This window comes from Micromonospora sp. NPDC049529 (genome assembly GCF_055586685.1).
In genome coordinates, this window is sequence record NZ_JBVJHT010000001.1 from 73,821 (window position 1) to 121,969 (window position 48,149).

The following is a 48,149-nucleotide window of genomic DNA, read 5'->3' on the forward strand; positions in this document are numbered from 1 at the left end:
GCCACCACCCCGTTTTTCTCCCCCCCCCCCCCCCCCCACCCCCCCCCCCCCCCCCCCCCCCCACCCCCCCCCCCCCCGGCGGCGCTCGGTCGACTCGCGACGTTGGGCGCGGCGGAGGCGGGCGGGTTTGGTGCCGCACTTGTAGAGAAAGCGTGCTTATTCGGGCTTGGGTGGGTGCTTTTTCTCTACAAGTGGGCGGAACTTTGGGCGGGCGGCGGGCAGTAGGTTGTGCGGGTGGGGGCGAATCTTTCGGCTGTGCTCGCTGTGGTGGCGTTGGTGAGCGGGCTCGGGGCCGCCTTGTTCGCGGTGGTACGACTGCGCGCCCGCCGGGGGATCGCCACAGCCAGTCAGCTGGCGACGTACGACGTGTTGCACACCGCCGGGCTCGCGGCCGAGCCGCTGCGGGCGGGGCTGAGCCCGGCGAGCGCGGCGAAAGCGGTACGGCACCTGCGGGCACTGGTCGGGGCGGCCGGATTGGCGCTGGTGGACGACACCGAAGTGCTGGCGATCGACGGGCGGGGCGGGCACCACGGCGCCCAGTTCGTCGCGGCGGCAGAACGGGCGATCGGGGTGAACCGGTCGACGGTGCTCGGTGAGTCGGAGTTGCGCTGCGACCGGGTCGACTGTCCGGTACGAGGTGCGGTCATCGCGCCGCTGACCGGGTCGGACGGGCACGCGGTCGGGGTGCTGGTGGCGATCGCCGACGACCAGCCGGCGCCCGGTCTGGTCCAGGCGACGCTGGAGACGGCACACTGGGCCAGCGCCCAACTCGCGCTCGCCGAGCTCGACTCGTCACGGGAGCGGCTGGCGCGGGCCGAGGTACGGGCGCTGCGGGCACAGATCAGCCCGCACTTCATCTACAACGCGCTGACCGCGATCGGCTCGTTCGTGCGGACGGACCCGGAGCGGGCCCGCGAGCTGATCCTGGAGTTCGCCGAGTTCACCCGGTACTCGTTCCGGGCGCACGGTGAATTCACCACGCTCGCCGAGGAGTTGCGTTCGATCGACCGTTACCTCACGATCGAACGGGCCCGGTTCGGCGACCGGCTCCAGGTACGGCTGGAGATCGCGCCCGAGGTGCTGCCGGTGACCGTGCCGTTCCTCTGCCTGCAACCGCTGGTCGAGAACGCCGTACGGCACGGACTGTCCCGCAAGCCGGGACTCGGCATGGTGAGCATCGAGGCGCGCGACGCCGGCGCGGAGTGCCACATCACGGTGGAGGACGACGGGGTGGGGATGGATCCGGCGGTGCTGGCCGCGGGCATCGCCGAGGCGGCTCGGGACAGCGTCGACGACGCCGGGCAGCACGTGGGACTCTCCAACGTGGACGAACGGCTCCGGTCGGCGTTCGGGGACGCGTTCGGCCTGGTCGTGGAGACCGGGCTCGGATCGGGTACGAAGGTGAGCATGCGGGTGCCGAAGTTCCACCGACATGTCCGGGCGCGTACGTGACCGAGCGGAGCGAGGTGGGGGTGTGAACGGTTTCCTGCGGGTGCTGGCGGTCGACGACGAGCCACCGGCGCTGGACGAACTCGCGTACCACCTGCGGGCCGACCCCCGGGTGGCCCGGCTGCACACCGCGTGCGACGCGACCGAGGCGCTGCGGGTGCTCCGGGACGCCGACGTGGACGTGGTCTTCCTCGACATCCGGATGCCCGGACTCGACGGGATGGAACTGGCCCGGGTGCTGCGCCGGTTCGCCCGACCACCGGCGATCGTCTTCGTCACCGCGTACGACGACGGTGCGGTGGACGCGTTCGACCTGGGCGTCACCGACTACGTCCGCAAGCCCGTACGCGCCGAGCGGCTGGCCGAGTCGCTGCGCCGGGTGATCGGCGCGCGGGTGGTGCCGACCCATCCGGCGGCGCTGGCCCGGGCCGAGGAGGATCCGACGATCCCGGTGGAGTTGGCCGGGACGACCCGGATGCTGCCCCGGTCGGCGGTGCGGTGGGTGGAGGCCCAGGGTGACTACGCGCGGCTCTACACGGCGGACGCGTCGCACCTGGTCCGGGTGCCGCTGGCGACCCTGGCGGAGCGCTGGGCAGACGCCGGGTTCGTCCGGATCCACCGCTCGTACCTGGTGCAACTGCGACTCATCGCCGAACTCCGGCTCGCGAACTCCGGGTACGTGGTGGTGGTCGACGGCACCGAACTGCCGGTCAGTCGCCGGCACACCCGCGAGCTGAAGGACAAACTCGTCCGCGCGGCGAAGCAGGACTGGAACCGGTAGCCGCGTCGGCTCCGGTCGCCTGGCCGGGCTGACCCCTGCAGCGTGGGTTCCAGCCCGGCGGAACGCTGACCATGACACCTCATCGCCCGGTGGGCTGGTAGTCGCCGGACGGATAGGTCATAGGCGTAGATAAGTGTCAGATCACGGTCAGGGTCGACTGATGCCGGCCAATACGGACTAAATTCCCCGAAGGGACCATTTTTATTCAGAAACATCCACACAGCCGCAGAAGGGCCAGATCATGTGGAGTAAACGCATCGCGATGGTCGCCGTGTTGGCGGCCATCGCATGGGTGGGTGTCACACCGGTGCCCGTCCAGGCCGGTGGACCGAACGACCCGCTCTACGGCGACATCAACGGCGACGGCATCGAGGACCAGATGACCCTCGGCATCGTCAACCCGAACAACTGCTCGGTCGTGGTCGAGTACGGCCTCGTGGGGGGCGGCTACTCACTTCCGGTGGCCTTCATCTTCCTGCGACCCGGTGGCCCGGCGGCCCCAGCGTGCCCGGACATCGGAGTTGCCTTCAACTGGGACACGGACAGTGCGGACGAACTCTGGCTCGGCTGGTCCCGGGGTGCACCACCGAGCCTGGACTACAACCGGGTCATCCTCGACCACGGGACCCTACGGATCGTAGGTACCTTCACCTCGCCGGTCACGCCGGTCTTCTTCGACAAGGCGGACTTCAGCGGTATAGGAACCCCGACGCCCTACTCGTACGGCCGGGGCGGCTTCGCCAGCTATGTCATCAACGGATCCATCGGAGATCTCGGGCCCGAGCAGTGGTGCTCCGACGACGTGTCCGGCGTGGAGATCAAGGACCTGAACAACAACAGGGCCGTGGACGCGGTGGTCGCCTACACGGTCGGCTGTACCGACTCGGCCAACGGTGTGGTGGTCGTGCTCGACGACGGCACGCCCCGGCAACTGGAACTGGACCCCACCCGCCAGCAGACCTGGAAGGCCACGATCGTCTACGCGAACGGGGACCGGTACCCGGACGTCCGCACCCAGGCGACGACCACCGGTCAGATCGACCACTTCATCAACCGCGGCGACGGCACCTTCGCAGCCTCCCCCGAAGCGGTCGCCGACACCGTCACCGTCAGCGGCACCAAGAAGACCACCATCAACGTACTCGCCAACGACTACGCCACCAACCAGGCAACCATCACCATCGTCACCCCACCCCGCTACGGCACCGTCCAGGTCACCGCCAACCGCACCATCGTCTTCACCCCCTCCGCCACCCACGGCCGCACCGACCGCTTCGTCTACCAACTCACCCAGGACGGCAAGACGAGCAACACCTCCGTCAACATCCGATTCCAGAACTGATCGCTCACGGACCGCTCCGGCTCTCCGTACTGCGGCACCGGGAGCCGGAGTCGCCTCGCCGTCGGCGGACGGCGGCGAACAGGTCCGACGTACGCGTATGGAGGCAAAGTGTCATGTGCAGCAAACGCATCGCGATCGCGGCCGTGCTGGCGATCCTGTTCGGGATCGGCCTCGTGCCGCCCACCGCCCAGGCCGGTGGGCGGGGCGAGCCGATCTATGGCGACGTGAACGGGGATGACCTGACCGACCAGGTGTTCCTCGGCATCGTCCAGCCCGACCTGTGCTCGGTCATCGTGAGGTACGGCCGAGCTACCGGTGGTGTCGGCCCTCCGGTCGCCTACACCTACCTCAGGCCCGGCGGATCCGGTCTCGGCACCGTCTGCCCCGATCTCGGGGTGGCCGTCGAACTCACCGACGATGGCATCGACGAACTGGTGGTCGCCTGGTTCGCCGGCCCGCCCGCGTCGATCGACTACAGCCTGCTGGTGCTCGGCCACGATTTCCGGCCGAACTTCGGACTCGACCAACTCGTCTCCCAGCCCAGCTACCTGGGAACGGCGGACTTCAACGGCGACCGACGGCAGGATGTGTACGCCGTCACCGATCAGGGCGCGGGATTCGAGTCCTACCTCAACCTCGGTGACGGCACTCTCACCGTCGGCCCGGTGAGATGGTGCGCCGGCCCCATGCAATACGAACTCGACGACTTCAACGTCAACGGCGCCATGGACGTGCTCATCTCCTACATCGAAGGCTGCGACGACCTGGACAGCGGCGTGGTGGTGGTTCGCGACGACGGCGCAGTGGCGCAGCTTGAGCTGGACGAGTTCGGTGTGGAGTTCTGGACGGCCCGCGCTGTCCACGCGAACGGGGACCGGTACCCGGACGTCCGCACCCAGGCGCCATCCACCGGTCAGATCGACCACTTCATCAACCGCGGCGACGGCACCTTCGCAGCCTCCCCCGAGGCAGTTGGCGACACCGTCACCGTCAGCGGCACCAAGAAGACCACCATCAACGTACTCGCCAACGACTACGCCACCAACCAGGCAACCATCACCATCGTCACCCCACCCCGCTACGGCACCGTCCAGGTCACCGCCAACCGCACCATCGTCTTCACCCCCTCCGCCACCCACGGCCGCACCGACCGCTTCGTCTACCAACTCACCCAGGACGGCAAGACGAGCAACACCTCCGTCAACATCCGATTCCAGAACTGATCCCGACGTCCGAGGGCGCGGCGACGTCAGTTATCCACAGGGGCAGCTCGTTCTCCACAGGTTATTCACAACCTGCCCCATGCGTCTCCATCCCGCATGCCTACAGTCCAGAACATGAACGAGCGTCGGGTCCTGGTCGTCGAGGACGAGCAGACCATCGCGGAATCGGTCGCCGCGCGGCTACGGGCCGAGGGTTTCACCGTGGAGATCGCCGGTGACGGCCCGACCGCGGTCGCGTCCGCCCGGAAACGCCCACCGGATCTGGTGGTGCTCGACGTGATGTTGCCGGGCTTCGACGGGCTGGAGGTGTGCCGGCGGATCCAGGCCGACCGACCGGTGCCGGTGCTGATGCTCACCGCCCGGGACGACGAAACCGACCTGCTGGTCGGGCTCGCCGTCGGTGCGGACGACTATCTGACCAAGCCGTTCTCGCTGCGCGAACTGGCGGCGCGGGTGCACGCGCTGCTGCGCCGGGTGGACCGGGCGGCGAGCAGCGCCCAGCAGCTCCTCCGACTCGGCGACCTGGAGATCAACCAGGCCGAGCGGCGGGTACGCCGGGCCGGGGTCGAGGCACACCTGACGCCCACCGAGTTCGACCTGCTGGTCCACCTGGCCGGCCGGCCACGGACCGTACTGCCCCGGGAGCGGCTCCTCTCCGACGTGTGGGGGTGGGCCGACGCGTCCGGGACCCGAACCGTGGACAGCCACATCAAGGCGCTGCGTCGTAAGCTCGGCGCGGACCTGATCCGCACCGTGCACGGCGTCGGCTACGCACTGGAGGTACAGCCGTGAGAGAAGCGCTCTGGGCCTGGGCCAACCGGATGCTCGACCTCCTGCCCCGCCCGCTGGACCCGGTCCGCTCGATCAAGGTGAAGCTCGGTGTCCTGCTGGTGTCGTCGGGCGCCGCCGGACTGGCCGTCTTCTGGATCGGGATCGGCTGGATCCCGCCGTGGACCTCGGTGACCGCCATCGTCATCGCCCTGGCCACCTCGCAGGTCCTCGCCCACGGCATGACCTCGCCGCTGCGGGAGATGACCGCCGCCGCGCGGGCGATGGCCCGGGGCGACTACACCCGCCGGGTCCGGGCCACCTCGCGGGACGAGGTCGGCGAGCTGGCGGTCGCGTTCAACCAGATGTCGGCGGAGCTGGCCGAGGCCGACCGGCGGCGCCGGGAGCTGATCGCCAACGTGTCGCACGAGCTGCGTACGCCGATCACCGCGTTGCAGGGGGTGCTGGAGAACATCGTGGACGGGGTCGCCGAGCCGGAGCCGGCCACCCTGCGGACCGCCCTCGCACAGACCGAACGCCTCGGCCACCTGGTCGCCGACCTGCTCGACCTGTCCCGGCTGGACGCCGGTGTGGTGCCGTTGCGCCGGGTCAACCTCGACGTCGCGGACTTCCTGGACGAAGCGGTCCGGCAGGCCGCGGTCAGCGCGACCGGCGCCGGGCGGATGGTCGACTTCCGGGTACGCCAACCGGCCGTACCGCTGAGCATCAAGGCCGACCCGTGGCGGCTGCACCAGGTCTTCGCGAACCTGCTCGACAACGCGGCCCGGCACAGTCCGGCCGGCGGCAACGTACTCGTCACGGCGGAGCAGCGGGCGGACCGGCTCGACGTCGAGGTGACCGACGAGGGCGAGGGAATCCCGGTGGGGGAACGCTCGCGGGTCTTCGAACGCTTCACCCGGGGCGAACGGGCCGGCGACGGCGGGACCGGGCTCGGCCTGGCGATCGCCCGCTGGGTGGTCGAGATGCACGGCGGCACCATCGCGGTGGCCGATCCCGCACCGGGTGCCGGCGGCCGCCGAAGCTCGGGTTGCCGGATCCGGGTGAGCCTGCCCCTCGGTGTCCCCCAGGCAACGGTCGCCACCGTCTCCTGAACCCGTCCACACCACGCAACGTCCACCAACCGCCCGGCCACCAACAGCCGGCCACGGCTGCGGACCACTTCGCTGGCCGGATCAAGGCCGGTCGGATCCGTGCGCCCTTCGGAGGAAGCATGACAGCACGTCCAGTTCCCGGCCCGACACCCGACCCCGGACCGCAGTCCGGCGTCGCCCAGCCGGGAGACACCATCACGCCGGTACCGACCACACCACCCGTCCAGCAACCACCGACGGCGCACCCGCCGGCACAGCAAACACCGGCGCCCCAACCAACGCCTCAGCAAACACCGGCGCAGCACTCGCAGCCACAGCAACCACCGGTTCAGCAAGCACCGGCGCGGCACGAGCAGGCTCAGCACGAGCAGGCTCAGCAAACACCGGCGCGGCACGAGCAGGCTCGGCACCCGCAGGTGGCCGGCGAGGGGGCGAAGCCGGCGGTGCAGGGTCCGCACGGGACCGGGCAGTGGCCGCCCACCGGGCCGCAGTGGCCGGCGCGGCCGCCGCTCGTACCCGCGCCGCCGTCGATGTGGCAGCGGCGGTGGCCGGGGCCGGTGGCCGGCGCACCCCAGGCGGTGCTGGCCGCGACGGCTGCGGCGACGGTCATCGGCGCGGTGAGCATCCCGCTGGACCGGGGCGGTGCCGGTTGGCTCGTCGCCGTTGTCGCCGGCACCGTGGCACTGGCCGTAGCGGCGCTCGGCCGGTCGAGGACGAACACGGATGGGGTGCCGGAACCCGCCGGGACGAGCAGGACTGCACCGGTGACGGCAGCCGTCAGCGGCCCGGTCCCGGACACGACGGCCCCCGGCGGCGCCGGGACCGAGCCAGCGGCGAGCAGCGGATCTGCGACGAGCAGCGCGCCAGCGGCGAGCACCGAACCAGCGGGAGGCACCGAACCAGCGGCGGGCACCGGGCCGGCGGCGGGCACCGGGCCGGCGGGAGCGAAACCGACGGGAGCGGAACCGGCCGGCGTACGCGGCGATGACGCCGCCGTCGGCATCACGGACCCGGTACGGTCCGGCACCACGGGGGTGTCGGACCGTACCGCATCGGTGGCTACGAGCGGGGGTGTTCGCGCCCCGCTGGGCACCGTACGACTGATCTGGCTGGTGGCGACGGTGGCCCTGGTCGGGGTCGGCACCGTACGGGCGGCCGGGTGGCTGTTCGTACTCTGTCTGCTCACGGCCGGGGTGACCGCGTGCCTCGCGGTGGCCGACGGCCGGACCCTGCCCGGAATGTTCATGTCCGTCGGCATCACCCCGGCGGCCGTGCTCCGGTCCCTGCCCTGGGCCCGACGCGGGCTGCGTCAGGCCGACCGGGCGGGCCGGTCGAGCCTCAGCCGGGGCTTTGCCACCGCCGCCGTCTCGGTCGGCCTGCTGATCGTCTTCGGTGCCCTGTTCGCCTCGGCGGACGCGGACTTCGCGGACCTGCTCGACGGGCTCCTGCCGGCACTGTCGGCCGGGACCGTGTTCCGGTGGATCTTCCTGTCGCTGGTGATCGGTAGCGGGTTGCTGGGAGCGGCGTACGTGCTGACCGCGCCGCCGGACCTGACCGGGTTGGAGCGGCCTGCCCGGAAGCGGCTGCGGGTCACCGAGTGGGCGGTGCCGGTCGCCCTGCTCGACGTGCTGTTCGCGGCCTTCGTCCTGGTGCAGCTCGCCAACCTGTTCGGTGGGGACACGCACGTGCAGGACACCGCCGGGCTGACCTACGCCGACCACGCCCGGGGCGGCTTCTGGCAACTGCTGGCGGTCACCGTGCTCACCCTGCTGGTGATCGCCGGGGCGACCCGCTGGGCGCCCCGGGAAACACCGGCGCAGCGGTGGCTGATCCGGATGCTGCTCGGTGTCCTCGCCCTGTTCAGCCTGGTCGTGGTCGCCTCCGCGCTCTACCGGATGAACGTCTACACCCACGCGTACGGCGCCACCCGGCTCCGCCTGCTGGTGGCCGTCTGCGAACTGTGGCTCGGCACGATTTTCGTACTCGTCCTCGTTGCCGGGTTGCGGCTGCGGGCGACCTGGCTGCCCCGGCTGGTGGTCGGTACGGCCGTACTGGCGCTGCTCGGCCTCGCCGTGGCGAACCCGGACCGGTTGATCGCCGAACGGAACGTCGACCGGTACACCGCCAGCGAACGGCTCGACCTGGCGTACCTGTCGCAGTTGTCCGCCGACGCGGTGCCGGCGATCGACCGGCTCCCCGGCCCGCTCCGCGACTGCGCGCTACGGGAGATCGCCGAACACCTCCAATACCACCCCGACGACTGGCGTGGCGCGAACCTCGGCCGCTCCGAGGCCTGGAAACTCCTGCGCGCCAACCCGGTAACCGGCCCCGGCCAGCAGTACGGCACCTGCCCCACCACCCCCTAACTCCTCCGCCCCCCTCCCACCCCCCTCCCACCTCCCCTCCCCTCCCGCCCCCGCTCACCCGCTCGTCGATCTAGGGCAAATACGTGTTAGTTGATCACTAGTCACACGTATTTGCCCTAGATCGACGAGGAGAGGGGTGGGGGCGGGGCGCGGGGAGGGAGGGAGGCAGGGAGGGAGGGAGGGGAGCGGGAGGGGCGGGAGGGGGCGGGGGGAGGGTTGACTTTTGGGGGTGGGGGGTGAGACTGCCGGGGTGGGTGCTGACATCGATCCGTTGGCCGAATCGGCGGCACCGGCCCGGGTGCCGAGGGCTCGGGTCGTGCTGGCCGAAGTGGCTCGGCGGGGGCCCGGACCGGAACGCACCCGAGCCGAGCTGACCGAACAGACCCGGGTCGGCGAGGCGCTCGTACGCGGGCTCGTGCGCGCCCAACTGGCGCTCGCCGTACGGCTGTTCCTGGTGGTCGCGATCGGGCTCGGCGGGCTGCCGTTGATGTTCGCGCTCGCCCCGGCGGCCGGTGCGGTGAAACTGTTCGGGGTGAACCTGCCCTGGCTGCTGCTCGGTGTCTGCGCGTTCCCGTTCCTGGTCGGCGTCGGCTGGGCGTACGTGCACCTGGCGGAACGCAACGAGCAGGAGTTCACCGACCTGGTCCAGCGGCCGGAGCGCTGAGTGGAGAATCCGTACCTGGTGCCGTCGATCGTCGCGGTCACCCTGATCACCGTCGCGATCGGGTTCTACGGGCTGAAGCTGGCCCGGACGACGTCGGACTTCCTGGTCGCGTCGCGTACGGTCAGTCCTAACTGGAACGCGGCGGCGATCGGCGGCGAGTACCTGTCGGCGGCGTCGTTCCTCGGCATCGCCGGCCTGATCCTGAAGTACGGCGTGGACGTGCTCTGGTACCCGGTCGGTTTCGCCGCCGGTTACCTGGCCCTGCTGCTGTTCGTGGCGGCACCGCTGCGCCGCTCCGGTGCGTTCACGCTGCCGGACTTCTGCGAGGTTCGGCTCGGGTCCCGCCGGCTGCGCAAACTCGCCACCCTCTTCGTCATCTTCATCGGCTGGCTGTACCTGGTGCCACAGTTGCAGGGCGCCGGGCTGACCCTGACCACGGTCGCCGGCGGCCCGTACGAGCTGGGTGCGCTCCTGGTGGGGGCGGTGGTGACGACGAACGTGGCGCTGGGCGGGATGCGCGCGGTCACCTTCGTGCAGGCGTTCCAGTACTGGCTGAAGTTGACGGCGCTCGCCGTACCGGTGATCTTCCTGGCGTTGCAGTGGCAGTCGGACGGGCGGCCGGCGGTGACGCCGCCGGACGGGCCGACGTTCCGGACCGCGATCACCGTCGTGGTCGAGGAGCCGGCGACCCTCACCCTGCCCGACGGTGAAACCCGGGCGGTACGCCCCGGCGACGAGCTGACCTTCGCGGCCGGTGACCCGGTGCCGAAGGTGTCGGGTGTGGTCATCGACGGGCCGGACTGGCTGCTGCCGAGCGCCGCCGGTGACGACGACCGGGACCTGTTCGCGACATATTCGCTGATCCTGGCGACGTTCCTGGGCACGATGGGGCTGCCGCACGTACTCGTGCGGTTCTACACCAACCCCGACGGCGCCGCCGCCCGCCGGACCACGCTGGTGGTCCTCGCCCTGGTCGGCATGTTCTACCTGCTGCCCACCCTGTACGGCGTCCTCGGCCGGATCTACACCCCGCAACTGCTGCTCTCCGGGCAGACCGACGCGGTGGTGGTGATGCTGCCCAGCGCGGCGCTCGGCGGCGGGCTGACCGGTCAACTGCTCGCCGCCCTGGTCGCCGCGGGCGCGTTCGCCGCCTTCCTGTCGACGTCGTCCGGGCTGCTCACCAGCGTCGCCGGGGTGATCTCCACCGACGTGCTCGGCCGGGGCTCGGTACGCGACTTCCGGCTCGCCACCCTGCTCGCCGGGGTGGTTCCGCTGGTGCTGGCGTTGAACGTCTCCGGGCTGGACGTGTCGCAGGTGGTGGGGTTGGCGTTCGCGGTCGCCGCGTCGAGTTTCTGCCCGCTGCTGGTGCTCGGGATCTGGTGGCGGGGGTTGACCGACCTGGGTGCGGCGGCCGGCATCCTGGCCGGTGGCGGCGCCTCGATCCTGGCGGTCCTGCTCACCGTGGTCGGACCGCCGCTGACCGGCTGGCCGGCGACGCTGATCGCCCAGCCGGCCGCCTGGACGGTGCCGCTGGCGTTCACCGTGATGGTCGCGGTGTCGATGGCGACCCGGCGCCGGGCCCCGGCCGACGTCGGCGCGACCATGCTGCGCCTGCACGCACCGGAGGCGCTGCGCCTGTGAAACGTACGGTCCCCTTTGTCGACGATCATGATGGTGTGGTGGTCCGACGGCCGGGTGGTCCGGATCGTCCGGCACTCGCGGGTGCGTAGAGTGGGAGCCCTGTCCAGCTGGAGGGAAACGGGCTGAGGTAATGCGCGATGCCAGTGCCGAGCCGGCCGGCCGGGGGCGCCACTGGCGCCTCGTCGGCGTACCGTCGCCCACCCTGCCCGAGCGGCTGAGCCGCACCGTCGGCCTGCGGGTCGTCCGGGTGCCCGGCTCGCGCCGGGTGTTCGTCACCGCCGGTTCGATGGACCGGCTGCGGGATCTGCTCGCCGATCCGGCGTCCCTCGCGCCGACCACGCAGGCGACCATCGTGGTCGTGCTCTGGCGGGCCCCGTGGCGGGGCTGGTCCGGTGGCGTCGGCGCGCTGACGCACATGCGCGGTCACCGGGTGTCGCTGCCCCGGTGGGGGCGCGGGGTCGCCACGGTCAGCGTCCAGCTCGGTCGGCCGGTCCCGTTCCGCGAGGTGCTCGAAGCCGCGCTGCACGCGCTGGGGCCGACCCGACCGCTGCCCGCACCGGCCAGCGCGAACCTGACCAGCGAGGGGCTGCTGCCGGCGTACCTGCCCGCGCAGCAGTCGGCGACGGTGGTCACCGGTCGGGTCGTCGAACGTACCGAGATCCGCGCCCACGATCTGGTCCTGACGAGCGACGTCGGCGGCACCGACGGCTCGGGGCCGTACGCCGCCGCGTACACCGCCACCCGGCACGGGCTGCGGGGGCCGGCCGGTGAACCGGTGGTCCTGGTCGACGCGCAGCGGATCAACCCACGGGGCCGGCGGGCCGGCTCCTACCAGTCGGACGCCGCCCGGGTGGAGCTGGACCTCGACGCGGCCGGTCGCCGGTTCGGGTGGGGCGGGAACCCGGCCGCCGCCCGGCCGCTGGACGGGCCCGGCCTGGACGCGGCGACCCTGGCCGCGCTGCGTCAGACCGCCGTGGTGACCGTGCCACGGATCGGCGGGGATGCCCCGGTGCCCACCGCCGCACTGCTCGTCCAGGTGGCGATGACCGGTGCCGTCGTCGCCGCTCCGACCCTGCCGCCGCAGGTCGCCGGTCTGCTCGACCCGGATCTCCGGCAGATCCTGACGGCTCCCCTGGTCGAGACGGACCCGCTGGCGCTGGAGGCGCGCAGCGTACGGCAGCGACGGGCGGCGATGCGGGGTCACGCGCTCGCCTTCGCCCTGCCGGAGCTGGCCAGGGCGACCTTCCCGGAGCTGGTACGCCCGCCCTCGGTCACCGCGATCCTGGCCACCCGGCGGCCGGAGATGCTGGCCGACGTGCTCCGGGCGATCGTCGGGCAGACCTATCCTGAGCTGGAGATCGTGCTCTGCCTGCACGGGGTCGAGTTGCCGGCCGAGGCGCGTGCCCTGCTCACCGAGAGCGGGCGGCCGTTCGAGATCGTGCACGTTCCGGCGAGTGCCAGCTTCGGCGAGGCGCTGGGCGACGCCACCCGCCGGGCCCACGGCACGCTCGTCACCAAGTTCGACGACGACGACACCTACTCGGTCGAACACGTCTGGGACCTGGTGCTCGCCCGGCACTACTCGGGCGCCACCCTGGTCGGCAAGATGGCCGAGTTCGTGCACCTGGAGACGCTCGGCATCACCGTACGACGCTCGTCGGGGGTCCCCGAGTCGGACGGTGAGATGGTCGCGGGCGGCACGATGCTGCTGGCCAAGGGTGACCTGGAGTCTGTCGGCGGCTGGCGTCCGGTGCCCAGGTCGGTCGACCTGGGTCTGATCGACCGGCTCCGCCGCGACGGGGCGATGATCTACCGGACCCACGCGCTGGGTTACATCTACCACCGCCGGGCCACCGGCCACACCTGGGACCCCGGTGACCAGTACTTCCTCGACGCCGCCGTCGACCGCTGGCCCGGCCTGCCGCGTCTCGCCCTCACCGACCCCGAACCGTCGGCCGAGAGGTCTGCCGGCGAGGCGGCCGAGACGGCGTCACGTGCCTGACCACGTCCCGCCCCGGGATCCTTCCCCCGTACGAGGAGTCCGACAGCAGTGAGCCGCACTCCCCGCGTCCTGCGTAACGACTGGTCACCGGTGACCGTGCCCGACCTGGACGGCTGGCAGCCGACCATGACGGTGAGCGTGGTCATTCCCGCCTTCCAGTGTCAGTCGACGCTCGACCTGACGCTGGCGTCGCTGAGCCGGCAGACCTACCCGGCCGACCTGCTTGAGGTCATCGTCGTCGACGACGGCTCCGAACCGCCGCTGACGCTGCCGGCGATCCGGCCGGAACGGACGAAGCTCGTCCGGCTCGACGATCCGGTCGAGTCCGGCTGGGGGCGGGCGAACGCGCTGCACCAGGGGGTGGTGCACAGCTCGGGCGAGATTCTGCACTGGCTCGACGCGGACATGATCGCCTACCCGGAGCACGTCGCGGCGCAGGCCCGCTGGCAGCACGTGCTGCCGTACGCGGTGACGCTGGGCTACAAACGGTTCGTCGACACGGCGGTGCACGGCGCCTGGCCGTCACCGGAGAAGGTCGCCGAGCTGGCGGACCGGGGGGCAACAGCGGATCTGTTCGGTGGCAGTGCCGGTGAGCCGCACTCCTACGTCGAGCGGTACGTCACCCAGACGAACCAGCTCCGTACCGCCGACCACCACGCCTTCAAGATCCATGTCGGTGCCACCGCCGCCCTGCGCCGCGAGCTGTACGACGCGGCCGGTGGCCTCGACCGGGAGCTGCGTCTCGGCGAGGACACCGAGTTCGGCTACCGGCTGGCCCAGGCCGGTGCCGTGTTCGTACCGGAGCCGCAGGCCCGCAGCTGGCACCTCGGGCCGACGCACGTGATGCAGGCGCGGGAACAGGTGAGCCGGTACAACCGCCCGTTCCTGGCCGACCGCATCCCGTACCCCCGGCACTGGCGCAAGGTCGGCGGAACGTCCTGGTCGGTGCCGCTGGCCGAGGTGGTCGTCACCGTCGGGGACGAGCCGCTGGAACGCGTACGGGCGGCGGTCGACTCGGTCCTGCGCGGTACGGAACACGACGTCCGGGTCCACCTGGTGGGCCCGTGGGACCAGCTCGACAACCAACGGGTACGGGTGCTCGCCGACCCGCGACTCGACCTGCGCCTGATCACCGCCACCTACCGGGGCGAACCCCGCGTACGGCTGGTCACCGAGCCACCGGTCTCCGTCTTCCCGTCGCCGTACCTGCTGGAACTGCCGGCCGCGTACGGCCTCGCACCGGACACCCTGCGGAGCCTGGTCGACCTCGCCGACCGTCACCAGGTCGGCCTGGTCCGGGTCGAGCCGCCGGACGGGGAACAGTGGCCCGGCCCGCCCGTCCAACTCTGGCGGACCGCCGCCCTCGGCCGGGCACAGTGGATCCGGGCCGACGGCGAGTCACTGGCCGACGCGGTCACCTCCGTGTACGGCCGGCGAGAGGTGTCCGCCACGGCGGTCGGCGTGGTCGACCTGACCCCGTTCGAGCCTCGGGAGTTGGCCGCCGGTGTCGCCCGCCTGTCGTCCGGCGGCGGCCGGCGCTCGGGCGGTCTGGTGCCCGGGATGGTCGAGGTGGAGGGCGTGCGCTCGTTGGCCAAGGCAACCGTGGTGGTCGCCTGGTTGGCGGGCCGGCGGGCGAAGGCGATGCTGCGCGTCCCCGAGCGACGGACCTCCCGCCGGGGCAACGGCTCCTCCTGACCCGGCGGGCACTATGGCCCTTCCTGAACCGGCGGGCGTTACGGGGTGGGCGCTCCGGCGGCGTCGGCCGTCTTGGCCTGGCCGGCGGGGTCCTGGTGGCCACGGCGCTTCAGGATCCGGTCCCGCAGGGTGTGCCGTAGCTGCGGCGGGATCAGCCAGATCTGGAGGAACGTCACGTAGTCGAGCGCGCTCGGCTGCCCGTGCTGACGGGCCTCCCGCAGCAGGGTCCCGAAGACCTTGGAGCTACGGGTCGTCGCCGCCATCGAGCTGACCACGCTCATCGTGACGGCCGCGTACGCGCGCGGGGTGAACAGCGGACGGCTGCGCCGCAGCCACTCCAGTTGCCGCTCCCAGGGTGAGCTGAGGGTGATCCGGGGCCGGTCCTCGTCCTGGTGGAAGAGGACCAGGGGCTCGTCGGCGAAGATCAGGTCGACGTCGTCGTGGCTGGTCGCCCGCAGGGTCCAGTCGAGTTCCTGCATCCGGGGCACGCTGGGGTCGAACGGCACCCGGCGCAGCAACTCGGTCGGGGCCATGATGGTGGAGGTCTGGATGAAGCCGTCGCCGTGGAACAGCCCGCGCCGGACGGTCAGGTACTCGCTCAGTGGCTCACCCGGCGACGGAAGCCGACGCGGGATGACAAACTCGGCACGCGGCGTACGGTTGATCAACCGGCTGGCCACGATCGGCAGCGGTACGCGCGCGTTCTTGGCCAGGTCGAGCTGGACTTCGAGCTTGTGTGCGAGCCATTCGTCGTCGTCGTCGAGCAGTGCCACCCACGGAGCCTGAGCCGCCGCCACACCGGTGTTGCGGGCGTTCGGCGCCCCGCCCGATTCGGGCCGCCCGATCACCCGTAGGCGTGGGTCGGTGATCGCGGCGAGCACCTTGCGGGTCTCGTCGTCGGGTCCGTCGACCACGACGATGACCTCGATGTTCTCGACGGTCTGCGCCAGGGCACCGCGTACGGCACGGGTCACCAGATCCGGCCGGTTCAGGGTGGGGATGACCACGCTGACGTCAGGTGTGGACGACATAAAGACCTGCAATCAGTACGGGGGACGAAGCACGAGGGGGCGTACTCGAACCGCCTGCGTCAGGGGGATCCGATGCGGGCGTGTCCCGGCGGATTGTACCGTTCCGGCGGGGTCGTCGCGCGGACCGAGGCAGGGGCCGGTCGAGCGTACGGCGACACCACCCTCGAACCAACTGATTGACCGGTTCGTCCCCGGTGTCACGAGGCATGGGCAACGGGCGGGCAGCGCGTGCCACGCTGGGTACGGCCGCTGTCGCTCGTGATCGCGCCCATGAACCGGATGACCTTCCCGGCCTTTCACATTCAGCCTGGCGAAGCAGTATTACTACTCGGGGTCCATACTCAAATGGCTCGACACCGAGGCGGACGCCAGGCGCGCTCGGGCGGGCGCTAGGGCGGTCACCCTGCAATTCCTTGCGGGCCCCTTCTAGCACTGAGGGCTACTCTCCCCGAAATTGTACGTCGTTGTCGTCGTCAGGCAGAGGCTCCCACTCGCGTTCGCCTGCATGTAGGTGCTGTGCCGCTGGTTGGGCGCGCGCCCAAGCCAAGACCTCCGCACGGGTTCCTGCGAAGTCGCTCATGCCGGCCACTTCATCACGTTCGTTGGGTTGCTCGTATTCGTCAATCCAGCTTGCCGAGTATGTGATGGACCCCGAATAAACTTGGGTGCCACCGTCGCTCGTGACGTACACAATGCCATGCCCGGAACGGGGTGAGCCGTAACGCTGCGGTTTGCCTGGGGCTGTCACTTCCGGGGCGTAGTGGCGAATCATTGCTGGGCGATCGTCCATGAGATTAGTCTATCGTTCGCCCTGAACCGGACATGCCGTGATCGGCCAGGCGGGCACCGCCGACTCAAGGCCGTGCCCGCCTGGCTTCACGATCGATGTAGCGCGAATCGGTCTAGAGACAGCAGGCTACGAGGTGTACCCAGATCCGTAGGATGCGGCGCCCAACGCGGGCGGGTCCGGGGTGGTGTACTGCCCGCTGCTCTGCCGGTTGAACTTCGAGGACTTCCACCACACCCACCAGGTGCCGGGGTACGAGCTGGAGGGGTCCGTCCACTCGAACTGGTGGGCGATACCGGCGGTCTGAACGGTGTTTTCGGTGTACTGGTAGCCGGCGCTACCGAAGGCGGTCACCGTCGTGTTGGCGCCGTAGGGGCCGTTCGGACCCCACGTCCGGTACGAGGCGCCACTACTGATGGGGTAGCCCTCCGGGCGTGCACTGCTGAAGTAAAGCCGTTCTGCGGAGGCTCGAACGGTGCGGACGCCACGGGTCGAATAGAACTGGAACAGGTTGGAGGTGCTCCGGCCGCCAGCGAAGCTGTCATCAGCCCGGAAAACGGTGTCTCCCAGTCGGGTGCTGCCGTAGCCGTAGGTTCCCGATCCACGGAATTCGATTTTGTAGTTGGCGACGTAGTAATAGCAACCGATGAGCGTGCACACGTTGCCCTGGACGTTCGTCGGCGGGTTCAGGCAAACCCACGCACCTTGCCGCTCGCTCAGCGGCAGAGCGCACTGATCGTCGCCGGAGAGGCGAACCGATCCTGGGGTGTCGTAGTACCGCACCGAGGGGGCGGAGTCGGAGGCGGACGCCGGCACGTTAGGGACGGAGATGACCGTGAATGCGGCCACCAGGGTCAGTGTTGCCGCCAATAGGCGGCGCTTCGGTTTTCTCATGTCGGTCACGCTATGAGTCTCGCTCGCGTTCAGTCAATAGATGTTGATCGATGGAATTTTTAGCCAAACCGGGAAATGGCAGTTAACATCGGGGCGACTCGATGCCGCCCAAAATTCCTACTCAACGGCTACTTACTCCGGCGTTTTGGTTTTCGCTCCAATGCCAAAACAAGGCTTCCCATTTCCCCAATTTGTGCGAATACCGGTAGTTGCTGCTTCTCACAGCAGGTGTACTCGTTCGGTGCTGCCGTCCGGCATTAGCACCGTCAGGCTCCCACCGCCGTGCTCAAGCAGCTCAAGCACCAGGTTATGGACGATCAGGGCCCGGTTGATCGTGTCTGTCTTGGTGTCGCTGGTCCGGGCGCACGCCGCTTCGAGGGCGTCCTGCGCACGGGGGATCAGGTTGACGGTCACCTTCGTCAGTGCCGACCGGCCCGGTTCCGGCTCGGTCATCCCGACGCGATTCGTTCGGCGGCCGGCTGGCGCTCCACCGTCGGGTACGCGCCAGCCCGACCGGACCGGATCTCGACCGCCCACGCCAACTGGGCGCACCCATCCGGCTTGCACTGGTAGCAGGTGCCCGGCCGCCACACGTTCCCGCCGGGCTGGTGCTGCCGCCACGTCAGTTCCGCAGCGGCAAGAAGGGTGGCCGGGTCGGTGGGCTCGTCGTGGCGGCTCACCGCGCCGCCCTCGCTCTCTCAATCGCGGAGACTCGCACGAAGCCGCCGTAGCAGTCCTCGTGCTGACGCTTGAACACGCACGGCGTCCGGTGCGCCCACACCCAGACCTCCAACTCCCCCGCGCGGGTACGCGGATCCTCGGGGTCGATGCTGACCAGCCGCAACGTGGTCGCCTCCGTGGCCGGAGCGCCGATAATGTTCCACTCGCCCGGCTCCAGGTGGAGGAGCGTTCCGGGTGGCACCCGGATGACATCGGGGATCATGACCCCGCCGCCTGCCGCTCGGCGGCCAGCATCTCCGGGTCGACCACCATCAGCCGGGCCCACCGCCACCGGCTGCATCGACCGGGCTTGTAGCACGGGCACAGGCCGCACTCCTCGCCCTGCTCGTGCCGGGCGACGGTGACCCTGGCGATCCCGAGCAGCGCCGGCCACAGATAGCGGGAGGCTCGGGTGAGCGGATGCTGCTCGGTGTTCATCGCCGCCGCCAGACCCAACGCGGGCGGCGGGTGTTCCACAGGATCCGGACCAGGGACCGCGTGTCCTTCGCCAGCGGCGGCGTCGGCACAGGCGGGGCGTCGGCCGGGCGGTGGGCGCCGCACCGGTCGGGGTAACTGGTCGCCGGGCCAGGGCCCGGCGGCTGGTCGGGTGGATCAAGCCGTCGCATCGCGCACCTCTCCCTCGGGGACCGTTTCTTTCGCAGGCGGGGCAGGTCTCCCTGGTTGGTCGCTGTCACGGTCATGCACGGCGGATCTCCTCTCCTTGTGGAAGGGGCCCGTTGTCATCTACGGGTGGAGAGGACGACGAGGCGGTCCCGCAGTTCCGCCCGTCACCCTTGCCGCTGACGCCGAACGGTCCCGCTGATGACACTCTGGCGTCACGAGGCATACGCTCGGAAGGTGCCACGTGATGCCTGAGCACACTGGCAACAGCCTGGGGGATCTGATGCGCGAGACGTTCGGGGCAGCAGTACGTCGCCTCCGTGCGGAGCACACCGGAATGACGTTGCGTACCCTTGCCCGCTCCACACACGTCGATCCTGGACACCTGAGCCGGATCGAACGCGACCTCCGTCCACCCACACCCGACATCGCGGCTGTACTCGACGAGGCACTTTCCGCAAACGGCTACCTCGTCGGTCTCGCCGCGGATGCGGGCGATCTGGCCGCACGGGAGTCCGCCAAGCTGACCGACCTGTTATGCGGCGTCTCGGCATCGGACCTGGTGGGTGGACTGGCCACCGAAACGCACCGACTCGCGATCGCCTATCTGTCGTCGCGACCGGCCGACATGCTCGACCAAGCGGGCGCACTTCGTCGCCGGGCAATCGGGGCGTTGCATGGTGGCCGACTCAACCGCCCGGGTGAACTTGCCGACACCGTTCTCTATGCGGGATATCTCTCGGGAGTCATCTCCTACGCCACCCTAGACCTGAACGACCCGGTGAGCGCCCTGACCCACGCGGAGGCGGCGTGGCATGCCGCCGAGTCGGCCGGCTCCGATCCGCTTCGTGCGTGGGTGCGGGGCACCCAGTCACTGATCGCCCGCTTTTCCGGCGATTTCCCTCGTGCGCTCGCCTTTGCCGAAGATGGACTCCGGTACGCCACGAGCGGAACGGCCAGGGTCCGGCTATTGGGCGGGGTGGCACAGTGTCATGCGAACATGGGCAGCGGCCCGGCGGCCCGTGCCGCACTGGGTGCAGCCGTTGTCGCTCGTGATCGTGCCCACGAGCCGGATGACCTTCCTGGGCTCTTCACGTTCAGCCAGGCGAAACAGCACTACTACTCGGGTTCGGTACTCATCTGGCTCGATACCGAGGCGGACGCCAGGCGCGCTCGGGCGGGCGCCGAGCAGGCGCTCGCCCTGTGGGCTGCGGCTGGGTCGACTGATCGGGCACTGGACGACGAGGCGTTGGCTCACATCTACGCGGCGACCGCATCATTGCAGCTCAATGATTTGGAATCGGCAGTCGAATTCCTGAATCCGATCCTCGACCTTCCCGAGGATCGGCGAATCTCATGGATTCGCAAAAGGCTTGAACGGGTTGGCGCGATGCTGTCAGCGAAGCCGTACGCCAAAGATCCGTTGTCCATCGAAACGCGGGCACGCATAGCTGAATACCGGTAGGCGAACGCACAAACGCGTCAATCTCGTACATCTTTTTTGATTTACGTACGCAAAATACGGTGTACGAGTTGAAGGCGTTAGTTTCCCCAGCGGCGCCATGTCGTAGCGCTGCTCGCAGTGGGTGGAACTGGTCCAGGACCCACGTGCGTGGCAGCGGGCCACAGCGCCGGAAGGAATCCGAGGTGCGGTGCGGGGCGGGGCCGCGCCGAGCGCCTCGGGTGGACGTGGGTGCGGTGACGGATCGGCACGGTATGGGCACGACATCGCTGGCTAGTGTCCGAGCACGGCGAACGTGGACATCTACTTACAGGCGTACTGGTGCGATCCCTTTGGATGCCAATGGGTCACAGTTGCCTCAGGCTCGGGCGACAAATGATCACCTCCCGGGTTGCCCCGGGAGGCACCGTCGGCCGTGACCGGCCGTCTGGCGAGCACGCATGGATGCCATAGCCGTGACGGAGAGTCCATGGGCGATAAAGGCGGTATTATCCGATTCCGGCGTGTCGATCCTGCAAGGAGGACCTATGGCGAGTCTCGGCCCGGCGATCACTCGCCGCAGACTCACCGCGATGGTTGCGACGCTGGTCCTGGTCTGCGCGACCACTCTGCTGGTCGATGTGGTCGCACCTCGCAGCGCGAGGGCGGAGACCGTGCCGGTGCCGCTGGGCTCCGCCGCCGACTTCGCGATCCTCGCCGGTACGACGGTCACGAACACCGGACTCACGGTGGTCAACGGTGACCTTGGCGTGAGTCCGGGTACCGCCGTGACCGGCTTCCCTCCGGGTCAGATCAACGGTTCGATCCACTCGAACGACGGCCCCGCCATCCAGGCGCAGGCTGACCTGGCCATTGCCTACAACAACGCCGTCGCGCGGACGACCACGGACACCATCCCGGTCGAACTCGGCGGAACCACCCAGACCACCGGCGTGTACGGCTCGCTTAGCGGCACCTTCGGGATCACCGGCACGCTGACCCTCGACGCCGAGGGCGACCCGAGCGCGGTCTTCATCTTCAAGGCCGTCTCCACGCTCATCACCGCCGCGGACAGCGCGGTGAACCTGATCAACGGTGCCCAGTCGTGCAATGTCTTCTGGCAGGTCGGCAGTTCGGCCACGTTCGGGGCCAACTCCATCCTGCGGGGTGACGTCCTCGCCTTCACCTCGATCACCGTTGGCGCTGGAGTGTTGGTCGACGGCCGGACGATGGCGGTCAACGCCGCGGTCACCCTGGACACCGACACGATCACACGGTCGACCTGCGCCGAACCAAGGGAGTTGTCGATCAGCGCACCCGAGGCGGCGGACCTCGGCAGCGCCCCTCCCGGCGGCACCGTCTCCGCCAATCTGGGGCCGGTGACGGTGCGCGACCTGCGCGGGCTTGAGGACGCGGCCTGGGTCGCGACGGTGGTCGCGACGAACTTCGTCACCACCGGCAGCCCGGTCCAGATCGTCGACAGCGTCAACGTGACGTACTGGTCGGGGCTGGCCACCTCGACCACCGGGACCGGCACCTTCACCTCGGGCCAACTCACCTCCGACGACGCTGAGACCCTCGACGTGGAACGCACCGCGTACACCCTCACTGACGGTCGCGGCACCAACTCCGCCACCTGGGATCCGGTCGTCTCCATCCAAGTGCCCAGCACGGCCGTCGCCGGTGAGTACACCGGCACAGTGACCTTCTCCGTCGCCTGACACGCCTCCCGTTCGTCGCGTGAGCGGCCGGTGCGACCTCAGCGACCGGAACTCCCGGTCGACCAGGATTGGGCCGCGCAGAAACCCGGACAACTACCACCATCGGATGTCTCATGGATTCGCAGAAGGCTTGACCGGGTTGACGCGATGCTGTCGGCAGAGCCGTACGCCAAAGATCCACTCGCCGTCGGTACGCGGAACCGTATAGCCGAATACCAGTAGCCGCCGCACTTCCGGCAATTGCGACGTAACTGCCGCGATCCAGCCCTCGCACGGTCGGGGCCGCCGGTTCATGCGGCTGGCCCACGCTCCGGTCCATGGTCACGGTGAACGGGACTGTAGGCCGTCAACCGGGCGGATCGGGCTCGCACGGCTGGGCAGGGCCCTTTGTCGGGCGACTTTCGTGGACCCGCGCGCGGTGACGGATCGGCACGGCACGGGCACGATTCGGCGCTCTGAGCGACTACCGTCAAGGGATGATCGGGGCTGAGCACGCCGCTCTCGCGCTGCGCGGGCTGGGCAAGCGGTTCGATGCCAAAATCGCCGTCGCGAAGGTCGATCTCGAAGTGCCGGCCGGCTCGTTCTACGGGCTGCTCGGCCCCAACGGCGCCGGCAAGACCACCACCCTGTCGATGGCCGTCGGACTGCTCCGGCCGGACACGGGCGCGGCCTGGGTGCTCGGCCACGACGTGTGGGCCGATCCGGTACGCGCCAAGCAACTGCTCGGTGTCCTGCCCGACGGCGTACGGCTCTTCGACCGGCTCAGTGGGGCCGAGTTGCTGGCGTACCACGGTCTGCTCCGGGGAATGGAGCCGTCGGTGGTCGACCAGCGGGCCGGTGAGCTGTTGGACGTACTCGCGCTGGCGGATGCCGGGCGGACCCTGGTGGTCGACTACTCGGCCGGGATGAAGAAGAAGATCGGCCTGGCCTGCGCGCTGCTGCACGGGCCGCGCCTGCTCGTACTCGACGAGCCGTTCGAGGCGGTCGACCCGGTCTCCGCCGCCCTGATCCGCGACATCCTCCAGCGGTACGTCGCCGGTGGCGGCACGGTCGTCTTCTCCAGTCACGTGATGGAGGTGGTGGAGCGGCTCTGTAGCCACGTCGCGATCCTCGCCGACGGCACCATCAAACGGGTCGGCACGCTGGCCCAGGTACGCGGCGACCGCTCCCTGGAGGACGTGTTCGTCGAGGTCGTCGGCGGTCGTACGGCGACCGGGGAGGAACTGGCGTGGCTCTGAGTGCCGAGGGCGCGGTGACCGGCGTACACCCCGTCTCGGCCCGGCACTTCGTCCGGCTCAAGCTGCGGATGATGGCCAACAGCTTCCGGGGGCAGGGCTGGCGGATCGCCATCTTCCTCAGCGGCATCCTGATCGGCGGCTGGTTCGCCGCGTCCGGGTTCCTGCTCCTGGCCCTGCCCGGTCTGGTGGACAACCGGCAGATGGCCGGCATCACCTCCGCCTTCGGTGGTGCGCTGCTGGTGATCGGCTGGCTGCTGCTGCCGCTGATCTTCTTCGGGGTGGACGAGACGCTCGACCCGGCCCGCTTCGCCCTGCTGCCGCTGCCCCGCCGCACCCTGCTCACCGGTCTGATCGCCGCCGCGCTGATCGGGGTGCCGGCGGCGGCGGCGCTGCTCGCGACCAGCGGCCTGGTGCTGACCGGCTGGGCGTTGGGCGGCTGGGGTGCCGCTCTGGTCGCCGGGCTGGGCGTTCTCGCTGGGTTGCTGCTCTGCGTCACCGCCAGCCGCGCGGTGACCAGCGCTTTCGCGAACATGCTCCGGTCGCGCAAGGTACGCGACCTGGCCGCGATCCTGCTCGCCGTCTGCGCCGCACTGCTCGGACCGTTGCAGTTGGCGGTGCTCGGTGCGGCCGAGCGGGCGGACTGGGACCGGCTCGCCGGTCTCGCACGGGTGCTGAGCTGGACCCCGCTGGCGGCGCCGTACACGATGGGTCTGGACGTGGCCGACGGGCGGCTCTGGGCCGTACCGGTGAAGTTGTTGATCACCGCCGGGACGATCGCGGCGCTGCTGCGCTGGTGGTCGGCCTCGCTGGAGACGGCGATGCTCGGTACGGTCAGCGGCGTCGGCGCGGCGCAGGCCCAGCCGGCCGCCGGTGGCGGGTCGAGCGCGCAGCTCTTCCCGTGGGTTCTCGGCTGGCTGCCGCGTGACCGGTACGGCGCGCTGGTCGCGCGGGAGGCCCGGTACTGGTGGCGGGACACCCGTCGCCGGGCGAGTCTGATCACCTTCGCCGTGGTCGGCATCTTCGTGCCGGTGTCGGTGAACCTCGGCAGCCAGGGTCTGCTCAGCGGGCCGACCGAGGTGAACGCGTCCCCGGTCCTGGTGAGCCTGTCGATGCTCTTCGTCGGTGTGGTCGCGGCGGTCACTCCGGCGAACCAGTTCGGCTGGGACGGCAGCGCGTACGCGGCGAACGTGATCGCGGGCGTACCCGGTCGGCTGGAGCTGCGGGCGCGGGTGGTCGCGTTCACGCTCTACGTCGGGCCGCTGCTGCTGGTGATCGCCACCATCCTGGCGTTCTTCCTGCGGGAACCGGAGTGGATCGGGGTCCTGGCCGGGTCGCTCTTCGCGGCGTACGGCAGCGGGCTCGCGGTCACCCTCTACGTCTCGATCCTGAGCCCGTACGCGCTGCCGGAGAGCACGAATCCGTTCGCGATGAACAGTGGCGCCGGGGTGACGAAGAGCGCCCAGGTGCTGCTGGCGATGCTGATCGGCTCGGTGCTCGCACTGCCGATGGTGCTGGCCACCGCCCTGCTCGGCGGGATCTGGCTCTGGCTGGCGCTGCCGGTCGGTCTGGCGTACGGCCTCGGCGCGCTCGCCCTCGGCATCTACCTCGCCGGTGACGTGCTGGACCGACGGATGCCCGAGCTGCTGGTCGCGATCACCCCGCGCCGGTGACCGGGGACAATGTGCCGGTGTACGGAGAGCTGACCACGGCGACCGACGGCGGGTGTTTCACGTGAATCCAAAACCGGGTGCCAATCCGGAACCGGGTGCTGGGATCCACGACACCGACCCGTTCGCCACCCCGGATGCCGACCGCTCCCCGGTCCGCCGGATGCGCGGCCGGCTGGCCTCGGCGGTGACCCTCTGGACGGCCGGCGACGACGGGAAGGCCGGGGCCGGGGTCGCGCGGGCCGGGCTGACCGTGTCGTCGACGCTGGTCGCCGACGGTGAGCCGGGTCGGGTGCTCGGCCTGGTGGACGAGGAGTCGGATCTCTGGGCGGCGGCGTCGGCCACCGGCCGGTTCGCGGTCGCGACCCTCGGCCCGGCGCACCGGCAGTTCGCCGACCGGTTCGCCGGTCTCTTTCCCGCGCCGGGCGGGCTCTTCGCCGCTGGGAACTGGACCGGCACCGGGTACGGGCCGGTGCCCGCCGACGCCGGGGCGTGGATGGGCTGCCGGTTGGACGCCTCCCGCGAGTACGGCTGGTCGCTGCTGGTGGAGGCCACGATCGAGGTGGTCGAGGTGGTCGGGGAGAGCGTGCCGATGGTGTACCACCGGGGCCGTTACCGGGGCCTGGCCGGCTGACGGCGTAGTGGGGACCGCGCCGTTGAGCGACGTGACCGAGGTCACTCGGCGCAGCCAGTAGCCCGTTCGGCGCAGCCGCCCGCAGCGGCCCTCGCCCGGCTTTCCCGCAGGTCGGCCGGGTCCTTACGGTGCGCGAAATCCCCCACACCTGCGAAGGTGGTGACTCCCATGTCCACGGATGCTCCCGCGCCGGCCAACGCGCCGGATCGGTACATCGCCGTTCAACAGTCGGACGAGTTCAGCGGGCTCCGCAAGGCGCTGCGCGGTTTCGTCTTCCCGATGACGGTGGCGTTCTTCCTCTGGTACGCGCTCTACGTGATCCTCTCCGCGTACGCACGCGGCTTCATGAGCACGAAGCTCTTCGGTAGCAACATCAACGTGGCGCTCATCTTCGGGCTGCTCCAGTTCGTCTCCACGTTCCTGATCGCCTGGCTGTACTCCCGCTACGCCGATCGGAAGCTGGACCCGGTCGCGGACAAGATCCGGGAAGAGCTCGACAAGGGGGCTGAGTCCTGATGGAGACCGTGTTCGCCGCGGCGGCCGGTGACAGCACCGCCCGTACGCTGACCATCACCCTGTTCCTGGTCTTCGTCGCGGCCACCCTGGGCATCACCATCTGGGCCAGCCGGCAGACGAAGACCGCGACCGACTTCTACGCCGGTGGCCGTTCGTTCTCCGGTTTCCAGAACGGCATGGCGATCGGCGGCGACTACATGTCGGCGGCGTCGTTCCTCGGGATCGCCGGCATCATCGCCCTGTACGGCTACGACGGCTTCCTCTACTCGATCGGCTTCCTGGTCGCGTGGCTGGTCGCGCTCCTGCTGGTGGCCGAACTGCTGCGTAACTCCGGCCGGTACACGATGGCGGACGTACTGGCGTTCCGGATGCGGCAGCGGCCGGTCCGGACCGCGGCCGCCGTCTCCACCATCACCGTGTCGATCTTCTACCTGCTGGCCCAGATGGTCGGCGCGGGCGCGCTGGTCGCGCTGCTGCTGGGGATCCGGCCGGGGACGACGTTCATGGGCATGGACGCCGACGCCGCCAAGATCGCGACCATCATCCTGGTCGGCGCCCTCATGATCATCTACGTCACCGTGGGCGGCATGAAGGGCACCACCTACGTGCAGATCGTCAAGGCGTTCCTGCTGATGACCGGCGCGCTGGTGATGACCCTGCTGGTGCTGGCGCACTACAAGTTCAACCTCTCCGCGCTGCTCGGCGACGCGGCGGCCTCCTCCGGCAAGGGGGACGCCTTCCTCGAACCCGGACTGCGGTACGGCGTGGAGGTGGCCGGCAACGCCACCCAGACCTTCTACAACAAGGTCGACCTGCTCTCGCTCGGCATCGCCCTGGTGCTCGGCACCGCCGGTCTGCCGCACATCCTGATCCGCTTCTACACCGTGCCGACCGCCAAGGCGGCTCGTAAGAGCGTGCTCTGGGCAATCGGCATCATCGGCACCTTCTACCTGTTCACCCTGGCCCTCGGCTTCGGCGCGGCGGCCCTGGTGGGCGGTGAGGCGATCACCGCGCAGGACAAGGCCGGCAACACCGCCGCGCCGCAGCTCGCCCAGGCCCTCGGCGCCGACTTCTTCGGCGGCGAACTGGGCGGTGCCACCCTGCTCGCGATCATCGCGGCGGTCGCCTTCGCCACCATCCTCGCCGTGGTCGCCGGGCTCACCCTGGCGTCGTCGTCGAGCCTGGCGCACGACTTCTACGCCAACGTGATCAAGCGTGGCGAGGCGTCGGAGCGGCAGGAGGTCCGGGTCGCCCGGATCTCGGCGTTCGTGATCGGCGCGATCTCGATCGCACTGTCGATCTTCGCGCAGAACCTCAACGTCGCCTTCCTGGTGGCGCTGGCGTTCGCGGTCGCCGCGTCCGGCAACCTGCCGGCCATCCTGTTCAGCCTGTTCTGGAAGCGGTTCAACACCTCCGGCGCGGTCTGGGCGATCTACGGCGGGCTGCTCAGCGCCGTACTGCTGGTGTTCTTCTCGCCGGTCGTCTCCGGGGCGCCGACCTCGATGTTCCCGGACCAGGACTGGCAGTGGTTCCCGCTGTCCAACCCGGGCATCATCTCGATCCCGCTCGGCTTCTTGGCCGGCTGGATCGGCACGATCGTCTCCAAGGAGACCGACGAGGAGAAGTACGCGGAGTTGGAGGTACGGGCGCTCACCGGACACGGCGCGCACTGATCCGATCCGGGCACCACGCGTCGGTGCCGGGCGACCTCTCCGGTTGCCCGGCACCGAACCGGCTCGTCGCCCGGCACCGACCCGCATTCCGGGACCCTGAGCGACCGATCAACAACACAGTGGCACGACCCGTACCGCACGATCACCCCCCGCCACCCATGACCCACCTGGCAGCGGCGATCTGGGTAGGCTGGAGGCATGGTGGTAGCCCAGCGATTCGGACAAGGTCACCGCATTCTCGTCACCGGAGGCGCTGGCTTCGTCCCGTCTCACCTGGTCGACGCGCTGATCGCCCGTGGTTGCACGGTGGTCGCGGTGGACAACTTCGTCACCGGGTCGAAGGAGAATGTAGCCCACCTGATCGAGCACCCCCGGTTCACCCTGATCGAGGCCGACGTCTCCGACGGGCTGCCCGAGCACCAACCGGCGATCGCCGCGCGGTTCGACGCGATCCTGCACCTGGCGTCCCCGGCGAGCCCGACCGACTTCGCCACGCTTCCGATCGAGATCCTGCGGGTCGGTTCCATCGCCACCCTGCACCTGCTCGACCGGGCCGTCGCCGACGGTGCCCGGTTCGTCATGGCCTCCACCTCCGAGGCGTACGGCGACCCCAAGGAGCACCCGCAGCAGGAGACCTACTGGGGCAACGTGAACCCGGTCGGCATCCGCAGCGTCTACGACGAGGCCAAGCGCTTCGCCGAGGCGGCCACCATGGCGTACCACCGCTTCCACGGGCTCGACGCGGGCATCGTCCGGATCTTCAACACGTACGGGCCCCGCATGCGGCCGGACGACGGGCGGGCCATCCCGACCTTCATCACCCAGGCCCTGCGCGGTGAGCCGATCACGGTGCACGGCACCGGCGCCCAGACCCGCTCGATCTGCTACGTGGACGACCTGGTCCGGGGCATCCTGATGCTGCTCGACTCGACCGAGACCGGTCCGATCAACTGCGGCACCGAGCACGAGGTCAGCATGACCGAGCTGGCCGAACTGATCGTGACCCTGACCGGCAGCCGTTCCTCGGTGACGTACGTCAACCGGACCGCGGACGACCCGGAGATGCGCCGGCCCGACCTGACCCTGGCCCGTGAGCGGCTCGGCTACGCGCCGACGATCCCGCCGCAGGAGGGCCTGCGCCGCACGATCGAGCACTTCACCCAGCGGTTGGGCTGACCCCGGAGCGGCGATTTCGGACCGACCCGGCGGTTGCTGCCCAGCGGCCCTTGGCTTCGCTCCGTACCCTGATGCACATGTCAGCGAGCGCGTCCGTCGGTCCCCTGCCCGCCACCGCCTACTCGCGATCGAGCGGTGGCACCGCCGGGCGCGGGTCCGGCTCCGGCTCCGATTCCGGACGTACCGGCCGCACCTACGGCCGCGCCCCGCGCAGCCGCGACCGGGAGCAGGATCGGGAGTACGGTGCCGCTTCCGGCGGCCCGTCCGGACCGGGTGGACCGGACGGACCCGGTGGACCGGGTGGACCGGGTGGACCCCGTGGACCGCTGCCGCCCGGCGGTCCGGGACGCCCCGGCCCGCGCCCGCGCTGGGGCCGGATCGCCCTGGTGGCCGGCGCCGCCGTGCTCGTCCTCGCCCTGATCGCCGCGGGTGGCACCTGGATCTACGTCCGCGGGCTGGACGACGACCTGGCCCGTACCGACCCGTTCTCGCAGCTCACCGGCGACCGACCGAAGTCGGTCAGCGGCGCGCTCAACATCCTGCTGGTGGGGAGCGACTCGCGCGACCCCGACGCACCGGTGGACCAGTCGAGCGAATGGCGGGCCGACACGATCATCGTGATGCACATACCGGCCAACCACAAAGAGGCGTATCTCGTCTCCATTCCCCGCGATCTATACGTACCCATTCCGGACGGGGCCGGGGCGGAGTGTGGCAGCGGAGCGCGAGGAAAGATTAACGGTGCGTTCGCGGTCGGTGGACTGCCGCTGGCCGTACGGACCGTCGAGTGCGTCACCGACGTCCGCATCAACCACGTGATGGCGATCGACTTCGGCGGCTTCAAGGAGGTCACCGACGCACTCGGCGGGGTCGACCTGACCGTCGAGCAGACCACCACCTCGATCCACAAGCCCTTCCGCAAGTTCAACAAGGGCGTCAACCACATGAACGGCACCGAGGCGCTCGACTGGATCCGGCAGCGCTACCAGTTCCCCGACGGCGACTTCGCCCGGATGCGCCACCAGCAGGAGTTCCTCAAGGCACTGCTGGACAAGGCGGCGAGTTCCGGCACGCTGAGCAACCCGACGAAGCTCAACGCCTTCCTCAAGTCGGTCACCTCGGCGGTCACCGTGGACGAGGGTTTCTCGTTGGTTGACATGGCGGTCGAGTTCCGCAACCTGCGGGGCGAGAACCTGCGCTTCTACACCAGCCCGAACCGGGGCAGCGAGACCATCAACGGGGAGTCGGTGGTGGTCTCCGACCGGGAGAAGGCGCTGGCGATGTACCAGGCGATGGCGGACGACAAGATGGCCGAGTGGATGCAGGCGAACGGCGCACCGGCAACCCCGGACAGTAACTGAATGGCAGCGGAACTGTCCGAATCGAACCTTCGGCGGGGACACACGGTGAACAAGACACGGGTTTGAAACGTACGAGACTCGCGCTATTCCGCCCTTGTCCGTACAGTGGGCTCGCCCCCATCGATCCGCGAACTGGAGCGAGCATGCCGGTTCAGACCAGCCGACGTTCCCCGTCGCCGGACCAGACCGAGACCTCGGGCCGCGCCGGAGCAGCCGGAAAGTCCGGACGACCCGGCAAGCGCGCCCGGCGCAAGGATCCGCTCTGGGCCCGACTCGCCCTGGTGATGGGCGCCGTGCTGGTGGTGAGCAGCGGTGTCGCGATCGTCGGCAGCAAGGCCGTGATCAGCCAGGCCACCAGCGGCATCGAGCAGGAGAACCTGCTCGGTGACGCCGGGAAGTCCGACGCCGAGGGCGGCAAGGACCTCGAAGGTTCGATCAACATGCTCCTGCTCGGTGTGGACGTTCGCGGCGCGTGGGGCCCGGAGAACGTCCGCGCGGACACCATCATCGTGCTGCACATCCCGGCCAGCCACGATCAGGCGTACCTGGTCTCCATCCCCCGGGACACCGAGGTGGAGGTCCCGGCGTCGAAGAAGAGCGGCTGGGCGGGCGGCACGGCGAAAATCAACAGCGCGTTCGAGATCGGGGCCAAGAACGGGGCTGGCTGGGCCGGCGGCGCCCAGATGATGGCGGCGACGATCAAGAACCTGACCGGCATCAGCTTCGACGGTGCCGCGATCATCAACTTCGAGGGCTTCAAGAAGGTCATCGACGCGCTCGGCTCGGTGCATCTCTGCGTCGACCAGGAGGTCACCTCGTACCACATGAAGTGGGTCGAGGACCGGCCGATGTGGAACTCGGACGCCGAGCGGTCCGGCAAGCCGATGAAGCCGATCGTGCACAAGAAGGGCTGCCGGGACATGAAGGGCTGGGAGGCGCTCGACTTCTCCCGCCAGCGTTACGGCCTGAAGAACGGCGACTACGACCGGCAGCAGCACCAGCAGCAGCTGATCAAGGCGATGGCCAAGAAGGCGATGGACAGCGGGGTCATCAGCAACCCGATCAAGCTCAACGGGCTGGTGAAGTCCGCCGGTGAGGCGTTCGTGCTGGACACCGGTGGGACGCCGATCGCCGACTTCGTCTTCACGATGCGCGGCGTGGCCGCCAACGACCTGGTCATGCTCCGGACGAACGACGGCCACTTCAACTCCGTCAAGGAGGGCGCCGAGGAGCGCGAGCGGCTCAAGCCGATCAGCCTGGAGATGTTCAAGGCGGTCAAGGACGACAAGCTCGCCGAGTTCATCGCGGCCAACCCGAACGTGATCTCCACCAAGAAATAACCGGTACGACGCTACAAACGCCACCGGACGGGTAGCCCGGATTCAGGCCGGCGTGGGAGGTCCCCACGCGGCAGGGTCCGGGAGGCTGTCACGTTCCGATCGAAGCGGGTGACCCGGGATCAACCGGAGCACACGAGACGCGAGTCCGATTCATCGCCCTCGGGCGGATCGGGGCGCCGCCGTACGAAGCGGGCACGCCGTACCGCACGTTGGCCCAAGTTCCTGCTCGGCCTCGGCATCGTCCTGGTGCTGGTCGCGGTCGGCGCCGGCCTGAGCCTGCGCGGCGTGACCCAACGGTACGAGGGCAGCGTGGCCAAGGAACTGCTGCTCGATCCGGCCGCCCGGCGGGACGGGGCGGGCGGCAACGGCCCGCTCAACTACCTGCTGGTCGGCTCCGACCGGCGGGCCGCCACGGAGCAGGCCGACCAGCGGGCGGACACGATCCTGATCGCGCACATCCCGGCCGGGCTGAACCGGGCCTACCTGATCTCCGTACCCCGGGATCTGCTGGTGGAGATCCCGCCGTCACCGGGGAGCGCCTATCCCGGCGGATCTGACAAGATCAACTCAGCGTTCCACTTCGGCGGCGGCGGACAGCCCGGCGCACGACTGCTCTCCGCGACCCTGACCCAGGTCACCGGAATCCGGTTCGACGGCGCCGCACTGATCGACTTCTCCGGCTTCCGCAAGGTCATCGACCTGCTCGGCGGCGTACGGATGTGCGTCGACACCCCGGTCCGGTCGATCCACACCAACACCCAGTTCAACCCCGGCTGCCAGGAGATGAACGGGGCGACCGCGCTGGACTACGCCCGCCAGCGGTACGACCTGCCGGCGGGCGACTTCGACCGGCAGCGGCACCAGCAGCAGCTGCTCCGGGCGATCATGGACAAGGCCAGCGCCAGTGACCTGCGTACCAACCCGATGAAGCTCGACCAGGTGATCCGCGCGGTCGGCGCCTCGCTGACCGTCGACACCAACGGCAAACCGACCCAGGACATCCTGTTCGGCCTGCGCGGGCTCCGCCCCGAGGCAATGAAGGGCATCCAGGTGCCGTCCCGCTCGGAGATGATCGGCGACACGTCGTACGTGGTGCTGGACGAGGGCGCGGCCGGACTGTTCCAGTCGCTGCGCGGCCCCGATCTGGACGGATGGGTACAGGCGAACCCAAAATGGGTGAACAGACTGTAGGGCTCGCCCCGCCCGGACGCGCCGGGTCGGCCGGCCTGGCTCTAGGCTGGGTGCCGTGAACGGATCAGGAATCCCCACCGTGACGGTGTCCGAGGTCGACGACGAGGCGTACCTGCTCGACGTGCGCGAACCCGACGAGTGGGCGGCCGGCCACGCGCCCGGCGCCCACCACCTGCCGATGATGGAGGTGCCGGCCCGGCTCGCCGAACTCCCCACCGACCAGGACGTGGTCGTGGTCTGCCGGTCCGGCGGCCGATCCGGTCAGGTGGTCTCCTACCTGCTCGCCAACGGCTGGGACAACGTGCGCAACCTCGACGGCGGCATGCAGCAGTGGGCCGCCTCCGGCCGGCCGGTGACCAGCGAGAACGGGCAGCCGGCCCGAGTCATCTGAGATGGCCGGCCCGCTCGTGTTCGCCCATCGCGGTTCCTCCGCGGTGCTGCCCGAACACACCCTGGCCGCGTACCTGCGGGCGCTCGACGAGGGCGCCGACGGGTTGGAGTGCGACGTCCGGCTGACCCGCGACGGGCACCTGGTCTGCGTACACGACCGGCGGTTGGACCGGACCAGCAACGGCACCGGGCTGGTGAGCACGCGCACCCTCGCCGAGCTGGACCAGCTCGACTTCGGCTCGTGGCACACCGCACCGGCCGGCGAGGACCTGCCGACCGACGTACCGGCCGACCCGTCCCGGACCCGGCTGCTCACCCTCGACCGGCTGCTGGCCGCCGTCCGGGCCGCCGGTCGCCCGGTCGAGCTGCTGATCGAGACCAAACACCCCACCCGGTACGGGGCCGACGTCGAGCGCCGGCTGGTCGAGCTGCTCCGCCGGCACGGGCTGGTCGGCGCCGGCCCAGACGATCCCGTACGGGTCACCGTCATGTCGTTCTCGCCGCTGGCCGTACGCCGGATCCGCGAACTGGCACCCCGGCTGCCCACGGTGCTCCTGCTCGAAGTGCTGCCGCCCTGGCTGCGGATGGGCCGGCTGCCGTTCGGCGCCCGGATCGCCGGCCCCGGCGTCGGTCTGCTCCGGGCCCGTCCCCGGTTGGTGCCGGCGTTGCGCGCCGCCGGGAACCGGATCTATGTCTGGACGGTCAACGAGCCGGCCGATCTGGATCTGGTCCTCGACCAGGGAGTGGACGGCATCATCACCGACCGTCCGGCACTGGTTCTCGACCGGTTGGGGCGCTGACCGGAGGACCGGGACTGCCCAAAGCCGACCGGAGAAGGCAGACTCGGGGCCATGCCGGACCGCCCCGATTACCCCGCGCTCGTTGCCGGCCACACCGTCGTCATCGAGATGATCAATTCCGGTGACGCCGCACTGCCGGTCCTCGGTCACCTGCTCCGGGTCGCCCAGCGGACCGTCGACGCGGCCGGCATGGCCTTTGTGGAGTACGGCCCCACCCGGGGTCGGATCATCGCCGCGACCGGTGCCGCCGAGTGGGCGCTCGGGCGGCCGGTGCCGCTCGACGACCCGGCCACCGACCGGCTGCGGCACGGCCCCCGGGTGCAGGACATGCGGGTCGACGCCCTCTCCTGGGAACTCGCCCGCCAGCCCGACGGGTCGGATCTGCGCCGGATGGTGGTCGCGCGGGCGGAGATCGGCGGCGTGATGATCGGCAGCCTGCACGCCCTCTATCCGGACGGCGACGACCACTGCGGTACGGAGTACCGCAGTGTGCTGACGTATCTCGCCTCCTGTGTCGCGCACATGTACGGCGACCAGGCGGGGCTGCCCGTACACGGGGACGGGCCGGTGGTGGCCGCGCTCGCCGACGGGCTCGCCATCGCCGACCGGGACGGCCTGGTCCGGCTCTGGAACCCGGCGGCGGAGAAGATCGTCGGGCGGACCGCCGCCCAGGTGCTCAACCGGCCGTTGCCGTTCCCGCTGCCGCCGCCGGGACAGGTGCTCGACCACCGGCTGCCGGACGGGCGGTGGCTCAAGATCACATCGGGCGAGTTGCCCGGCGCCGCCATCTCCCGGGTGGTCACCTTCCGGGACGTCACCGACCAGTTCCGGCAGGACCACGACACCGACCTGTTCGTCGCCGTCACCAGCCACGAACTCCGTACGCCGGTCACGGTGATCAAGGGGTACGCCGACACGCTCACCGACCACTGGGACTCACTCTCCGAACCGGACCGGCGCCAGGCGGCCCGGGTGATCGGGCAGCGGGCCGGTGAACTCGCCCGACTGGTCGACCGACTGCTCTCGGCGGCCAACGACGCGGGCCCCGTGGGCGGCGCCAACCCCGTACCGTTCGACCTGGTCGAGGCGTTGCGGGCGGCGGTGGCCGACCTGCCCGCGCAGCTGCGCCGCCGACTGGTCCTCGCGCTACCGGCGGATCTGCCCAAGGCGCTCGGCGACCGGGCCAGCCTGGCCACCGTGCTGACCGAACTGACCACCAACTCGGACAAGTACTCGCCCCCCGACTCCCCCGTCGAGCTGCGCGCCGAGGCCGACCGGCACACGGTGGCGTTCCGGGTCAGCGACCGGGGCGTCGGCATCCGACCCGAGCATGTGGAGCGGGCGTTCGACCGGTTCTGGCAGGGCGAGTCCGGTGACCGGCGGCGCTATCCCGGCGCCGGCCTCGGCCTCTACCTGGTCCGCCGGATCGTCGAACGACAGAATGGATGGGTTTCCCTGCGACCCAGGGCCGGGGGCGGTACGGTCGCAGAGGTGCGGCTGCCGAGAGGGTGATCCGCGCCGATGGATTCCGGCGGTGTCCGAGGAGGCACGTCCGTGGTTACGGGGATCGCTGAACGCTCCTGGTGTGTCGTCGTGCCGCACCAGGCGAGCGGTGCACGGACGGCCCGCCAGCGGCTGGCCACGGAACTTTCCGGGGTGATCCCGGCCGAACTGCTCGCCGACGTCGTCGCTGTCCTGGCCGAACTGGTCGGCAACGCGGTACGGCACGCCGAGCCGCTACCGGGCGGCGTGGTCCGGGTGGCCTGGCGGCTGCGTCACGGTCCCGGCACCGACGTGGTCGCGATCCGGGTCACCGATGGCGGGGCGAGCACATCGCCCCGGATCCGGACGGTCGGCCTGGACGCCGTCGACGGCCGGGGCCTGCACATCGTGACCGCGCTCACCACCGGGTGGGGGGTCGAACGGGACGGTCTCGGGCAGAGCGTCTGGGCCGAACTCGCCACCCCCGCCGTGGACCGTCTGGTCGCCCTGCACTGAGCCGCTCCGGTCGGCCCCACAGCGGGCCGATCCGGTCCGTACCGGGCCGAGCCGCCCGCGGTCGCAGCCCGATCCTCTAGGCTGTCTCGCCGTGAGCAAGCGTCGAAAGCAAACCGGGTCTGCGGCCGTTGCCGGTTCGAACAGCACTGCGGCCGGCGGCCAGCGGGCGAAGGAGAAGCGGGAGAAGATCCGCGACGTCTTCGTGCCCCGGCCGTTCGAGGGGCTCGCCGACGAGGCGGAGTGGATCGCCCTGCGCGAGCTCGTACCGGCCGCGTCGGCCCCGCTGCGGCTCACCCCGGACCTGGTCGAGCAGTACGGTGACCGCCCGGTGACGCTCTCCACCGTGCTCCCGATGGCCTGGCCGGCGATGACCAAACCGGACGGCCGGGTCTTCATCGGCCTACAACGGCACGACCAGTCCGGTGACGTCTCCCGGGACCTCGCCGTGGCGCTGCTCGCCGCCCTGGACGCCGAACCCGGCAAGCAGGTGTCGGTGCCGCCGCTGCCCGGCGTCGGACCCCGGTTGCAGGACCTGCTGGTGACCGACCGGCTCGACATCACCATGCACGAGGGTTTCGACTTCTGGCTGGACGCCGACGCCGCCGACGACCCGACCGTGCAGGCGTCGCTGGAACGGGCGAACGCGTCGATCTACCCGACCGTACGGCTGGCCGCCGCTCCGGCCGCGTACTGGTGCCGGGTGCCGGAGAAGAGCCACGTGCGCTGGGTGCTCCCCGACGACGAGGACGCCGCGCTCGACGCGCTGTCCCGGCTCAGCGCGGCCGGTGAGCTGACCCTGGGCGAGGGCACCCGGTTCGCCGGCATGTTCCGGGCCCACGGCCGCCTCGTACCGGTCTGGGACCTGCCCCGCGACCCGGAGGCGGACGAGTGGGAGACCCCGCTGGCCGACTTCGCCAAGCGGTACGCGACCGCGCTCGCCGAATCGGCACCGCTGGACGGCGCCGCCCGCCGCGCCCGGCAGGGCCTGGTCGGCCGCCAACTGACCCTGCGCTGAGCCCGGACGGCGCGGCTCCCGCAGCCGCGCCGTCACCGGAGCGGGTCGCGCACCAGCGGGCAGGACATGCAGCGCGGGCCGCCACGGCCGGAGCCGAGTTCGGAACCGGCGATCCGGATGACCTCGATCCCGGCCCGCTCCAGCTGCGCGTTCGTCTCCACGTTGCGTTCGTAGGCGACGCAGAGCCGGGGTGCCAGGGCCAGGGTGTTGTTGCCGTCGTCCCACTGTTCCCGTTCGGCGGTGACCGGGTCGAGACCGGTGTCGATGACCCGCAGGGTGTCCAGGTCCATCGCGTCGGCCGCCGCCCGCAGGAACGACGCCGGGCCGTCGACCTGTGGCTCGCCGTCGGGGCCGGCGACCACGGTGTACGCCGTCAGGGTGTCGGCGACGTTGGCGTACATCAGCACCATGTCGGTGTCGACCATGGTGCAGACGGTGTCCAGGTGCATGGTGGCGCGCTCCTGCGCGATCGGCACCACCAGGACGGTGTGCGCCAGGTCGGCGGCGAAGACCCGGCGGGCCAGCCGTTCGGCACCGGCCGGGGTGGTCCGCTCACCGACGCCGACCGCGATCACGCCGGGGGCGAGCAGCAGCACGTCGCCGCCCTCGATCCGCTCCAGGCCGGACTGGTAGACGAACGGCGTGCCGCCGAAGCGGGGGTGGTGCCGGTAGATCGCGTCGGTCAGCGAGGTCTCCCGCTGCCGGGCCGGCATGGTGAGACTCGTCACTGCGGCGTGGTCCCGAATCCAGGTGGATGAATCTCTGGTGAAGAGAAGATTGGGCAACGGGTCGATGACGAAGTCGTGCCGGTCGAGCAACGTGTAGACCAACCCGCCCGGCCGGTCCCAGCTCGTACGGAGTTCCTCGTGCGCCAGCCCGGCGATGAGTACGCCGGCCAGCGCGGCCGGGTCGAGGTAGGTCAGGTGGTCCGCCACCCGCCGCCGCAGCGTCTCACCGAGCCGGGGGTCGGCGAGCACCTGTTCGGTCAGTTCGGCTCGGGCGTCGGCCAGGGCGAGCGTCTCGGCCAGCAGGTTTCCGAGGTACAGCACCTCGACCCCGTGGGAGGCGAGCGCGGCGGCGAAGGCGTCGTGCTCCTCCTGCGCCCGTCCAACCCATGGGATGGCGTCGAAGAGCAGTGAACCGTTGTTCCGGGGCGTGAGCCGGGCAAGCTCGCCGCCGGGGCGGTGCAGCAGCACCGTACGAAGACGACCTACCTCACTGTCGACGTAGTGTGTCACCATCGAAGCGTAGGGCAGGACTTGTCACCATCCGGGAAAACGGGCTGGGCATGAATATGGCATTCATCCATACTCACTCAGCGGTTCGCCTTGCAGAACCACCGGTGCGGCCACGTACGGTAGTGAAGACATAACCCGAGGGACCTTTTGCCGGAGGTCACGATGACTGTGTTTCCTGCGCGCCGCGCGGTTCCCACCGCTCGGGCCCTACCCGCCCCGCAACCCCACGGGCCGTCCGGGGAGCTCGAAGCAGTCCGACCCACCCCATTGGACTGGGCCCGCCGTCGCCGCGCCGAACGCGAGGCCCGCCGGCTCGAAGCGGCCGGTGCACGCGCACTCAACCAGCTCGACCACCTCGGTCCCTCCTGGCACGTGATCGACGTACCACGGGCCGACATGTCCGGCGCGACCCCGGTCCTCGACCGTGGCGCTCGCGACGACCGGGCCAGCTTCCTCGCCATCGGGCCCAGCGGACTGTTCGCGGTCACCATCGCCGACCACGGCCGGGCCCGCGTCATGATCGCCGGGGACGTGGTCCAGATCAACGGTAAGCGCCCGAACTACGTCGCCGAGGCGCGTCGGGACGCCAAGCGGGCGAGCAAGGCGCTCTCCACCGCGGTCGGCCTGAGCGTGCCCGTCACCCCCGTGCTCACCTTCGTCGGTTCCGGCGTGATCAGCGTCTACGGCCTGCCGAAGGAGTGTCTGGTCGCGACCCACCGCGAACTGGACCGGCTCCTGGTGGCCGGCGGCGCGCGGATCAGCGCCGCCACCGCCGAAAAACTCTCCCAGGTCGCGCAGGCGCCTTCGACCTGGTTGAACGGCCCCTACCGGTCAGCGGCGGACTACCGTTGGTACGAGGACGGCCGAACGGCCGCTGACAAGCGGGCCAGCCACCGGTAACGTCACCAGCCAGCGTCACCTATCGGGGCGAGAGTCCGCTTTCGCCCCCGTGACATCACTGGGTCCTGCCCGGGATCGGGTGCTGTCATGGCTCGCCGTCGCGACGGCCCCACCGGGGGTAAGCGCCACACCGTCGTCATCGGCTAGCGTGGGTCCGACCGGTGGAGTGCATAGGAGGCGCGGTGGCCCACGTCGAACTCTCACTCACCGAGGCGTTCGTCTCACCGACGACGGACACTTCGACGGGGTATGAGTCCGACAGCTTCGCCCACTGGTCCGCGAGCGTGTCCAGAGCGGCCGAACCGTGCCTGCTCATCGACATCCGTACCACCATCACCGCGATCTCCGGCTCCTGCTGCACCCTGCTCGGCCTCAGCGCCCCCGCGAAGGTGGTCGGCACCCCGCTGCTCGACGGTGAGCTGCGGTTGCTCGACTTCACCGCCGCCCGGGGCGAGTTGAACGAGCAGGAGGTCGACAAGATCCCGCCGCTGCTCGCGCTCAGCTCCGGCCGACTCACCCGCGGCCTCCTCCGGGTCCAGTCCGGCACCGGCCCGACAACCGACAACACGGTGGACGCGATCTCGACGCCGTTGCTCGTCGCGGGCGAGGTCGCCGGCTCCCTTACCTTCTTCGCCAAGGTCTGACCACCCGACCCACTGTGTCGCTCGCCGCACGGTAAGGAGTTGGGCGGCCGACCAGGCTCACCGTAAGGTGCCCTCATGTTGGATATCGCTCTGCTTCCGGAGGAGTACGCGGTGTGCCGGCTGCCGGCCGGCTCGTCGCTCCCCACCGGCCTGCTGAGTGGTGCGGCGGAGTCCGGTGTGCTGTCGGTGACCTGGACCGCCGACGAGGTGTCGATCATCTGCCGGGCCGACCGGGCGCCGGTCGAGGCCACCGTCGAGACCCCGTGGCGCTGCCTGCGGGTGGCCGGCCCGCTCGACATGGCGCTCACCGGGATCCTGGCCTCGCTGGTCGTACCGCTCGCCGACGCGCGGGTCAACATCTTCGCGTTCTCGACCTACGACACCGACTACCTGATGGTGCCGGCGGTCCGGCTCGCCGAGGCCCTGGCCACCCTGACCCACGCCGGGCACCGCGTCTCCGGCTGAGAGATCTACCTACGCCCGGTCGCAGGCAATACCATGGGGGCCCGGTCACCTGATCGGCTTTTCGGCCCCGGCGCAAGGAATCGGCCCGTGCTCCGCGCACCAACCATCCGTACCACCGTGGCCCGCCGGCTACTCGCCGGTGGGCTGCTCGTCGGTTGCGTCGTCCCGGCCGGCTGCGGCACCCCGCCCGAGCTACGCAAGCCGCCCGGCAGCGCACTGCCGTCGGCCACCGCACATCCCACGCCGACGAGCACGCCGGCCGCACCCCGTACCCCCACGCCCGGCACCACGCCGAGCCCCACGTCGCTGTTCGGCGAGAACACCGTTGTCGGGTGCCAGGGCAAACCCACCGCCGACCAGGTGGTCGCCCTGCTCCGCCGGTCGTCCACCGGAATCCCGCGCGGGGTCACCCTGACCGTGCCGGCACCCGGCCCGCTCTGCGCCGGCGACTGGCAGTACACCGTGGTCCAGGTCGGCGACCGGGGCCCGTGGCAGGTGGTGTCCCGGGGGCCGGCCACCGCATTGGTGCTGGTCACCGCCGGTACCGACGTGTGCAGCATCCCGGTACGGACCGGGGCACCCGCCGGCATCCGGACCGCCGCCTGCGAAACCCCGCCACCGGTGGGCACCGGCGGGTACACCAGCGCGCCGCCCACCACGGGTGCGTAGGCTGGACCGCATGCCCGGCACACCGCCGACCCGGTTCGTCTACCTCGGCCCCGAAGGAACCTTCGCCGAGCAGGCCCTGCGTACCCTGCCCGCCGCCGAGCGGGGCAGCCGTACGCCGGCGCGCAGCGTGCCGGAGGCCCTCGACGCGGTCCGCGACGACGACGCCGACGCGGCGCTGGTGCCACTGGAGAACTCCATCGGCGGCGCGGTCGGGGTGACCTTCGACGAGATCGTCGACGGCGCACCGCTGATGATCGCCCGCGAGGTGGTGCTGCCGGTCGAGTTCGTGCTCGCCGCCCGGCCGGGTCGGTCGCTGACCGAGATCCGTACCGTGGCCGCCCACCCGCAGGCGTCCACCCAGTGCCGGGGCTGGCTGCGGGAGCAGCTTCCGAACGCCACGGTGGTCGACGTGCTCTCCAACGGGGCAGCCGCCGCGGCCGCAGCCGCCGGGGAACAGGACGCCGCCATCTGCGCGCCGATCGGGGTGACCCGGCAGCGGCTGACCGTACTCGCCGAGAAAATCGCCGACCACGGCGACGCGGTCACCCGGTTCGTGCTGGTCACCCGGCCGACGACACCCCCGCCGCCGACCGGCGACGACGTGACCTCGTTGGCCGTCTTCATCGCCCACGACCGGGTCGGCGCGCTGTTGGCGGTCCTGATGGAACTCGCCGTACGCGGGGTGAACCTCACCCGGATCGAGTCCCGCCCCACCGGCGAAGCCCTCGGCCGGTACGTCTTCTTCCTCGACTGCACCGGACACGTCGCCGACGACCGGGTCGGCGAGGCGCTGCGCGGACTCCGCCGGATCTGCGCCGAGGTGCGCTTCCTCGGCTCGTACCCCCGGCACCGCTGGGGGGTGGCGCCGCACGAACGCCCGGTGCCGGCGCCACCGGGCCTCTCCGACGCCGACTACGCCGACGCGACCGCCTGGCTGACCCGGCTGCGCAGCGGCGACCTCGGCTGACCCGACGGGTCGCGGGGGACCGTCGCACGGCCACCCCGCGCCCGGGACGCCGGCTCAGCTCAGCAGGTTGCCCAGCAGTCCGCCCTGCTGTTCCTGCTGGCCACTGCCCTGCACCGGCGGCTCCTCCGACGGCTGCACCACCACGAAGCCCTGCCCGGCGAAGCTCATCGTGAACGCCTCCCCGGTACGGCGGCCGAGCAGGGTGCCGAGCCCGAGTTGCTCGGCCCGGTGGTAGCCGGTCTGCAGGCTCGCCGACCAGCAGACCGCCGCCTGCGGGTCGACGTACGTCGGCTGGTCGACGTTGAGCACGACCGGGGTGCCCTTGGTGGTGATCGCGATCCGGCCGTAGCCGGTGAACACGCAGTTGAACAGGCCGGAGGAGGAGGCCATGCCGGCGCCGCCGACCATCCGGATGTCGTACTGGAGGGTGGAGTCGAAGGCGAGCACGCTGGAGCCGTTGATCGACAACGCGTCGCCCGGCTCCAGGTCGATCAGGTGTACGTCGCTGGCGTAGTCGGCGAGGAAGACGTCGCCCCGGCCGGTGACCTTCATCAGCGGCACACCCTCGCCGGTGAGCTTCTGCTTGAGGAACTTTCCGAGGCCGCCGGAGCCGAGTGCCTGGAACTGCACCTGCCCCTGGTACGCCACCATCGAACCGACGCGGGCCATCGCCTCGCCGTTCAGCTCGATCTTCAGCATCTTGGAGTTCTGCAGCCGCAGGCCGGGCTGGTCGGACTCCTTCTCCAGATTCTCTGCCGAGAACAGCGCGCTGCGCATGGGTGTTCCTCCTGGTCGGGGTTGTGGCCCGAGGGTAGGCACCGGACGCAACCGGGGGCTACCCCCGGACGGCCGAGATCGGCCGCTCAGCCCCAGCCGAGGGCGTGCAGGCGCTCGTCGTCGATCCCGAAGTGGTGCGCGATCTCGTGCACCACGGTGACCGCGATCTCGTCGATCACCTCGTCGTCGTCCCGGCAGATCCGCAGGATCGGATAGCGGTAGATGAAGATCCGGTCGGGCAGTACGCCCGCGTAGTCCCAGCCCCGGCTGGTCAGCGCGTGGCCCTCGTAGAGTCCGAGCAGTTCGGGGCCGCCCTCGGGCGAGTGGTCCTCGACCAGGATCACCACGTTGCTCATCAACCGGAGCAACTCCTCGGGCACCTCGTCCAGTGCCTCGCCGACCAGCTCTTCGAAACGCTCTCGGCTCATCTCGACCGGCACGCTCACCATTGTGCCCGATCGGCGGGGGCCCGGCGGGCGTCGAACGTGCGGTACGGGTGAGCGCGGTGCCCCGGCAGCCGTACCGCCGGTCTGCCGACGCGTACGGGAGGTGCCGTGAACACCGCGCTCGGCGGTTCGGGTCAGCTGGACCCGATCAGGCGGAGAGGGTGGCGACCAGGGAGATCTCGGCGCCGGGCGAGAGCAGCCGGGAGATCGGGCAGTTCGCCTTGGCGGCCTCGGCCAGCTTCTGGAACTCGGCCTCGTCGACGCCCGGCACGTCCCCGACGGTTTCGAGGTCGATCCGGGTGACCGAGAAACCGGCGTCGGTCTTGTCGAGGTGGACCTTTGCCGTGGTGTCCACCGAGGTGGGCGTGAAGCCGGCGTCGGCGAGGGCCTTGGAGAAGGCCATCGAGAAGCAGCCGGCGTGAGCCGCGCCGATCAGCTCCTCGGGGTTGGTCCCCTCGCCCTCCTGGAACCGGGACTTGAATGAGTAGTTCCCCTCGAGTCCGCCGTTGCCGGTGCGGATCGTGCCGGAACCTTCGGTCAGGTTGCCCTGCCAGCGGGCGGAAGAAGTACGGATAGGCATGCCCACGACGCTAGTGCAAAGCGGCCGGCAACGCGACGAAGCGGGGCGGGACCATGGACACAGTGTGCCGGCGGCGTTCCCGGGCGCGGTCAGGAAGCTGTGTCATGATGCGGGACAGGACCGCGCTTACCCGGAAAGGGCTCGGCCATGTCCCAGGAGTACCCGATCCCCCGGCAGGATGTCCGGTCGGACGACGTCGCCATGGTGGAGTGGGGCGACCAGGACGAGCCGCACCGGCCCGGTCGCCGGGGCGACCTGTTGGCCCGACTCGGTCGGGACCCCCGGCTGGTGCCGGCGGTGGCCGCAGTCGGGGCGGCCGCGGTCTTCGCCTCGCTGGTCGGCGAGTGGACGATCATGCTGGCGCCTAACTTCGGCCCGGACGGCGGGACCATCGGCCGGACCCCGATCGGCGTCTCCGACTCGGCGAACTTCGGCATCGCGTACCTGGTCGGGGTCTTCGCCATCATCGGCTGCCTGGCCCTGGTGCTCTTCGGGACGGCCGCCGTACGGCGCAACGTCCGGGTGGTCGGCCTGGCGATCAGCGGTACGGTGCTCGCCGTACTCGTCGCCGCCTCGCTGACCCTGGACGACGTCTCCCGGCTCGGGCTGGGTGAGGACACCGGGCTGCGGATCGAGTACGGCCGGGGACTGCTGATGGCGTACGTCGGCACGGCGGTGCTCGGGTTCGCCCTGTACCTCGCCGGGCGGCTGATCGGACCCGACCAGGTTTCGCCGGTGTCGGTGGCGGCCGGGTCGGAGGAGACCGAGCCGGCGGACCCGGCCGGGGAACCGGCCTTCTCCTGGCGCCGCCCGACCGGGAGCGGCGACGCCGACGACGAGTTGGACGAACCGCCGCGCGACCTGACGGTCGGTCCGACCACCCCGTTCGCCTCGCCCGAACAGCCCGACGCCCGCTGACCACCGGCGATCGCGGGCCGAGGGTCGCCCGACCGGTCCCGCGTCGGCTCCGGCGGCGAGATATCGCGGTGAAGCCGGCCGGCGCTTCCCGGTAGGCTCACTTCCCGTGATTGACCTGCGTCTGCTTCGCGACGAACCGGAAACCGTCCGTGCCAGCCAGCGTGCCCGTGGCGAGTCCGAGTCGGTCGTCGACGACCTGCTCCGCGCCGACGAGCAGCGGCGGTCCGTCGTCGGCCGGTTCGAGGCACTGCGGGCCGAGCAGAAGCAGCTCGGCAAGCAGATGCCCAAGGCCACCGGGGACGAGCGGACCGCGCTGCTGGCGCGTACGAAGGAGCTTTCCGGTGAGGTGAAGGCGGCCGAGGCGGCCGTCACCGAGGCCGAGGCGGCGCTGCGCCGGGCGCAGTTCGCGGTTCCGAACGTGGTCCAGCCCGGCGCCCCGCCCGGCGGCGAGGACGACTACGTCGTGCTGCGCGAGGTCGGCGAGCGGCCGGCGATCGACAACCCGCGCGACCACCTCGAAATCGGGGAGGCGCTGCGGGCGATCGACATGGAACGCGGCGCCAAGGTCTCGGGCAGCCGGTTCTACTTCCTGACCGGGGTCGGAGCGCTGCTCCAGCTCGGCATGCTCCAGCTCGCCATCGCCCAGGCGGTCGAGTACGGCTTCATCCCGGCCATCACCCCGGCGCTGGTCAAGCCGGAGTCGATGGAGGGCACCGGTTTCCTCGGCGCGCACGCCAGCGAGGTCTACCGGCTCGACGCCGACGACATCTTCCTGGTCGGGACGAGCGAGGTGCCGCTGGCGGCGTACCACTCGGAGGAGATCCTGAAGCTGGACGGCGAGCCACTGCGCTACGCCGGCTGGTCGTCCTGCTTCCGCCGGGAGGCCGGCTCGTACGGCAAGGACACCCGGGGGATCATGCGGGTGCACCAGTTCGACAAGGTCGAGATGTTCTCCTACTGCCGGCCGGAGCAGGCCGCCGACGAACACCTGCGGCTGCTCGCCTGGGAGGAGGAGATGCTGGCCAAGGTCGAGATCCCGTACCGGGTGATCGACGTGGCAGCCGGTGACCTGGGGTCGAGCGCCGCCCGCAAGTTCGACTGCGAGGCGTGGGTGCCGTCGCAGGGGCGATACCGGGAGGTCACCTCGACCTCGAACTGCACCAGCTTCCAGGCTCGCCGGCTGAACGTCCGCTACCGGGACGCGGACGGCAAGCCGCAGTTCGCCGCCACGCTCAACGGCACCCTCGCCACCACCCGGTGGCTGGTTCCGATCCTGGAGAACCACCAGCAACCGGACGGTTCGGTACGGGTCCCCAAGGCGCTCCAGCCGTACCTCGGCGGCCGGGACGTCCTCGAACCGCGTTGATCCGAAAGCGGACACCGGGTGCCGGATGGTCGGCTCGGCCATCCGGCACCTGCACGCTGGTACGGGAGTATTAGCACGGAAGTCATGGGCACGTAGCACGGCGTGAGATACGGTTGCTCCCCCGTCGCCACGGACAGACCCTCGGAACTGGGCGAATCCCACCAGTTCGACCGGGTCGGCGGAGGTGGCGGGGCGAGGGAGGAATCATGCCGCGACCCGGACTACCCAAGCTGGTGGCCACCGACCTGGACGGCACCCTGGTACGCAGCGACGACACGGTCTCGGCCTTCACCCACGAGGTCCTCGACCGGGTACGCGCCGCCGGGATCCCGGTGGTCGGCGCGACCGGACGTGGCCCACGCCTGGCCGAGCTGTCCCGCAACGACATCCGGGCCGCCGACTTCCTGGTGATGGCCGGTGGCGGCTGGGTGGTGGACCAGACCGACCCGCTCGGGCCGGTGGTTCTGCGCGACGAGCGGCTGCCCGGCGGAACCCTCGCCGCCCTGCTCGGCGCCCTGGAGGCCGAGGTCGGCCCGCTCACCGTCATGGTCGAGGCGCTGGACGCCGTGGACGCGCCGCTCTGGGGTGACTACGACCCGAGCTGGCCGTACCCGGAACGGTTCGAGGCCCGGTCCCGGCTCGACTGCTGCGCCAGCGAAGTGATCAAGGCGTTCGCCCGTACGCCGGGCCACGACGTCGACGCGCTGCTCGCCGCCGCCCGCCGGATCGTGCCACCGGAGCAGGCCACCATCACCCAGGCCGGGCAGGGCTTCATCGAGATCAGCCCGGCCGGGGTGGACAAGGCCACCGGACTGGCCGTGGTGGCCGAACGACTCGGGGTCGACCCGGCCGAGGTCCTCGTCTTCGGCGACATGCCCAACGACCTGCCGATGTTCGAGTGGGCCGGCTGGGGTCGGGTCGCCGTCTCCAACGCCCACCCGACGGTCCGCTCGATCGCCGACGAGATCACCCTGCGCAACGACGACGACGGGGTCGCGGTCTACCTGGACCGGCTACTGTCGCACTGATGGATCAACCGCCCCGCCTGATCGCCACCGACCTGGACGGCACCCTGCTCCGCCGGGACCGGACGGTCAGCGCACGGACCGCCGACGCGCTCGCCCGCAGCACGGCGGCGGGGGCGCAGGTCGTACTCGTCACCGGCCGGCCGATCCGCTGGCTCAACGGCGTGTACGAGCAACTGCGGGCCACCGTACCGGCGGTCTGCGCCAACGGGGCCGTGGTCTACGACCCGGACGAGGACGTGGTGCTGCGGGCCGACCCGCTCGCCCCCGAACTGCTGGCCGAGGTGGCCCGCCGGCTCCGGGCGGAGGTGCCCGGCGTACGGCTCGCGGTCGAGGTCACCGACGGTCGGCAGATGCGGCACGAGGTCGACTGGCCGTTGCGCTGGGACGGCGACATGGCGGACATCCGGAGCATCGAGTCACCGGAGGAGCTTTTCTCCGTACCGGCGGTCAAGCTGCTCGCGCGTGCCGGCACCCAGGATCCGGACGTGTTCGTCAAGGTGGTGGCCGGGGCCGTGGCGGGCCTGGCCGAGGCGACGCACTCGTCCAACTCCGGGTTGGTCGAGATCTCGGCGGCGGGAGTGACGAAGGCGGCCGGGTTGGCGTGGCTCTGCGCGCGGCACGGGGTGAGTGCCGAGCAGGTCGTGGCGTTCGGGGACATGCCGAACGATCTGCCGATGCTGTCTTGGGCGGGGCGGGCCGTCGCGGTGGCCAACGCCCACCCCTCGGTGTTGTCGGTTGCCGATGTTGTTGTCGGCTCGAACGACGAGGATGGCGTGGCTTCTTACCTGGAATCGTTGTTCTTGTAGCGGCTTGGGGTGGGGGGAGTTTGGGGGGGGGGGTTGCCCCCCCCTCCGTTCCCCCGTCCCCCCCCACCCGGCCCCCACCCCCCACCCC

At 70.4% G+C, this 48,149-nt stretch carries 46 protein-coding genes; 36 read left to right on the forward strand and 10 right to left on the reverse strand.

The annotated features are described in order from the left end of the window. Positions 1-234 precede the first annotated feature (234 nt). The 11 genes from ACZ6QQ_RS00365 (at position 235) to ACZ6QQ_RS00415 (ending at position 15,043) form a co-directional block, all read left to right on the forward strand. The gene (locus tag ACZ6QQ_RS00365; protein WP_465873110.1) at positions 235-1,452 is read left to right on the forward strand and encodes a sensor histidine kinase; all 1,218 of its coding nucleotides are present in this window, start codon (positions 235-237) and stop codon (positions 1,450-1,452) included. Between the two features lie 22 nt (positions 1,453-1,474). Next, positions 1,475-2,230 (forward strand): LytR/AlgR family response regulator transcription factor, encoded by a 756-nt coding sequence (locus ACZ6QQ_RS00370; RefSeq protein WP_329105966.1) that lies wholly within the window; start codon positions 1,475-1,477, stop codon positions 2,228-2,230. A gap of 241 nt (positions 2,231-2,471) precedes the next feature. Further along, entirely contained in the window at positions 2,472-3,572 is a 1,101-nt protein-coding gene (locus ACZ6QQ_RS00375) for an Ig-like domain-containing protein (RefSeq protein ID WP_465873111.1), read from the forward strand. A 113-nt stretch (positions 3,573-3,685) separates the two neighbouring features. After that, positions 3,686-4,795 (forward strand): Ig-like domain-containing protein, encoded by a 1,110-nt coding sequence (locus tag ACZ6QQ_RS00380; protein ID WP_465873112.1) that lies wholly within the window; start codon positions 3,686-3,688, stop codon positions 4,793-4,795. 114 nt (positions 4,796-4,909) lie between these two features. Then, the gene (locus ACZ6QQ_RS00385) at positions 4,910-5,587 is read left to right on the forward strand and encodes a response regulator transcription factor (protein WP_465873113.1); all 678 of its coding nucleotides are present in this window, start codon (positions 4,910-4,912) and stop codon (positions 5,585-5,587) included. A gap of 29 nt (positions 5,588-5,616) precedes the next feature. After that, positions 5,617-6,675 carry a HAMP domain-containing sensor histidine kinase gene (locus ACZ6QQ_RS00390; RefSeq protein WP_465873754.1) on the forward strand — a complete coding sequence of 353 codons (1,059 nt, stop codon included), beginning with the start codon at positions 5,617-5,619 and terminating at the stop codon, positions 6,673-6,675. 416 nt (positions 6,676-7,091) lie between these two features. Next, positions 7,092-9,041, forward strand: a complete 1,950-nt coding sequence (locus ACZ6QQ_RS00395; RefSeq protein WP_465873114.1) for a DUF4153 domain-containing protein — start codon at positions 7,092-7,094, stop codon at positions 9,039-9,041. Positions 9,042-9,291: 250 nt separating this feature from the next. Further along, entirely contained in the window at positions 9,292-9,705 is a 414-nt protein-coding gene (locus tag ACZ6QQ_RS00400) for a DUF485 domain-containing protein (protein ID WP_465873115.1), read from the forward strand. Beyond that, positions 9,706-11,346 carry a sodium/solute symporter gene (locus ACZ6QQ_RS00405; protein ID WP_465873116.1) on the forward strand — a complete coding sequence of 547 codons (1,641 nt, stop codon included), beginning with the start codon at positions 9,706-9,708 and terminating at the stop codon, positions 11,344-11,346. It begins immediately after the preceding gene. 130 nt (positions 11,347-11,476) lie between these two features. After that, positions 11,477-13,348: a glycosyltransferase family 2 protein gene (locus tag ACZ6QQ_RS00410; RefSeq protein WP_465873117.1), complete on the forward strand. Its 1,872-nt coding sequence runs from the start codon at positions 11,477-11,479 to the stop codon at positions 13,346-13,348. Between the two features lie 48 nt (positions 13,349-13,396). Beyond that, positions 13,397-15,043, forward strand: coding sequence for a glycosyltransferase family 2 protein (locus ACZ6QQ_RS00415; protein WP_465873118.1), 1,647 nt, complete (start codon positions 13,397-13,399; stop codon positions 15,041-15,043). A gap of 38 nt (positions 15,044-15,081) precedes the next feature. Here the strand turns inward: ACZ6QQ_RS00415 and ACZ6QQ_RS00420 are convergent, their stop codons facing one another. From ACZ6QQ_RS00420 to ACZ6QQ_RS00445, 6 genes are all read right to left on the reverse strand, one after another. After that, positions 15,082-16,074: a glycosyltransferase family 2 protein gene (locus tag ACZ6QQ_RS00420; protein ID WP_465873119.1), complete on the reverse strand. Its 993-nt coding sequence runs from the start codon at positions 16,072-16,074 to the stop codon at positions 15,082-15,084. A gap of 916 nt (positions 16,075-16,990) precedes the next feature. Continuing rightward, entirely contained in the window at positions 16,991-17,764 is a 774-nt protein-coding gene (locus ACZ6QQ_RS00425) for a hypothetical protein (protein WP_465873120.1), read from the reverse strand. A gap of 210 nt (positions 17,765-17,974) precedes the next feature. Continuing rightward, positions 17,975-18,208, reverse strand: a complete 234-nt coding sequence (locus ACZ6QQ_RS00430) for a hypothetical protein (protein WP_465873121.1) — start codon at positions 18,206-18,208, stop codon at positions 17,975-17,977. Beyond that, a complete protein-coding gene (locus tag ACZ6QQ_RS00435) occupies positions 18,205-18,435 on the reverse strand; it encodes a hypothetical protein (RefSeq protein WP_465873122.1) in 231 nt (76 codons plus the stop codon). The genes ACZ6QQ_RS00430 and ACZ6QQ_RS00435 overlap by 4 nt, the downstream gene beginning before the upstream one ends. Further along, positions 18,432-18,698 carry a hypothetical protein gene (locus tag ACZ6QQ_RS00440; protein WP_465873123.1) on the reverse strand — a complete coding sequence of 89 codons (267 nt, stop codon included), beginning with the start codon at positions 18,696-18,698 and terminating at the stop codon, positions 18,432-18,434. Before ACZ6QQ_RS00440 ends, ACZ6QQ_RS00435 begins: the two co-directional genes overlap by 4 nt. Continuing rightward, positions 18,695-18,952 (reverse strand): hypothetical protein, encoded by a 258-nt coding sequence (locus ACZ6QQ_RS00445; RefSeq protein WP_465873124.1) that lies wholly within the window; start codon positions 18,950-18,952, stop codon positions 18,695-18,697. Before ACZ6QQ_RS00445 ends, ACZ6QQ_RS00440 begins: the two co-directional genes overlap by 4 nt. 391 nt (positions 18,953-19,343) lie before the next feature. Between ACZ6QQ_RS00445 and ACZ6QQ_RS00450 the strand changes: the two genes are divergently transcribed. From ACZ6QQ_RS00450 to ACZ6QQ_RS00525, 16 genes are all read left to right on the forward strand, one after another. Next, positions 19,344-20,561 (forward strand): helix-turn-helix domain-containing protein, encoded by a 1,218-nt coding sequence (locus ACZ6QQ_RS00450; RefSeq protein ID WP_465873125.1) that lies wholly within the window; start codon positions 19,344-19,346, stop codon positions 20,559-20,561. A gap of 524 nt (positions 20,562-21,085) precedes the next feature. Beyond that, positions 21,086-22,258, forward strand: coding sequence for an ice-binding family protein (locus ACZ6QQ_RS00455; protein ID WP_465873126.1), 1,173 nt, complete (start codon positions 21,086-21,088; stop codon positions 22,256-22,258). Positions 22,259-22,737: 479 nt separating this feature from the next. Further along, on the forward strand, positions 22,738-23,496 hold the full coding sequence (locus ACZ6QQ_RS00460; RefSeq protein WP_465873756.1) for an ABC transporter ATP-binding protein: 759 nt from the start codon (positions 22,738-22,740) through the stop codon (positions 23,494-23,496). After that, positions 23,487-25,166 (forward strand): ABC transporter permease, encoded by a 1,680-nt coding sequence (locus ACZ6QQ_RS00465; protein WP_465873127.1) that lies wholly within the window; start codon positions 23,487-23,489, stop codon positions 25,164-25,166. Before ACZ6QQ_RS00460 ends, ACZ6QQ_RS00465 begins: the two co-directional genes overlap by 10 nt. Next, positions 25,108-25,797 carry a flavin reductase family protein gene (locus tag ACZ6QQ_RS00470; RefSeq protein ID WP_465873128.1) on the forward strand — a complete coding sequence of 230 codons (690 nt, stop codon included), beginning with the start codon at positions 25,108-25,110 and terminating at the stop codon, positions 25,795-25,797. Before ACZ6QQ_RS00465 ends, ACZ6QQ_RS00470 begins: the two co-directional genes overlap by 59 nt. 168 nt (positions 25,798-25,965) lie before the next feature. Beyond that, entirely contained in the window at positions 25,966-26,313 is a 348-nt protein-coding gene (locus ACZ6QQ_RS00475) for a DUF485 domain-containing protein (RefSeq protein WP_465873129.1), read from the forward strand. After that, positions 26,313-27,986, forward strand: coding sequence for a solute symporter family protein (locus ACZ6QQ_RS00480; protein ID WP_465873130.1), 1,674 nt, complete (start codon positions 26,313-26,315; stop codon positions 27,984-27,986). The genes ACZ6QQ_RS00475 and ACZ6QQ_RS00480 overlap by 1 nt, the downstream gene beginning before the upstream one ends. Positions 27,987-28,184: 198 nt before the next feature. Beyond that, positions 28,185-29,162 carry an NAD-dependent epimerase/dehydratase family protein gene (locus ACZ6QQ_RS00485; protein ID WP_465873131.1) on the forward strand — a complete coding sequence of 326 codons (978 nt, stop codon included), beginning with the start codon at positions 28,185-28,187 and terminating at the stop codon, positions 29,160-29,162. A 77-nt stretch (positions 29,163-29,239) separates the two neighbouring features. Next, positions 29,240-30,523, forward strand: a complete 1,284-nt coding sequence (locus ACZ6QQ_RS00490; protein ID WP_465873132.1) for an LCP family protein — start codon at positions 29,240-29,242, stop codon at positions 30,521-30,523. 143 nt (positions 30,524-30,666) lie between these two features. Further along, positions 30,667-31,863, forward strand: a complete 1,197-nt coding sequence (locus ACZ6QQ_RS00495; RefSeq protein WP_465873133.1) for an LCP family protein — start codon at positions 30,667-30,669, stop codon at positions 31,861-31,863. A gap of 108 nt (positions 31,864-31,971) precedes the next feature. Further along, a complete protein-coding gene (locus tag ACZ6QQ_RS00500; RefSeq protein ID WP_465873134.1) occupies positions 31,972-33,054 on the forward strand; it encodes an LCP family protein in 1,083 nt (360 codons plus the stop codon). Positions 33,055-33,109: 55 nt separating this feature from the next. Beyond that, the gene (locus tag ACZ6QQ_RS00505; RefSeq protein WP_465873135.1) at positions 33,110-33,445 is read left to right on the forward strand and encodes a rhodanese-like domain-containing protein; all 336 of its coding nucleotides are present in this window, start codon (positions 33,110-33,112) and stop codon (positions 33,443-33,445) included. Between the two features lies 1 nt (position 33,446). Further along, positions 33,447-34,244, forward strand: a complete 798-nt coding sequence (locus ACZ6QQ_RS00510; RefSeq protein WP_465873136.1) for a glycerophosphodiester phosphodiesterase — start codon at positions 33,447-33,449, stop codon at positions 34,242-34,244. 51 nt (positions 34,245-34,295) lie between these two features. Beyond that, entirely contained in the window at positions 34,296-35,756 is a 1,461-nt protein-coding gene (locus ACZ6QQ_RS00515; protein WP_465873137.1) for an ATP-binding protein, read from the forward strand. A 9-nt stretch (positions 35,757-35,765) separates the two neighbouring features. Continuing rightward, positions 35,766-36,242, forward strand: coding sequence for an ATP-binding protein (locus ACZ6QQ_RS00520; protein WP_465873138.1), 477 nt, complete (start codon positions 35,766-35,768; stop codon positions 36,240-36,242). A gap of 91 nt (positions 36,243-36,333) precedes the next feature. After that, entirely contained in the window at positions 36,334-37,257 is a 924-nt protein-coding gene (locus ACZ6QQ_RS00525; protein WP_465873139.1) for a DUF5926 family protein, read from the forward strand. A 32-nt stretch (positions 37,258-37,289) separates the two neighbouring features. On the opposite strand, the gene ACZ6QQ_RS00530 is transcribed toward ACZ6QQ_RS00525, so the two are convergent. Next, on the reverse strand, positions 37,290-38,498 hold the full coding sequence (locus ACZ6QQ_RS00530; RefSeq protein ID WP_465873140.1) for an arginine deiminase: 1,209 nt from the start codon (positions 38,496-38,498) through the stop codon (positions 37,290-37,292). A 159-nt stretch (positions 38,499-38,657) separates the two neighbouring features. On the opposite strand from ACZ6QQ_RS00530, the gene ACZ6QQ_RS00535 reads away from it, so the two are divergent. From ACZ6QQ_RS00535 to pheA, 5 genes are all read left to right on the forward strand, one after another. Continuing rightward, positions 38,658-39,395, forward strand: coding sequence for a hypothetical protein (locus ACZ6QQ_RS00535; RefSeq protein ID WP_465873141.1), 738 nt, complete (start codon positions 38,658-38,660; stop codon positions 39,393-39,395). A gap of 182 nt (positions 39,396-39,577) precedes the next feature. Continuing rightward, the gene (locus tag ACZ6QQ_RS00540; RefSeq protein ID WP_465873142.1) at positions 39,578-40,039 is read left to right on the forward strand and encodes a hypothetical protein; all 462 of its coding nucleotides are present in this window, start codon (positions 39,578-39,580) and stop codon (positions 40,037-40,039) included. Positions 40,040-40,114: 75 nt separating this feature from the next. Continuing rightward, a complete protein-coding gene (locus tag ACZ6QQ_RS00545) occupies positions 40,115-40,504 on the forward strand; it encodes an ACT domain-containing protein (protein ID WP_465873143.1) in 390 nt (129 codons plus the stop codon). 87 nt (positions 40,505-40,591) lie between these two features. Then, positions 40,592-41,173 (forward strand): hypothetical protein, encoded by a 582-nt coding sequence (locus tag ACZ6QQ_RS00550; RefSeq protein ID WP_465873144.1) that lies wholly within the window; start codon positions 40,592-40,594, stop codon positions 41,171-41,173. Between the two features lie 10 nt (positions 41,174-41,183). Further along, positions 41,184-42,140 (forward strand): prephenate dehydratase, encoded by a 957-nt coding sequence (pheA, locus tag ACZ6QQ_RS00555; protein WP_465873145.1) that lies wholly within the window; start codon positions 41,184-41,186, stop codon positions 42,138-42,140. A gap of 54 nt (positions 42,141-42,194) precedes the next feature. On the opposite strand, the gene ACZ6QQ_RS00560 is transcribed toward pheA, so the two are convergent. The 3 genes from ACZ6QQ_RS00560 to ACZ6QQ_RS00570 all read right to left on the reverse strand — a co-directional run bounded on the left by ACZ6QQ_RS00560 (position 42,195) and on the right by ACZ6QQ_RS00570 (position 43,943). Beyond that, positions 42,195-42,917, reverse strand: a complete 723-nt coding sequence (locus ACZ6QQ_RS00560) for an AIM24 family protein (protein WP_465873146.1) — start codon at positions 42,915-42,917, stop codon at positions 42,195-42,197. A gap of 86 nt (positions 42,918-43,003) precedes the next feature. Beyond that, complete coding sequence (locus tag ACZ6QQ_RS00565) at positions 43,004-43,366, reverse strand: metallopeptidase family protein (RefSeq protein WP_465873147.1); 363 nt, start codon at positions 43,364-43,366, stop codon at positions 43,004-43,006. A 145-nt stretch (positions 43,367-43,511) separates the two neighbouring features. Next, positions 43,512-43,943, reverse strand: a complete 432-nt coding sequence (locus ACZ6QQ_RS00570) for an OsmC family protein (RefSeq protein WP_465873148.1) — start codon at positions 43,941-43,943, stop codon at positions 43,512-43,514. Positions 43,944-44,090: 147 nt separating this feature from the next. On the opposite strand from ACZ6QQ_RS00570, the gene ACZ6QQ_RS00575 reads away from it, so the two are divergent. The 4 genes from ACZ6QQ_RS00575 to ACZ6QQ_RS00590 all read left to right on the forward strand — a co-directional run bounded on the left by ACZ6QQ_RS00575 (position 44,091) and on the right by ACZ6QQ_RS00590 (position 48,061). Further along, positions 44,091-44,861 (forward strand): hypothetical protein, encoded by a 771-nt coding sequence (locus tag ACZ6QQ_RS00575; protein ID WP_465873149.1) that lies wholly within the window; start codon positions 44,091-44,093, stop codon positions 44,859-44,861. Between the two features lie 106 nt (positions 44,862-44,967). Further along, positions 44,968-46,227, forward strand: a complete 1,260-nt coding sequence (serS, locus tag ACZ6QQ_RS00580; protein ID WP_465873150.1) for a serine--tRNA ligase — start codon at positions 44,968-44,970, stop codon at positions 46,225-46,227. 206 nt (positions 46,228-46,433) lie between these two features. Beyond that, entirely contained in the window at positions 46,434-47,255 is an 822-nt protein-coding gene (locus ACZ6QQ_RS00585; protein WP_465873151.1) for an HAD family hydrolase, read from the forward strand. Then, complete coding sequence (locus ACZ6QQ_RS00590) at positions 47,255-48,061, forward strand: HAD family hydrolase (RefSeq protein WP_465873152.1); 807 nt, start codon at positions 47,255-47,257, stop codon at positions 48,059-48,061. The genes ACZ6QQ_RS00585 and ACZ6QQ_RS00590 overlap by 1 nt, the downstream gene beginning before the upstream one ends. Positions 48,062-48,149: the final 88 nt, after the last annotated feature.

Coding starts and splice junctions, on each gene's coding strand:
- ACZ6QQ_RS00375 (WP_465873111.1), top strand. CDS start 2,472: ATGTGGAGTAAACGCATCGCGATGGTCGCCGTGTTGGCGGCCATCGCA.
- ACZ6QQ_RS00380 (WP_465873112.1), top strand. CDS start 3,686: ATGTGCAGCAAACGCATCGCGATCGCGGCCGTGCTGGCGATCCTGTTC.
- ACZ6QQ_RS00385 (WP_465873113.1), top strand. CDS start 4,910: ATGAACGAGCGTCGGGTCCTGGTCGTCGAGGACGAGCAGACCATCGCG.
- ACZ6QQ_RS00390 (WP_465873754.1), top strand. CDS start 5,617: ATGCTCGACCTCCTGCCCCGCCCGCTGGACCCGGTCCGCTCGATCAAG.
- ACZ6QQ_RS00410 (WP_465873117.1), top strand. CDS start 11,477: ATGCGCGATGCCAGTGCCGAGCCGGCCGGCCGGGGGCGCCACTGGCGC.
- ACZ6QQ_RS00420 (WP_465873119.1), bottom strand. CDS start 16,074: ATGTCGTCCACACCTGACGTCAGCGTGGTCATCCCCACCCTGAACCGG.
- ACZ6QQ_RS00430 (WP_465873121.1), bottom strand. CDS start 18,208: ATGACCGAGCCGGAACCGGGCCGGTCGGCACTGACGAAGGTGACCGTC.
- ACZ6QQ_RS00440 (WP_465873123.1), bottom strand. CDS start 18,698: ATGATCCCCGATGTCATCCGGGTGCCACCCGGAACGCTCCTCCACCTG.
- ACZ6QQ_RS00450 (WP_465873125.1), top strand. CDS start 19,344: ATGCCTGAGCACACTGGCAACAGCCTGGGGGATCTGATGCGCGAGACG.
- ACZ6QQ_RS00455 (WP_465873126.1), top strand. CDS start 21,086: ATGGCGAGTCTCGGCCCGGCGATCACTCGCCGCAGACTCACCGCGATG.
- ACZ6QQ_RS00475 (WP_465873129.1), top strand. CDS start 25,966: ATGTCCACGGATGCTCCCGCGCCGGCCAACGCGCCGGATCGGTACATC.
- ACZ6QQ_RS00480 (WP_465873130.1), top strand. CDS start 26,313: ATGGAGACCGTGTTCGCCGCGGCGGCCGGTGACAGCACCGCCCGTACG.
- ACZ6QQ_RS00485 (WP_465873131.1), top strand. CDS start 28,185: ATGGTGGTAGCCCAGCGATTCGGACAAGGTCACCGCATTCTCGTCACC.
- ACZ6QQ_RS00490 (WP_465873132.1), top strand. CDS start 29,240: ATGTCAGCGAGCGCGTCCGTCGGTCCCCTGCCCGCCACCGCCTACTCG.
- ACZ6QQ_RS00495 (WP_465873133.1), top strand. CDS start 30,667: ATGCCGGTTCAGACCAGCCGACGTTCCCCGTCGCCGGACCAGACCGAG.
- ACZ6QQ_RS00510 (WP_465873136.1), top strand. CDS start 33,447: ATGGCCGGCCCGCTCGTGTTCGCCCATCGCGGTTCCTCCGCGGTGCTG.
- ACZ6QQ_RS00515 (WP_465873137.1), top strand. CDS start 34,296: ATGCCGGACCGCCCCGATTACCCCGCGCTCGTTGCCGGCCACACCGTC.
- ACZ6QQ_RS00520 (WP_465873138.1), top strand. CDS start 35,766: ATGGATTCCGGCGGTGTCCGAGGAGGCACGTCCGTGGTTACGGGGATC.
- ACZ6QQ_RS00530 (WP_465873140.1), bottom strand. CDS start 38,498: ATGGTGACACACTACGTCGACAGTGAGGTAGGTCGTCTTCGTACGGTG.
- ACZ6QQ_RS00535 (WP_465873141.1), top strand. CDS start 38,658: ATGACTGTGTTTCCTGCGCGCCGCGCGGTTCCCACCGCTCGGGCCCTA.
- ACZ6QQ_RS00545 (WP_465873143.1), top strand. CDS start 40,115: ATGTTGGATATCGCTCTGCTTCCGGAGGAGTACGCGGTGTGCCGGCTG.
- pheA (WP_465873145.1), top strand. CDS start 41,184: ATGCCCGGCACACCGCCGACCCGGTTCGTCTACCTCGGCCCCGAAGGA.
- ACZ6QQ_RS00560 (WP_465873146.1), bottom strand. CDS start 42,917: ATGCGCAGCGCGCTGTTCTCGGCAGAGAATCTGGAGAAGGAGTCCGAC.
- ACZ6QQ_RS00565 (WP_465873147.1), bottom strand. CDS start 43,366: ATGGTGAGCGTGCCGGTCGAGATGAGCCGAGAGCGTTTCGAAGAGCTG.
- ACZ6QQ_RS00570 (WP_465873148.1), bottom strand. CDS start 43,943: ATGCCTATCCGTACTTCTTCCGCCCGCTGGCAGGGCAACCTGACCGAA.
- ACZ6QQ_RS00575 (WP_465873149.1), top strand. CDS start 44,091: ATGTCCCAGGAGTACCCGATCCCCCGGCAGGATGTCCGGTCGGACGAC.
- ACZ6QQ_RS00585 (WP_465873151.1), top strand. CDS start 46,434: ATGCCGCGACCCGGACTACCCAAGCTGGTGGCCACCGACCTGGACGGC.
- ACZ6QQ_RS00590 (WP_465873152.1), top strand. CDS start 47,255: ATGGATCAACCGCCCCGCCTGATCGCCACCGACCTGGACGGCACCCTG.